At 51.1% G+C, this 57671-nt stretch carries 50 protein-coding genes (2 of these 50 only partly in view); 25 read left to right on the top strand and 25 right to left on the bottom strand.

Annotated elements, in window-relative coordinates; all coding sequences use genetic code 11:
- The 7 genes from GJJ30_RS24375 to rsmA all read right to left on the bottom strand — a co-directional run.
- A protein-coding gene (locus GJJ30_RS24375) for a SusC/RagA family TonB-linked outer membrane protein (RefSeq protein WP_229313389.1) crosses the window boundary here: on the bottom strand, window positions 1-3350 show its 5' portion. 271 nt of this gene lie to the left of the window's left edge; the window shows 3350 of its 3621 coding nt (coding positions 1-3350); it begins with the start codon at window positions 3348-3350; the stop codon falls past the left edge of the window.
- Between the two features lie 28 nt (window positions 3351-3378).
- Window positions 3379-4377 carry a FecR domain-containing protein gene (locus GJJ30_RS24380; RefSeq protein WP_154177796.1) on the bottom strand — a complete coding sequence of 333 codons (999 nt, stop codon included), beginning with the start codon at window positions 4375-4377 and terminating at the stop codon, window positions 3379-3381.
- A gap of 45 nt (window positions 4378-4422) precedes the next feature.
- Window positions 4423-5094, bottom strand: coding sequence for an RNA polymerase sigma-70 factor (locus GJJ30_RS24385; RefSeq protein ID WP_154177797.1), 672 nt, complete (start codon window positions 5092-5094; stop codon window positions 4423-4425).
- Between the two features lie 359 nt (window positions 5095-5453).
- Window positions 5454-5906, bottom strand: a complete 453-nt coding sequence (gene dtd, locus GJJ30_RS24390; RefSeq protein WP_310588379.1) for a D-aminoacyl-tRNA deacylase — start codon at window positions 5904-5906, stop codon at window positions 5454-5456.
- 65 nt (window positions 5907-5971) lie between these two features.
- Window positions 5972-6847: a hypothetical protein gene (locus tag GJJ30_RS24395; protein WP_154177798.1), complete on the bottom strand. Its 876-nt coding sequence runs from the start codon at window positions 6845-6847 to the stop codon at window positions 5972-5974.
- A 136-nt stretch (window positions 6848-6983) separates the two neighbouring features.
- Window positions 6984-8336, bottom strand: a complete 1353-nt coding sequence (mgtE, locus tag GJJ30_RS24400) for a magnesium transporter (RefSeq protein ID WP_154177799.1) — start codon at window positions 8334-8336, stop codon at window positions 6984-6986.
- Window positions 8337-8394: 58 nt separating this feature from the next.
- Window positions 8395-9255, bottom strand: coding sequence for a 16S rRNA (adenine(1518)-N(6)/adenine(1519)-N(6))-dimethyltransferase RsmA (gene rsmA, locus GJJ30_RS24405; RefSeq protein WP_154177800.1), 861 nt, complete (start codon window positions 9253-9255; stop codon window positions 8395-8397).
- Window positions 9256-9375: 120 nt separating this feature from the next.
- On the opposite strand from rsmA, the gene GJJ30_RS24410 reads away from it, so the two are divergent.
- The 8 genes from GJJ30_RS24410 to GJJ30_RS24445 all read left to right on the top strand — a co-directional run bounded on the left by GJJ30_RS24410 (window position 9376) and on the right by GJJ30_RS24445 (window position 21039).
- A complete protein-coding gene (locus GJJ30_RS24410; RefSeq protein WP_154177801.1) occupies window positions 9376-9996 on the top strand; it encodes a hypothetical protein in 621 nt (206 codons plus the stop codon).
- A gap of 83 nt (window positions 9997-10079) precedes the next feature.
- On the top strand, window positions 10080-11351 hold the full coding sequence (locus GJJ30_RS24415; protein WP_205880605.1) for a hypothetical protein: 1272 nt from the start codon (window positions 10080-10082) through the stop codon (window positions 11349-11351).
- Between the two features lie 57 nt (window positions 11352-11408).
- Entirely contained in the window at window positions 11409-11783 is a 375-nt protein-coding gene (locus GJJ30_RS24420; protein ID WP_154177802.1) for a hypothetical protein, read from the top strand.
- A gap of 131 nt (window positions 11784-11914) precedes the next feature.
- Entirely contained in the window at window positions 11915-13411 is a 1497-nt protein-coding gene (locus GJJ30_RS24425) for an FtsZ/tubulin family protein (RefSeq protein ID WP_154177803.1), read from the top strand.
- 120 nt (window positions 13412-13531) lie between these two features.
- On the top strand, window positions 13532-17113 hold the full coding sequence (locus GJJ30_RS24430; RefSeq protein WP_154177804.1) for a hypothetical protein: 3582 nt from the start codon (window positions 13532-13534) through the stop codon (window positions 17111-17113).
- 26 nt (window positions 17114-17139) lie between these two features.
- The gene (locus GJJ30_RS24435) at window positions 17140-18417 is read left to right on the top strand and encodes a hypothetical protein (protein ID WP_154177805.1); all 1278 of its coding nucleotides are present in this window, start codon (window positions 17140-17142) and stop codon (window positions 18415-18417) included.
- Between the two features lie 114 nt (window positions 18418-18531).
- Window positions 18532-19950, top strand: a complete 1419-nt coding sequence (locus GJJ30_RS24440) for a WG repeat-containing protein (RefSeq protein WP_154177806.1) — start codon at window positions 18532-18534, stop codon at window positions 19948-19950.
- Between the two features lie 222 nt (window positions 19951-20172).
- A complete protein-coding gene (locus tag GJJ30_RS24445) occupies window positions 20173-21039 on the top strand; it encodes a WG repeat-containing protein (RefSeq protein ID WP_154177807.1) in 867 nt (288 codons plus the stop codon).
- Here GJJ30_RS24445 and GJJ30_RS24450 read toward each other — a convergent pair.
- Genes GJJ30_RS24450 through GJJ30_RS24460 form a run of 3 tightly spaced genes read right to left on the bottom strand, consistent with a single transcriptional unit; the run spans window position 21036 to window position 22939 of the window.
- Entirely contained in the window at window positions 21036-21743 is a 708-nt protein-coding gene (locus tag GJJ30_RS24450; protein ID WP_154177808.1) for a hypothetical protein, read from the bottom strand. The two genes, GJJ30_RS24445 and GJJ30_RS24450, sit on opposite strands and share 4 nt — an antisense overlap.
- A 10-nt stretch (window positions 21744-21753) precedes the next feature.
- The gene (locus tag GJJ30_RS24455; RefSeq protein WP_154177809.1) at window positions 21754-22596 is read right to left on the bottom strand and encodes a hypothetical protein; all 843 of its coding nucleotides are present in this window, start codon (window positions 22594-22596) and stop codon (window positions 21754-21756) included.
- A 13-nt stretch (window positions 22597-22609) separates the two neighbouring features.
- On the bottom strand, window positions 22610-22939 hold the full coding sequence (locus tag GJJ30_RS24460) for a PKD domain-containing protein (RefSeq protein WP_154177810.1): 330 nt from the start codon (window positions 22937-22939) through the stop codon (window positions 22610-22612).
- 223 nt (window positions 22940-23162) lie between these two features.
- Between GJJ30_RS24460 and GJJ30_RS24465 the strand changes: the two genes are divergently transcribed.
- The 3 genes from GJJ30_RS24465 (at window position 23163) to GJJ30_RS24475 (ending at window position 27767) form a co-directional block, all read left to right on the top strand.
- Window positions 23163-26885 (top strand): PAS domain S-box protein, encoded by a 3723-nt coding sequence (locus GJJ30_RS24465; protein ID WP_154177811.1) that lies wholly within the window; start codon window positions 23163-23165, stop codon window positions 26883-26885.
- 12 nt (window positions 26886-26897) lie between these two features.
- Window positions 26898-27296 carry a RidA family protein gene (locus GJJ30_RS24470; protein WP_154177812.1) on the top strand — a complete coding sequence of 133 codons (399 nt, stop codon included), beginning with the start codon at window positions 26898-26900 and terminating at the stop codon, window positions 27294-27296.
- 135 nt (window positions 27297-27431) lie between these two features.
- Window positions 27432-27767, top strand: coding sequence for a winged helix-turn-helix transcriptional regulator (locus GJJ30_RS24475; RefSeq protein ID WP_154177813.1), 336 nt, complete (start codon window positions 27432-27434; stop codon window positions 27765-27767).
- Between the two features lie 64 nt (window positions 27768-27831).
- Here the strand turns inward: GJJ30_RS24475 and GJJ30_RS24480 are convergent, their stop codons facing one another.
- Window positions 27832-28626: an outer membrane beta-barrel protein gene (locus GJJ30_RS24480; RefSeq protein ID WP_154177814.1), complete on the bottom strand. Its 795-nt coding sequence runs from the start codon at window positions 28624-28626 to the stop codon at window positions 27832-27834.
- A gap of 243 nt (window positions 28627-28869) precedes the next feature.
- On the opposite strand from GJJ30_RS24480, the gene lysM reads away from it, so the two are divergent.
- Window positions 28870-29343 carry a peptidoglycan-binding protein LysM gene (lysM, locus tag GJJ30_RS24485; protein ID WP_154177815.1) on the top strand — a complete coding sequence of 158 codons (474 nt, stop codon included), beginning with the start codon at window positions 28870-28872 and terminating at the stop codon, window positions 29341-29343.
- A gap of 156 nt (window positions 29344-29499) precedes the next feature.
- Window positions 29500-30318 (top strand): hypothetical protein, encoded by an 819-nt coding sequence (locus GJJ30_RS24490; RefSeq protein WP_154177816.1) that lies wholly within the window; start codon window positions 29500-29502, stop codon window positions 30316-30318.
- A gap of 94 nt (window positions 30319-30412) precedes the next feature.
- Here GJJ30_RS24490 and GJJ30_RS24495 read toward each other — a convergent pair whose 3' ends face one another.
- Window positions 30413-30778 (bottom strand): VOC family protein, encoded by a 366-nt coding sequence (locus tag GJJ30_RS24495; RefSeq protein ID WP_154177817.1) that lies wholly within the window; start codon window positions 30776-30778, stop codon window positions 30413-30415.
- Window positions 30779-31138: 360 nt separating this feature from the next.
- Between GJJ30_RS24495 and GJJ30_RS24500 the strand changes: the two genes are divergently transcribed.
- Window positions 31139-33058, top strand: a complete 1920-nt coding sequence (locus GJJ30_RS24500) for a tetratricopeptide repeat protein (RefSeq protein ID WP_205880606.1) — start codon at window positions 31139-31141, stop codon at window positions 33056-33058.
- 92 nt (window positions 33059-33150) lie between these two features.
- On the opposite strand, the gene rny is transcribed toward GJJ30_RS24500, so the two are convergent.
- From rny to GJJ30_RS24525, 5 genes are all read right to left on the bottom strand, one after another.
- Complete coding sequence (rny, locus tag GJJ30_RS24505; RefSeq protein ID WP_154177818.1) at window positions 33151-34722, bottom strand: ribonuclease Y; 1572 nt, start codon at window positions 34720-34722, stop codon at window positions 33151-33153.
- Between the two features lie 143 nt (window positions 34723-34865).
- Window positions 34866-35159, bottom strand: coding sequence for a cell division protein ZapA (locus tag GJJ30_RS24510; protein ID WP_154177819.1), 294 nt, complete (start codon window positions 35157-35159; stop codon window positions 34866-34868).
- 65 nt (window positions 35160-35224) lie between these two features.
- A complete protein-coding gene (locus GJJ30_RS24515; protein ID WP_154177820.1) occupies window positions 35225-35584 on the bottom strand; it encodes a hypothetical protein in 360 nt (119 codons plus the stop codon).
- 75 nt (window positions 35585-35659) lie between these two features.
- On the bottom strand, window positions 35660-38092 hold the full coding sequence (gene pheT, locus GJJ30_RS24520; protein WP_154177821.1) for a phenylalanine--tRNA ligase subunit beta: 2433 nt from the start codon (window positions 38090-38092) through the stop codon (window positions 35660-35662).
- A gap of 183 nt (window positions 38093-38275) precedes the next feature.
- The gene (locus GJJ30_RS24525; protein WP_154177822.1) at window positions 38276-38899 is read right to left on the bottom strand and encodes a DUF1684 domain-containing protein; all 624 of its coding nucleotides are present in this window, start codon (window positions 38897-38899) and stop codon (window positions 38276-38278) included.
- A gap of 141 nt (window positions 38900-39040) precedes the next feature.
- On the opposite strand from GJJ30_RS24525, the gene GJJ30_RS24530 reads away from it, so the two are divergent.
- The 6 genes from GJJ30_RS24530 to GJJ30_RS24555 all read left to right on the top strand — a co-directional run bounded on the left by GJJ30_RS24530 (window position 39041) and on the right by GJJ30_RS24555 (window position 43479).
- Complete coding sequence (locus GJJ30_RS24530) at window positions 39041-39646, top strand: riboflavin synthase (RefSeq protein WP_154177823.1); 606 nt, start codon at window positions 39041-39043, stop codon at window positions 39644-39646.
- Between the two features lie 54 nt (window positions 39647-39700).
- Window positions 39701-40483 (top strand): PASTA domain-containing protein, encoded by a 783-nt coding sequence (locus tag GJJ30_RS24535; protein ID WP_154177824.1) that lies wholly within the window; start codon window positions 39701-39703, stop codon window positions 40481-40483.
- Between the two features lie 134 nt (window positions 40484-40617).
- Window positions 40618-42411: a T9SS type A sorting domain-containing protein gene (locus tag GJJ30_RS24540; RefSeq protein ID WP_229313391.1), complete on the top strand. Its 1794-nt coding sequence runs from the start codon at window positions 40618-40620 to the stop codon at window positions 42409-42411.
- A gap of 41 nt (window positions 42412-42452) precedes the next feature.
- Window positions 42453-42761: a rhodanese-like domain-containing protein gene (locus GJJ30_RS24545; protein ID WP_154177826.1), complete on the top strand. Its 309-nt coding sequence runs from the start codon at window positions 42453-42455 to the stop codon at window positions 42759-42761.
- A 158-nt stretch (window positions 42762-42919) separates the two neighbouring features.
- Window positions 42920-43120, top strand: a complete 201-nt coding sequence (locus GJJ30_RS24550) for a hypothetical protein (protein ID WP_154177827.1) — start codon at window positions 42920-42922, stop codon at window positions 43118-43120.
- A complete protein-coding gene (locus tag GJJ30_RS24555) occupies window positions 43102-43479 on the top strand; it encodes a type II toxin-antitoxin system VapC family toxin (protein WP_154177828.1) in 378 nt (125 codons plus the stop codon). The genes GJJ30_RS24550 and GJJ30_RS24555 overlap by 19 nt, the downstream gene beginning before the upstream one ends.
- Before the next feature lie 37 nt (window positions 43480-43516).
- Here GJJ30_RS24555 and miaA read toward each other — a convergent pair whose 3' ends face one another.
- On the bottom strand, window positions 43517-44410 hold the full coding sequence (gene miaA / locus GJJ30_RS24560; protein ID WP_154177829.1) for a tRNA (adenosine(37)-N6)-dimethylallyltransferase MiaA: 894 nt from the start codon (window positions 44408-44410) through the stop codon (window positions 43517-43519).
- A 105-nt stretch (window positions 44411-44515) separates the two neighbouring features.
- Here miaA and GJJ30_RS24565 point away from each other — a divergent pair, with 105 nt between their 5' ends.
- Together GJJ30_RS24565 and GJJ30_RS24570 are read left to right on the top strand one after the other, a co-directional pair.
- Window positions 44516-45199 carry a DUF4230 domain-containing protein gene (locus GJJ30_RS24565; protein ID WP_154177830.1) on the top strand — a complete coding sequence of 228 codons (684 nt, stop codon included), beginning with the start codon at window positions 44516-44518 and terminating at the stop codon, window positions 45197-45199.
- Between the two features lie 3 nt (window positions 45200-45202).
- On the top strand, window positions 45203-47218 hold the full coding sequence (locus tag GJJ30_RS24570; RefSeq protein ID WP_154177831.1) for a M1 family metallopeptidase: 2016 nt from the start codon (window positions 45203-45205) through the stop codon (window positions 47216-47218).
- Between the two features lie 66 nt (window positions 47219-47284).
- On the opposite strand, the gene GJJ30_RS24575 is transcribed toward GJJ30_RS24570, so the two are convergent.
- Together GJJ30_RS24575 and GJJ30_RS24580 are read right to left on the bottom strand one after the other, a co-directional pair.
- Entirely contained in the window at window positions 47285-48739 is a 1455-nt protein-coding gene (locus GJJ30_RS24575) for a BNR-4 repeat-containing protein (protein ID WP_154177832.1), read from the bottom strand.
- On the bottom strand, window positions 48736-50343 hold the full coding sequence (locus tag GJJ30_RS24580) for an NFACT RNA binding domain-containing protein (RefSeq protein WP_310588380.1): 1608 nt from the start codon (window positions 50341-50343) through the stop codon (window positions 48736-48738). The genes GJJ30_RS24575 and GJJ30_RS24580 overlap by 4 nt, the downstream gene beginning before the upstream one ends.
- Window positions 50344-50433: 90 nt before the next feature.
- Here GJJ30_RS24580 and GJJ30_RS24585 point away from each other — a divergent pair, with 90 nt between their 5' ends.
- Both GJJ30_RS24585 and GJJ30_RS24590 read left to right on the top strand, forming a co-directional pair.
- A complete protein-coding gene (locus GJJ30_RS24585; protein WP_154177833.1) occupies window positions 50434-50694 on the top strand; it encodes a hypothetical protein in 261 nt (86 codons plus the stop codon).
- A 137-nt stretch (window positions 50695-50831) separates the two neighbouring features.
- Window positions 50832-52016 carry an AGE family epimerase/isomerase gene (locus tag GJJ30_RS24590; RefSeq protein ID WP_154177834.1) on the top strand — a complete coding sequence of 395 codons (1185 nt, stop codon included), beginning with the start codon at window positions 50832-50834 and terminating at the stop codon, window positions 52014-52016.
- A 60-nt stretch (window positions 52017-52076) separates the two neighbouring features.
- Here GJJ30_RS24590 and GJJ30_RS24595 read toward each other — a convergent pair whose 3' ends face one another.
- Window positions 52077-52838: an MBL fold metallo-hydrolase gene (locus GJJ30_RS24595; protein WP_154177835.1), complete on the bottom strand. Its 762-nt coding sequence runs from the start codon at window positions 52836-52838 to the stop codon at window positions 52077-52079.
- A gap of 60 nt (window positions 52839-52898) precedes the next feature.
- Entirely contained in the window at window positions 52899-53276 is a 378-nt protein-coding gene (locus tag GJJ30_RS24600; RefSeq protein ID WP_154177836.1) for a response regulator, read from the bottom strand.
- A gap of 387 nt (window positions 53277-53663) precedes the next feature.
- Here GJJ30_RS24600 and GJJ30_RS24605 point away from each other — a divergent pair, with 387 nt between their 5' ends.
- On the top strand, window positions 53664-54104 hold the full coding sequence (locus GJJ30_RS24605; protein ID WP_154177837.1) for a WapI family immunity protein: 441 nt from the start codon (window positions 53664-53666) through the stop codon (window positions 54102-54104).
- Window positions 54105-54112: 8 nt separating this feature from the next.
- Here GJJ30_RS24605 and GJJ30_RS24610 read toward each other — a convergent pair whose 3' ends face one another.
- The 3 genes in view from GJJ30_RS24610 to GJJ30_RS24620 are tightly spaced (at most 45 nt apart) and all read right to left on the bottom strand, a layout consistent with a single transcriptional unit that may run on beyond the window.
- A complete protein-coding gene (locus GJJ30_RS24610) occupies window positions 54113-54778 on the bottom strand; it encodes a Uma2 family endonuclease (protein WP_154177838.1) in 666 nt (221 codons plus the stop codon).
- A 45-nt stretch (window positions 54779-54823) separates the two neighbouring features.
- The gene (gene scpA / locus GJJ30_RS24615; protein WP_154177839.1) at window positions 54824-56989 is read right to left on the bottom strand and encodes a methylmalonyl-CoA mutase; all 2166 of its coding nucleotides are present in this window, start codon (window positions 56987-56989) and stop codon (window positions 54824-54826) included.
- A 20-nt stretch (window positions 56990-57009) separates the two neighbouring features.
- Window positions 57010-57671 carry the 3' portion of a methylmalonyl-CoA mutase family protein gene (locus GJJ30_RS24620; RefSeq protein WP_154177840.1) on the bottom strand. 709 nt of this gene lie beyond the right edge of the window, so 662 of the gene's 1371 nt are visible here — the last part of the coding sequence; the start codon falls outside the window, past its right edge; it ends in the stop codon at window positions 57010-57012.

Here is a 57671-nt window from a genome sequence, read left to right on the forward strand (position 1 = left end):
AGGTATTTGGTTTGAGCCTGCGCCAGCTCACCCGCGCCGTTCTGGGCCACATAACCACGGTAACGGGGCAGATACGCGTTCGGATTGTCTTCCGACCAGATGTTGCCCAGTTGCCAGGTCGGGATTTTGTTGTACGGCCGGTTATACTGACCCCAGAACGTTCCGGCTTCGGCACCCGGCCACCAGTCCTGTTTGCCCACGCCCTGCAGGAAAGCCGAGAAGAAGAAATTGTTCCAGTCGGCGCTCAGCATAATCCCGTAGGTATACCGGGGTGTTGAGTTCCCGATAATCGTCCGGTCGCCGGGTTTATCCACGGTATTGTCCCCCGGATCGATCACGCCGTCGCCGTTCAGGTCGCGGAATTTGATGTCGCCCGGCAACAACTGGTTCGTATTGGAAGCTTTGTACAGCGTTTGCTTGGCGGAGTTCTTGATGTCGTCGGCGGAGGTGAAATAACCGTCCGTTGTATATCCCCAGATTTCACCGACCGTCTGACCGGCGTAGTAGTCCGTCAGCCGCCGGTTCGGGTTGTTGAACTTATCGATTCGGGCCGTGTAATCCGCCATCGTCAGACGAACTTCGTAACCGAACGGTTTCCCGCCCACATTGGCTTTGTCGCGCCAGGCCAAAACCGCTTCCCAGCCTTTGGTCGTCAAATCGGCGTAGTTCCCTTTCGGAACATCGGTTCCGAACACGGCGGGCAGCGTCATCCCGACCGTAAACATATCCGTTGTTTTCCGGATGTAGGCGTCGGCGTTCAGGGTCAGGCGGTTATTCAGCATGCCCAGGTCCAGCCCGAGGTCGGAAGTCGTGGAGGTTTCCCAGGTCAGTCCGTCCGGAATTACGCTCGGCTGACCGGTTCGCTGCGGTTTGATTCCGTTCAGGATTCGGCCGGATTGCGAGATCGAGAATTTCTCCTGGAAAGCGTAGGAAGCGATCGTCCCATTGCCCAGCGAACCGTACGAACCGCGAATTTTCAATTCACTGATAAACTTCGGTGAAACTTTCCAGAACGATTCGTTCGTCACGCGCCAGCCCGCCGAAACCGAGGGGAAAAAGGCGTACCGCTGACCCGCCGGAAACTTGGACGAACCATCATACCGGCCGTTGACTTCGAGCAGATACCGGTCTTTGAAACCGTAATTCAACCGGTAAAAACCGCCCACAATGGCCCAGGTTTCACGCCCGCCCGCGGTCGTAATGGCCTGACCTAAAGCGAGGTTGATGTCATCGGCATCTTCATAGATCAACCCGTTCCGAACGGCTTCCAACCGGCGGTAATTCGACTGTTCGTAGTTGTAACCACCCAGCACTTTTACGTAATGATTCTCGTTGATTTTGGGCTCGTATTCGGCGTAGAGGTTCGTCGCCGTGTACAGCGTTTCGCGGAAAATATTCTGGAGGTCGTTGGTGTTGGTTCCGACGTATTCGATCACGCCCGGTTTCCGGCTATACGGCACCGGCACCCGCGTGCGGTACTCGTTATCGTCGGTGTTCTGAAACGTAAAGTTACCTTTTACCCGAAACTGGTCATTGAAAAAACTGGTGGCAAAGTCAACCGTGTTCCGGAACACGCGTTTGTCCATATCGATGCCGTTTTTGCCGTACCAGAAATCGCCAACGGTGTAAGCCGCTGAATACGAAAGGGTTCCGTCCGGGTTAAACATCGGAGCCATCGTGTGGCCTTCGTCCGAGATATTCCGCCAGATGCTGCCGCCTTCGCCGACGTTCAACGGGTTATGGTATTTCATGGACGAATAATCGGCGTTGTTCGAGACCTTCAGCCACGGAAACACCTGCACCGATCCTTTGGCCCGCAAACTGATGATCCGGTAATCATCCGAATTGTAGCGGAATAAACCGCCCTGGTTGTAATACCGCCCGGTGACGTAAAAATCGGCCTTTCCGCTGCTGCCCGAAACCGACAGATTGTGCTCGGTGGCGCTGGTATTTTTCTTGTAAAGTTCTTTGTACCAGTCCGTATTTTCGTAATAAACGTACTCGCCCGAAGTCGGGTCGACAACGGTTTTGGGTAAACTCGGATCGCTGTTTCGTTTCTCGAGTTCGCTCAGATACGCCGGTGAAAACCGCACGGTTTTGTTGACGTTCTGCGGAGTCTGCGAATAATCGTTCCAGGCCGACCAGCCTTCGTTGAACATCTTGGCGAACGTGTAGCCGTTCGTTACAAAATCCGGCACACTCGTCGGGCTTTTGATCGAATGGTTTACTGAGTAGGTAACGCTCGTTCGGTCTTTCGTCGGGCTTTTGGTGGTGATCAACACCACGCCAAACGCTCCCCGGGCGCCGTAAATGGCCGCCGATGCCGCGTCTTTCAGGACCGAAACCGAGGCTACGTCGTTCGGGTTCAGACGACTCGGGTCGCCTTCCACACCGTCGATCAGCACCAGCGCGTTCCCGCCCTGACCAATCGAAGTCGTCCCCCGGATGTTATAGGCCGGTGACTGGATTGGTTTTCCGTCGCCCATTTTCAGGTTCAGGTTTGGGATCGTGCCCTGCAAACCCTGCGTCAGGTTCGGCAGCGAGCGGTTATCCAGCACTTCACTCGTTACCTGATCGACGGCACCGGTCAGGTTTACTTTTTTCTGCGTTCCGTACCCAACCACCACCACTTCATTCAGCGTTTTGGTATCCGGCTTCAGCGCAACGTTCAGGCTCGAACGGTTGCCGACCACAATTTCCTGCGACTCGTAACCCACAAAACTGAACACCAGCACGGCGTCGGTGGTCGGAACGGCGATCCGGTAAGAGCCGTCGGCGATGGTCGTGGTGCCTTTGGTTGTCCCTTTCAGCACCACACTGACGCCCGGAATCCCGTCGCCTTTCTCGCCGTCCGTCACGCGCCCTTCGACGGTGACATCCGCCACAGCTGCTTTTTCTGCGGGCGACGGAAGCAGGGGAGCCGCTACTGTTGTCCGGTCGAGTGGCAGGTTTGAGGATTGCATGGGCTGAATCAGCGTCGATTCTTCCCGGCCGCGTAGCGTCTCTTTGTCGTCGCGTTCGCTGGTGATGATGAACGTGTTCTCGCGAATTTTTTTGTACCGCAAACCGCTGCCTTTGAGTAAGTTGTTCAGGTTTTTCTGCGCCGAAAAAGCCGGGTTTAACGCATGGGCCGGAGCGGTTTTTCCAACCATGAGTTTGTCTTCAAACACAATTTCGACGTGGTACTGCTGTTGCAGATCAAGCAGGGCATTTTTGAGCTGAACCGTCATTTTCCGGTCAGCCGTCTGTTCCTTCTGCCGGGCGTAGGCAAGGGTCTGGCTGAAGCCGGAAACCAGACAACTGGTCAGCAACACCGCCAGCAGGCAAGCGTTTCGTACAGGGTTTTTCATAGAGATTTGGATAGAAAGCATCGGTGAATTAGTTTTTTAGTAAAATGACATCGCCATTTTGTTCGGCTTTTAGGTTGAATACTTCGGTTAAAATCTGGAGAAGTTCGTCGGCGTTTTGCGCTTTGAAGCTGCCGGAAACCGTCCGTTGCGCCAGCACGCCGTCGGTAACGACGATTTTAACGCCAAAATTTTCGCGAATCAGGTAGCAGACTTCCCAAAGGGACGTTTCGTCGAACACAAACCGGTGTTCTCTGGAGCGCGACCGGGCCGGGGGCGGAGTCAGTTGCCGAAGGTGAATTTTTCCCTGCGGGTTGACCGTCAGCAGTTCGCCCGGTTTCATCAGCACCTGCCGTTTTTGGGCGCCATCGGCGTAATCGATCCGGATTTTTCCCCGGTTCAGCACCACATTCGTTCCCTGCTTTCGGGCGTAAACCGTAAATTCGGTTCCGAGCACTTCCACCTGAAACTGATCCGAAGTCTTGACAATAAATCGCTGGTGATCAGGGCGGTGGGTGACGTCGAAGGCGGCCTCGCCGGTCAGCAGAACCTGCCGGGCGTTTCCCCGGAAACCAAAACGCGGGATTTGCAACCGCGAGTTGGCATTTAACGAAACCCGGCTGCCGTCGCTTAGAGTAAGGGCCAGATTCTGACCGGCCAGCGTCTGGTACGTGCGGTACAGAAAAACGGTTTTCAACGGACTCAGGCCGATTCCCAGAACGATCAAGACCACGGCTGCCGCCAGAATCCCAAACAACGGAAAGAGCGGTTTTGGGCTGGGCGCGGGTTCTTCTGCATCGGTGGGCAACGGAGTGTCGATCCGGGCAATACGCTGGTTCAATTTTTCAAACGCAGCTTCCGAATCCGGGCCGTATTGCAGCGATTGCGTTTCCCATTCCAGCAGCCATTCGTGAAAAGTCGCGAGATTCGCCGGATTCTTCAGCCAGTCTTCCACCGTTTGCCGTTCGAGGGGATTGGCCTGCCCGGCCAGGTACATGAAGAGCGTCTGCTTCGCCAAGGAATGCTTCATCTTCGATAAAGTTTGAGGATTAGACTCAGAGACAATCAGTTCCCCTTAGTTGGGCAGCAAAAAAGAGAGCAGTAAAACCGCCAGTTGCCACTCGCCCCGCAGCGAAAGCCGCAGGTGTTTGAGGGCTTTGGACATATGGACCTCGACGGTGCGAGCCGAAATTTGGAGCTCGTCGGCGATTTCTTCGTATTTCTTATTCTCAAACCGGCTTAACAGAAAAACCCGTCGGCATTGCGACGGCAACTGGCCGATGGCGTTGTTAACCGTTAGAAACAGGTTGTTGAAATGCACCTCCGCATCGGGCTGCAACTGCGGATTGGTTAGCAGATGTTCCGTTGTGCTTTCGATGGAATCGGTTTTGCCGAATTCTTTACGCAGATATGTATACGCTTCGTTCCGAACCGCCGTGAAGAGGTAGCTGATGAAGGAGGTGCGGATTTTGAGGTGCGCTTCGGTACGGTAAAACTGGTAAAAAACTTCGCTCACCAGGTCCTCGGCAATTTGCCGGGAATACACAAACCGCACCGCGTGGCTGCACAGGGGCGCGTAATAATGACGGAAAAGCAGTTCAAACCCTTTGCGCGGTTCGCTCTCGAAGGTTTTTCGGAGGAACGTCTCGCTGTCAAAAACCGATACTGCCGGTTGTTCTTCCGTTTCGGATCGGAAGGGCAGCGGGTCAATGGAAGAGAGTGGATAGTGCAAGGTAGAGTTGATCATTGCGTCGATGAAATTAAAACAAAACAAAGACTTTTTAAAACTATTTTACCCTTAGTCCTTTTGAAGGTTTTTTGTAAAAAAAGTCTAAACCGGTTTTATTGAGCCAATTACAGAGCTGATTTGGTAACTTTCGTTATACTAAAAATAACTATAACAATAGTTTTTCGCCAAAAAAGCCAGAAACGAAGACGAAGGGTTGCGGATTGTGAGCGTTTGCGCCTGTTCAAAGGTGCGGCTTCAAGTTGGCTGCGAAGAAAGGGGATTATTGGTTTTTCCTTATGCGAAGGCGCGTTATCAAATTGTGATTTTGACCGGCGAAATGGTTAAAAAAGGATAACGTAAAATCGTGCCCACGGACGTTAGATGCGGTTTTTGGAATCGATGACGATCGTGACCGGGCCGTCGTTGATCAGGGCTACTTTCATATCCGCGCCGAATTCGCCGGTTTCGATCGGTTTGCCGAGGTCGACGGAAAGCTGCTGAATCATCTGTTCGTACAGCGGGATGGCAACCTCCGGGCGGGCCGCGTCGATGAACGAGGGGCGGTTACCCTTTTTGGTGCTGGCGTGCAGCGTAAACTGGCTGATGAGCAAAATTGAACCATCAACGGTTTTCAGGTCCAGGTTCATTTTCCCTTCGGCATCCCCAAAAATGCGCATGCCGACAATTTTTTTGCTCAGCCAGTCGAGGTCTTCGCGGGTGTCGGTGTGCGTAATTCCGAGCAGAACAAGAAAACCGGTGTTAATCCGGCCTTTAACCCGCCCGTCGATGGTGACGGACGCTTCAGAAACGCGTTGAATGACTGCAATCACAGGGTAAATGGAAAATGATAAAACCGTTGACCAAATAAAGAAATTTTTCGGTCCATTTCCTCCCTTTAGTGACGCGGTTTTCGGTTTAATTCACGCTCCAGATCACTTTCCCCGGTGTCGGAATTTGCACTTTTCGCGGGAACAACGGGTTGGAAACTTAGTTGTGCTTTTTCGCCCGGCGTTTCCTTTTTCACCTTCTTCTCGTTACTTACCTGCCGGGGTTCAACGGCTGGAGAAACCGGCTGCGGTTTTGCTTTTTCCTCGCTTACCAGTAATGAATCCGGTTTTACGGGAGCCGGTGCGGGCAGGGGCAACGGTTCACTGGGCTTCGTTTGGGCGAGCGATGGTTTCCTGGGCAAAATACGTACGGGCGTTGTCGGGATCACTGGGTCGGGCTCAGCCGATTTTTTCTCCAGAGCCGCTACGAGATCGCTGGGTTTGCTGGAAAAAAGATAGGCCAATCCGACCAGCAGGAGCAAAACCGGGGCAACAATCCACCGCTTCGACGTCCATTTTCGGGTACTTTGCCCAAATAAAGTAATGGTGGTTTTCGAATCCGCCGTTTGGGCCGTCAGGTTGCCAATGTGGCATTCCGCCCAATCCGGCGAATAGCGCAGGTAGACCTGCGACTGCTCGGGCGAAAAGTTAAAAGTAAGATGGGCTTTGAACGTGGATCGCAGGTCGGCCGCCAGCTGAAAATAAACCGGTGCGTCGGAACGGAGCGTCAGCGGTATGTGATGGTCTTGTGAATCAATCTTCAGGATCAGGTAGCTGCACTCGCCGGGAATGGTTCTCGGTAAAACCAGCGTTTGCTCGGGAACGCCCCGCCAGGAATCCGGCGTGAGCCGAATCGTTTTTACCGGCCAGGGTGACTTGCCCGGCTCCGATGCCGGTACATGGTCGTTTGGTCCGCTTAACCCGCTATTCGTCTGCTCGTTCATGGTTCTTGCTGGTTGGGATTTTCAACATGAACACCCTGCTTCGCCTGCCTTTAGCAGCGATCAGTCTGCGACTAAGCCCCAGACTCAATCATTGACTGATAATTCAATCGTATAAACTCAATTTTTATGCCTATCGTTAGATACTGAGTAATAAAGTAGCAATTAAAAAGTAAACACCAATTCCGATTAAATCGTTGACGGTGGTAATAAATGGGCCGGAAGCAATGGCGGGATTGATGCCAAACCGGTTGAGTGCAATGGGGGTGATGGTGCCCATGAATGAAGCCAGTAATACCACCGTCAGGAGGGCCAGCGAAACCACCGGAACCAGGCGCGGTTCGCCGATGAGCAGGCAGTAAGAACCCGCCAGCGAGCCAATAATTAATCCGTTGATCAGGGCCACCAGCACCATTTTAGCTAACCGCTGACCAACTGTGGCACTCAAACCGGATTTTTCGGCCAGACTCTGCACAATCAGCGAAGCGGTTTGAATACCGACGTTGCCGCCCGTCGATCCGATGATGGGGATGAAAGCCGCCAGAGTCGCAATTTTGCTCAACTGCGAATTGAAGGTGTTGATCACCGTGGCCGCCATCAGACTTCCGACGGCGCCCGCAATGAGCCACGGCAGCCGCGCTCCGACGAGTTTCCAGATGGTATCATCTTCCTCTTCCACGTCGCCGGTAATACCGGTAATTGCCTGAATGTCAAGTTCGGCCTGTTCAGTAATGACGTCGACCACGTCGTCGATCGTAATCTGACCCAATAGCCGCCCCTGCACGTTGACCACCGGAATGGCGTCAAGGTCATACCGCTGCATGACCTCGGAAACCTCCTGCGCCGGGCGGTAGGTTTCAACAAAAATGACATCTTCTTCATAGATGTCGGCAATTTTGGCGTTTTTGCGCGCCAGAACGATTTTCTTCAGCGAAACGCGGCCGAGCAGTTTGTCGGTATCGTCGACCACATACACCGAGTAGACATTCTCCACGTTTTCAGCCTGTTGCCGGATTTCCTCAATGCACTGGTTGACCGTCAGGTTGATGTTGATTTTGATCAGCTCTTTCTGCATCAAACCGCCGGCAACGTCCTCGTCGTAATGCAGCAGATCGAGAATAAACCGGGCCTGCTCGCGGTCGGTCAACAGGGCGATGACTTCCTCGCGGGTCTGAATCGGCTGTTCGTTGAGCAAATCGACGGCGTCATCGGAATCCATCTCATCGACGTACTGCGCGAGATCCTGCGAGGTAAAACTCTGTAAAAACTCCTGACGATCAATGACTTCCAGGTTAGCCAGAATTTCGGCACCTACTTTCCGGTCGAGCAGGGCCAGTAAATAGCGGGCGGTTTCGGTATCGAGCTCGTAGAGAATGCCGGAAATATCAGCCGGATACAATTCTTCCATTTCGGCCCGGAGCGTCGTGTCGTCCTGGGCTTCGACAGCCGTCTGAATGTGCTCTACGTATTCTTTGGTAAGCTCGAAAGTCATGTAGTGGGAGTTATGAATGATGAGTTATGAATGATGAGTGCGTCAGCCCAATCATCGTTCATAATCCATCATCATAATTAAAAATTAAATTGGTTAATTCAATGAAATCCGCGACACCCAACTGTTCGGCGCGTTTGTCCAGTAACGAGTGAGACAACATTGACTCCGGCAGGTTTAATGGCTTCAGGGCGTTGCGCAATGTTTTCCGGCGGTTGTTAAAACCCTGTTTGACCACCTGAACGAATTTTTTCTCGTTGCAGGGCAGCGCGACGACCTCGTTCCGGCGGAGGCTGATGACGCCCGACTGCACCTTGGGCGGGGGCGAAAAGACGCTGGCGTCGACCGTGAATTCGTATTTGATGTCGTAATAAGCCTGTAGCAGCACGCTCAGAATACCGTAGTCTTTGTTCCCCGGCGGTGAGGCAATGCGCTGAGCCACTTCCTGTTGCAGCATACAAACCACTTCCTGCACCTGCTGTCGGTGGTCCAGTACTTTAAAGAGGATCTGGGACGAAATGTTATACGGAAAATTGCCGATGATGGCAATGGGCTCCTCCGGAAACAGGGTCGACAGATCCATCCGCAGGAAATCACCGTCCAGAATCCGGCCGCGCAACATGGGAAAATGGGCGGTGAGGTAGGCGATGGATTCGGTATCGATTTCAATGACGTGCGTTGTAAACGGCAGATCGGTAGCCAGCAGATACTGCGTCAGAACCCCCATGCCGGGGCCGATTTCCAGAACGGTTTGGTACCCATTATGGCCAGACAGCAACCCGGCGATGCGCTCGGCAATGCTGAGGTCCTTCAAAAAATGCTGACCCAGGTGTTTTTTGGCGCGGACCGCGTCACCCCGAAATGAATGTTCCCGACCGGGTGCGGCTCGCTTTGAATTTTTTCCGTAGGAACGCTCAGGCATGATAAAACGGTTTTGTTACGCAAAGGTACAGCTACCAATTGATGAACGGTATAAAATTCGTGGCAATTGGTGGTAGTTTTGGTTAATTTTACCGTTTTGAAAGTAACAAGTTAATCATACATGCAAAGAGGGGTTATTCATTACGATGAGTTGACCGAGTGTGGCCTGTTTAAGGACGCGAGCGGTCAGGTCCATACTTTCCGAAAGGGTGATCCGGCTTATCGTCACATCTGGACGTATGAAGTAACCGAAAAACCGCCCGTAAGTGGTGTAATCCCATCGGATCGAATGCCGGTTCGACCCGTCCTACTGGCTGAAAAACCGGGAATGTCGACGATGAGGACCAGCTCGGGAAATTCAGGTAATTCCTCGGCCAGCCGTTTGAGTATGCTCAATTGGATCGGTTTGGCGTTGTCGGGGCTGGCGTTGCTGTTACTGATCAATATCGGTGGTGAACCCCGGAAAGATGGCGCCGGAACCAACCCGAAACTAATCGATTCGATGTGGGCGGTTGCTGCGGGCGCGTTGTTACTGATCGAGTTAATTTACTTCAGTGTGGGTGCGGCCCGGTGGCGTATACGTACGAATTACTGGGGGATCGTCGTTTGTACAGTATTTGCCAGCTTACTCATGAAAGGGTGTGATCATTACGAAGCCGATAAAGTAGCTGACGTTTACACCATTGTGTTGGCTTTTTTATTACTGGTGGTGTATTTACTGCCGAAACAAAAAAACGGCTAAACAGCTTACGGTAGGATAGATGTAGGGAAATGACCGGCCGGGAACCGGTTTCCAAACCAGATAAATACGACGTGCACAAACTAATGAATCAACCACCCATTCGGGCAACCTGCCTGGTTTTTCTTGTTCTCCTTATCGTATTTCAAAGCTGCGGCCGGAAAGAGAAAAAAGCCGAAAAGCAGCCCGAAACCAAACCCGCCGGAATCAGCAACATCCTGTTTTTCATGGAAACATCGGCCAGCATGGGCGGTTACCTGAAAGGCGAAACAAACTTTAAAGTGGCTGTTTCCGAGGTGGTTACCAAACTGAATCAAGTTGCGCCCGTTGAGGTCTGGACCATTGCCGGAAAACCGCAGCCGTTTGTGGAAGGTTACAACCAGTTTGTGGTTAACCTGGCCACCACGCCCCTGGCGATGGAGCGGAGTTCGGAGCTGCATAAAATATTCAAGGAAGTGGGCGAGAAGGCAAAGGGCAATACCGTGGCCCTGCTGGTGTCGGATTGTATTCTGTCGTTTCCGGATGCTGAAATCAAGAAGAACCCGGAAATCAACCGCCAGAATGCCGAAAGTGTGCTGAAAAGTCAGATCAACGACCAGTTTGCCAGTTTGAAACAGAAAGGCATCAGCGCGACGGTTTGGGCTTACAGCTCCGGTTTTAACGGTACGTATTACGATTATCAGAATAAAAAACACACCTTGTCCGGCGAATCGCGGCCGTTCTACATCTGGGTCATCGGCAAGCAGGAACTCGTCGGCGATCTGAACCGGAAGCTGAACGAACTGATGATTACCAAACCGGCCAAGCAACTGGATTTTGGGGCCAGCGGGGCGCTGAAACAATACGATCTGTTCTTTTCGCTGAACAAAAAAGGGGAGTGGCGCGTCGAAAAATCGGCCATTGCGGAGATTTCCGCGAAACCTTCGGCTCCGGCGGAGTTTGCGGTCGGCGTCAATCTGGGTGGTTTACCCGCCTACGCCCAGGCCGAAGAGTTTATTAAGAAAAACCTGGCCGTGACCGCGCCCAGCGCCACGGTTAAGCTGGTGAATGTGCAGAAAAAAGAAAAGGTTTCGACCAACCGATTAAAGGAACGGGAGCTGAAACTGCTCAATCAGAATACCCACGTGCTGACGTTCCGGGTTGAAAATCTGTATGATCAGAAAGCGGATGTTACCGTTAAATTGCCGGTTCGGTTCGACGACTGGTACGCGTCCGGCTGGTCGACGATGGACGACCGAACGCCCGAAAACCGGTTTAACAAAACCTTTGCCCTGGTTCACCTGATGAACGGCGTAAAAGAAGCCTACCAATCGTCAACCAATGATTTTCTGGTTTTGAATTTTAAATTGGAAAAATGATAGAGACGCGATTAATCGCGTCTCTACGGCAACACGCAAATATTAACCATTATCCCCATGTTTGTAACCCTGTATGAACTCTGGCTGGGCCAGAACAATGACCCAATTTACGCCGACGAGATTTTCACCCCCGTTGGCCTCATTACCCTCTTATTCTCAGCCGGTTTGGCGGCTTTGTTTTACCTGATTCTGGGTCGCTGGAAGTCGGTTTTTTACCGGACTTCCCACTGGATCATTACACTGGTCATTGCCGGTATTTTCGGCTTCGGTTACGCGCTCTGGTTCGCGCTGGATGCCACCGACGCCGAGAGTACCGATAGTTACATGCAGGGCTTCGGTGCCGTAAACTTATTGTACGCACTAATTTACTTCTTCATTTTTTCGTTACTCCTGAAGCGGTTTTCCATCTTTGCGAAACGAACTCCCTTCTGAGACTATGATTACGGTGATACTTTTTGATTAATATGATGCAGCGTTGAATAACAATATATCAAATCAACTCTAAAATCATTTTAATCAAAGCCCTCACCGTAATCATAGTCTTTATCACGGTAATCATAGTCATGAAACTATTTCTTTTTGGTATCGGTGGGACGGGCGCCCGCGTTCTTCGCTCGCTGACCATGTTACTGGCTGCCGGAGCTAAAACGCCCGCGGATCTGACCATTATCCCGATTCTGCTCGACATGGACATGCAGAACGGCGATACGGAGCGGGCGCTGCGGGAAGTTGAACTCTACCGCGCCATCCGCCGGACGGCCTATAAAGATACGGCGGCCAGTCAGGGTAGCCAGACCGAACGGCGGACGTTTTTTGCCACGCCCCTGCAACCGCTCGGAACGCTTCAGGCCGAAAACGCACAGGAGAAAATCGGCGATTCGGTGCTGCCCAAGCTGACCGATCACGAAGGAACCTTCGAAGAGTTTCTGGGCGTCAGTAACATGGACGACATCGACCGCGAACTCCTGAAATTGCTGTACGATAACTCGGCCAAACCAACCAGCGCGGAACTGAAACTCAATCTGTCGGTCGGTTTCAAGGGCAATCCGAACATCGGCAGTGTCGTTTTCAATGCGCTGGAAGACTCGGCGGTTTATAAATATTTTACCGGTGCGTTCAACGACCAGACCGACCGGATTTTTGTCATCAGCTCCATTTTTGGCGGCACGGGCTCGGCCGGTTTTCCACAACTGGTGAAGCTGTTGCAACACCCGAGTCAGAAAATCCAGATTCGGAATGCGAAGAAAGGAGCCGTGACGGTGATGCCGTATTTTGCGCTGGAAGAAAACAACCAGAGCGCCATCGACCAGAACCGGTTTTTGTCGAAAACCAAGGCGGCTCTTTCCTATTACCAGACGCAGGTAAACCTGGACGCGCTCTATTACATTGGTGACCGGCCCGGCAGCAAGCTGTATCCCAACGTAGAAGGCGGTTCGAAGCAGACCAACAACGCCCATGTGGTGGAGATGCTGGCGGCTGCGGCCATTCTGGATTTTGCCAATAAACCCGATGCCGAGTTCAGCGATGCCAAGCGGTATTTTGAATACGGGTTGAAGCGCAACGACCGGACGCTGGATTTGCCCCATTTTTACGACCAGACTTACAACGGTTTGCTCGAACCGCTCATCCGGTTTGCCTACGCGACGAAGTTTTTTACGGATTTCGTCCCGGCGAATCTGGGGGAAGCCTTTGCCAAAAACCTGGCACTTTCCCAGAACCTGCGGACCAATACCTTTTACACGTCGCTGGAAAATTTCATGACGCACCATTTCAAAAACTGGCTGAACGAAATGGCGCAGAACGACCGGGCTTTCTTTCCGTTCGACCTGCCGAACGAGTTCAACGCGATGGTGCGCTCGAAGCGAATCGAAACCAGCTTTTTCGATAAGGGGCTCAGTGATAAGTTTTTGCGCGATCAGGCTGGAAAAATCGAAAACACTCTGCAAACGCCCTTCCCGCAGCCGGAAATGCGGTTTATGCAATTGCTGATTGACATTGCGGAGAAAGCCCGCGAAAAACTCGGCCCGCTGAACCGGCAGCTTTCCGATGCTACAGTTTAAAAAGTTATTTCGCGGAGTTAAGCGGAGGAAAAGGGAGTTAAACAGAGAAAAAATAACTTCGCTTAACTTTTTTCCCTCCGCTCAACTCCGCGAAACAACCCTCTTTGACTCCTTGAATTCATGGCGCATATTCTCAGAATTGATAACGACCCCAACGTCAGCCAGCAGAACCACCAGGATTGGACCGGTTCGCATACCGGCCTGACGGGAAACCGCATTGAACACATCCCCGACACCCTTTCCGGCGCGGCTGGCGGTGCGGCCGGGGCTGCGGCCAAAGCCGGAACCTCGATTCCCTCCCCGTTTGCGCGGTTGTATCTGTTCGATACGGCGTTTCGCATGGTCAAGAACAACCAGCTTCCGCGCGAACTGTCGCTCTACCACGTGCTGGTTTCCCACGCCCTCGACATGCTCGAACTCCTGTTTCAGGCCGGGAACAGCGCCGATCTAACTTACCGCGTCTGGAACCGGCAGGAACGACTCGAAGCCCTGCGCAAAAAAGCCAATCCATCGACCACCGTCCGGCATGCGCACCAGATTCTGGCGAAAGCGCTGGAGCTGGATTTTCGCAACGAACTCGGTACGATTCAGCAGTTTACGCTCATTTATTACAAGGGCGCTTTGCTGGGCGGAACCTCGCCTTTATCGCTGGTTTTTACCTCGCCAAACTGGGAGCAGGAACGCCAGAATAAGTTCATCGATCCGCCGAAAAGCACGACGGGCCGGATGCTGTTCCAGAATGAATACGTGCCGTTGCACGAGCGCGACACGGCTTTTGTTACTTACCTGCGACGGCTGTACGATCAATACAAGGATTATCTGCCCCCCAAAGGCGGTTTTTCGGAATTCCTCTACAAAGCGTTTTTCGACAACGTCGTGCAACTGCCGGTGGAAGCCAACACGACGCTGGCGAATTTCGAGCCGATTCAGATTGGCGGAGAAGGAAATTCGACCTTGCAGGTGTTGCCGGGACTGGCGTTGTATAAAGTCCGCGAGAACGACGTGCTGGACGACATCGAAGAGAACAGCGACTTCGTCATGCAGCCCACAGTTTCGTATTACCAGCAGGAATCCCGCAACGGAGCACCGACCAACGTGCGGAAACCGCTGGCGCTGGCGTCGCGGATGGACGTGGCCGGGCGATATGTGAAAAATACAAACTGGAATCCGCAAACCGTGATCATGCGTTCGCTGCTGAACAACCTGAGCGAAGGCGGTTTGCTGGCCGAGCGGTATTTGCCGGGCGTCGATAACGTGCGGTATCCGTTTCTGACCACCGACGATTTTCTGGAAGATTTTCTGATTCAGGTTCCGTTCAAAATCAACAACAAGCGGTTTTTTACCGGAACGATTGGTGAATGCGAGTTTTTGTTGCCGATTCGGAAAGAGTATTTCAATTTCTTCCGGATGGAGGATGTCCAGAAGCAGTTCGCTTTTGCGTCCGAACACCGCGGTACGGACAAGATCATTACGGCCACCTTGCGGATTCCGATCCGGAATAACCGCACGATCGAATTCCGGAAAGAATACAATCTGGCGCGTTCGGAAACCGTGATCGATTTCCGGGCCGGGCTGGCGTTTTTTCCGTTCTACCGCGTGACGGTTCCGGATTTGCAGCAACTGAATCAATACCACGTCATGCTGGCCGACGTCAGCGATCCGAACATCGGTTTTCGGGCTACCAGCTCGGTGCAGTTTTACGAACTGCAAAACATCATTGCCGGAAAACCGCTCAATGTGCCGACGCCCGAAGCGCGCTCGCCCAAGGTCGATCCGCTGCCCGCATCCTATTTCTACAAAGTTACGCAGGCCTTCGACCTGATGGAGATCCGGCTGGAACGGGGTGGCATTCCGTACCGGGGGCTGGTGTTGCCGCAGTTCACGACAATTACCGAAAAAGGCTACAAGAATTTCACGTTTGCCATCGACTTCGGAACGTCCAATACGCACATCGCCTATACGGATGCTGCGCTGGGTGATGTGGAGCCGAAAGCCCTGACGGTGAGCGATCAGAATACGTCGCTGGACAAGGATGAGTTGCAAATGGTGCTGTTCAACAAGCCGTATGAAGGCTACGAAGCGCAGACGATTTACGATAAATACGAAAAACGGGTCAGTTTTGGTGGCATGGTTCAGCTCGACCAACTGGTTCGGCGGGAGTTCATTCCGGCCATTATCGGCAAGGAATTTGGCTCACCGTTTGCGTTCCCGCTGCGGACCACGGTTTACGAAAAAAGCGGTTTTACGGACAGCACGAACAACCTGTTTTCCAAAGTCAATCTCGGGTTCAACATCGATCTGGAAGAAGGCAGCACGGGCGTCAACCACTACGTTACGAACCTGAAATGGTTGTTTGAAAACCAGCCGACGGATACGCTCAACCGACCCCGCGTTCGGGCCTTTTTTGAAACCCTGTTGTTGCTGATTCGGAACAAAGTAATTCTGAATCAGGGGAATGTGCAGCAAACGGCGGTTGCCTGGCTGGCTCCGTCGAGCATGCGGGCCGTGACGGAAGACAACCTGGTGCACGAGTGGGAGCAGGCGTTTCGGAATGTGTTTGGCACGACGAATAACTTCCGCGCCAAACCAGTCCCGGAATCGCTGGCGCCGTATTTTTACCTCGTGAAAAATGGCGTTAAGTCGTTTGCCGACACCGTGAACGTCGATATCGGTGGTGGAACCGCCGACATCATGTTGTTCATGAAGCAGCAGGGCCGTTACCTGAACACCTCGTTCCGGTTTGCCGGTTACGACATCTGGGGGGGCGGTTTGGACGAACAAGGCCACCCGTCGCACCGGAAAGACAACGGGTTTGTTAAAAATTACCTGGCCTACCGCCGGACGCTCAACCAGTCGCCCGCGCGGGAAGATTCCATTCTGGATACATTCCTGAATAAACCGGAGCTGACGGCCGAGGACATTGTCAGTTTGCTGTTCAAATACGACCACCACTTCAAGTTTACGCAGTCGATTCAGGACGGAAAACCGGCTTTGCGGATTGTGTTGTATCTGCACTACAGCGCCATCGTTTACCACCTGGTTCAACTCCTGGAATCGCATAACCTGACATTGCCGCGCTACCTGACGTTTACGGGCCGGGGCAGTCAGTACCTGGGAATGCTGGGGTCGCGCTCGCGGCTGATTCAGTTTACCAAGATGCTGTTCAAGGCGTATTCCAACCAGTCGATCCCGCCGGATTTTGAAGTAATATTGTCCGACAATCCGAAGGAAACGACGGCCAACGGAGCGGTTTTGTACGAGAATGCCGGGAGCGAAAAAGCCCAGTACGAAAACCGGGAAACCACCTGTTACTGGGGTAACGAACCCGAAACCGTCGAAGAAGGTAAAGAGTCGGAACCCAAATTTGACTTTGAATACCGCCGGACAAAAATCGGCGAAGTCAGTCCGCAACGGGAGTTTCACCACTCGGTTTTGCACAACATGAAGCGGTTTCTGGAACAGACCCTGCTCGACCGCGACATTGCCTATTTCCTGAGCGAATACAACATTCAGACGCCTGAGCGGTATGTCGAATATCTGGTCGGGACGGACATTACGCGCGGGGGGCGGCTGTATGACAGTTACATGCTGGCCCGGATGGGTTTTGAACAGCGGCCAAACGATGCGCTGGGCGAGACTTACTTTTTCCTGCCGCTCAAGCACGCTTTGTATGAGTTATCGAAATACATTGCCGAATCGTAACTACCATCTAACCATAAACTCAACGAATGATTTGTCAGACTGCCCGCAGGCTTTTGCTGCTTAGCGTTTTGCTGCTAACCAAACCGGTTTTTGCCCAAATCGATGCCGACTATCGGAAGAAACTCGATCAGGCTGCTTTTCAGATGATTAAGACAACGGTTGAATTCCTGACGACGGATAAAGAAACGTTTAAGGAGGTTCAAATTGCCCAGTGTAACTGTGATTCGTACGAAGGTCTGAGGGAATTTATTGCGAAAAACAAGCTCATCGGAGCGGATAAACTGGTCGAAGATGCCCGCCGGAGGGCGGCTCAGAATTTTGCGCAAATCAATCAGCCACGGACGGCGCTCGATGAAATCAAGGATTTTCTGGTTCAGAAAGTTGCCAGTGGTGACCGGGCCGGTCGTCAGCAATTGCCGGGATATAAAGCCTACGATACCGCCTTGACCAACTTCATCAACGCAGCGGTAACAACGGGCGCACCCGCTCCGGCCACCGTTCAACCAACTGAAAATCCGGAACCGACAACCCAATCGGATACGCCGGAACCGGTCGAAAAAACACCCACCCCAACCACTACAACTTCGCAATCAAACGGGAATTCTATGAATAGTTTGGCACTTATTTTATCCATTCTGAGTCTGGCGGGCGTCGCTTTTCTGGCATATCTTGTACTTAAAAACCGCCAGCCGCAGCAGTCGGCCCGGGATGTGCAGTTTGACTCTCAATTGGCAAAACTTTCGGATCGGATCAGTAAACTGGAGGTTCGTAAGAACCAGACGAACGAAACGTTTCAACTGAATTCGCAGCTGGAAGCATTGGAAAGGGCTGTCCGGCAATTGGAGCAGACCCGGGCCGAAAAACCGGTAGCACCCGTGGCAAAAGTGCCACTTGAGGTGGTCACACCGGTGCAGGAAATGCCGGAGGAAACCGATGCTCCGGCACGTCCGGTTAACCGATTCCGGCCTACTCCCGCTTTGCCCACAAAACCAACGGCGCTGTACGCCCGAACGGCTGATCTGGGCGACGGTTTTAGCGCCGGTGGTCTGTTGACGACGCCGGAACGCGATACGGTTTTTGACATAACGCTGCAGGACGATGCGCAGGCTACGTATCAGGTTTCGGAAAACGCCGATGCGCAGCGACTGGCGCTGAGTGATCCGTATTCCTACCTCAACGACGCCTGCGAGTATTTGACCCAGCCTAATCCAAACAGCCGGATTCGTACCGAACAGGCGGGCCGATTGACGCTGCAGGGCGACAAATGGAAGATTACAGAAAAGGCAAAAATTAGATTTATTTAGTAAATTAATTGCCAGTTTGAAATACCTGGTATCAAGGCAATAGAAAATATAACTATTTTGATAATTCACCACCCAGCCGGTATTCGCTACACCAAATAGGTTTTTACTGGTACAATGACTCTGGAAGAATTACGGGATCGAATAAAAAATGAAGTCGTTCTGCATGAGGGCGAACTGGCAGACTGGCAATGGCGGCAAAAAGGGCTGGTAGCCGAAGCCAGTGAGCTGGGAATCACCGATTTTACCCGATTGGTCAACGACATCAGCCGTCAGGTAAACCGTGATTTTGGTAAAATTCTCGACCTGAAAAAAAAGATCGTTACCGTTGCTCTTCAACGCCGGAAGAAGTTATCGGACGCCGATCTCAATCAGTTTGTTACCGAAGCCGAACGGGTTCAGCTTTCCAAAGCTTTTGTTACCGAACAATGGATACCGGCAATTCTGGCCGAAATACCGGATTCGCTGCTCCCGGCGGAAGCTGAAGCTTCGTCCCCCGTCAGCCCGCCCAACCCGCTTCCAGCGGAGGTAAAACCGCCCGTTCCGCCCACACCTGTTCCTGAACCACCCGCTGAAAAAGTTGAATCGATCCGGAAGAAAATCAGAAGTATTCTGGACGATTATGACAAACACATTCAGGCGCTGAGCCTGAAATTTCTGTTTAAAGCCGTGGATTACGATGAGGATGAACTGGCGGAGGAGATTCGGCTCTACCTGTCGGAACATTACTACGCATCGGTCAATCCGCCCCGGGGGAATACGCTCAAGGAAAAGTTGATTTCGACCGACTGGCGACACCTCAGCTGGTGGGAAAAAGAACAACCCAAATCAAACTCGGAATCAGCCGGTTACGTAAAAACCCAGACGGGTTATACCTCAATACCGACGGCGGGCAGTCAGGCACCGGCAAACCGCCCTATTCCTTCGCCCTTGCCACCGCCGGAAAAACCGCCCCAGATGGTGCCGCCACGGATTATTCCGCAGGAAGCGCCCCGGCGAAGAAGTTTTTCGGATGCGGCTTTGATCGGTCTGGCAATTCTGTCAGCCCTGGTTTTGATCTGGGTGGTTCTAAAAATAACGCGGGGCGGTGAGATCGACCCGGAACCGGATCCCAAACCGAAAAAGAGCCAGACGAGTCCTAAACCGGGTGCGGATCGAAATTCGAAAGGGAAGGGTTTGTCACACGGACGATCCAAAAAGGGGAAATCAGAAAGCAAGGAATCGAATCCAAAAGCGGATGAGCGCCTTTCCGGTTCGACCAAGACCGGCAGAAGCCAGTTCGAAGATGGGGAGCGAAAAACCGAAAAACCGGTTTCAGCAGCCTTCGATAAGGTCGATGAAAACGTAGGAGAATACGGTTTACGACCCGCCCAAAAAGGTAAATTTTGGGGATACATCAATGAGAAGAACAAATGGATCATTGATCCGCAATTTGATCTGGCAACGCCCTTTAATAATGGAAAAGCCAGCGTTGAACTGGATGGAAACCAATTTTTTATTGATCGGTATGGTAGCCGCATCCGGGATGATAACTGATTCTGAACGAAGCCGATAGCGATTTGTTTGAACCAGTTAGCATTGGCAGATCAAAGATTATTTTTATCAATTCGACAGATTAATAAACAGACATTGCCGTTCAAGGTTATTGAATCGGAAGGGGGGACCGAATACTTAAAAAATTATGAAGAGAATATGACTTTTCGTAACTTTTGGAAGTCTAAAAGAATGGGTTGCCTCGTTTATTAAATTAAGCCTGAAATGATCGATACCATTCATCAGAAAATACAAGAGGTTTTTGGCCATTATGACCGATACGTTCCGGCAGATGTAATCAATCGGTTGTTCGTGGCTATTCCTTACGATGAGACAGCCTTGACGCAGGAAATCATGGGATACCTGCTCGAACATAATTACGAAGCGCTTGAAACTCCCAAAGGTCAATCGTTGCGGGAACGGCTAATTTCGACGGATTGGCGGCAAAAAGAAGAAAAAAAATGGCTTTTAGAGCCTGAACCCGTTGAACTTCCGGCAACTGCCGAAGTGTCCGTAACTCCCGTATCGATCCCGTTCAGTCAATCCAATAAAATCCTGATTGCATTGGTCATTCTGTTTATGACCGTTCTGCTCTGGCTCTGGAAAGACAAACTTACCCAAATTAACAACGATGTCAGTCGCGTCGAAACGTCGGAAGTTGAGCCGATATCGAATGGCACTTCCGTTCAGGTCAGACAAACTATTAGCCAGCCTTCGACGGCCAAACTGGTGCGAAAAGCCGGGGTTTTGCCGGTTTCGGAAGGAACAGGTGCGAAAAATAACACTAATTTAATAGTTCCCGTCTCTGAAACCGGTCAGCCACTGGTTACTGAACCTTCCAATCCCGTCGAGTCGGTAAATGGAGTCATGACCAAACCGTACGATACCGTAGATGCTGAAATTGGTGACTTCGGTTTACGGGCGGCTCGTAAGGGCGGAAAATGGGGCTACGTCGATCAGAAAGACCAGTGGCACATTGACCCGGTTTACGACGATGTTACGCCTTTCCAAAACGGCAAAGCGACCGTTGTGTTGGACGGCCAGCAAATTGTGATCGACCGCGACGGCGCGCGCATTCGCGAAGAAAGCTAGCGGGAGGTTGCTCCGGCGCTCACGGTCAGATTTCGGAAAGTCGTTCCGTCGGTCGTTGAAACGAAACCGATTCCGTTTCCCTGATACTGCCGGAATTGATACGGGCTGGTCGGTATTTCCCGACCGTTAAGGTAAAAGTGAATCTGGTCTCCTTTTTTGCGTACCGTCAGGGTATTTTTGGTCGCCGATAACGGAATACCGGCCGGAACATAATCTCCCCGCATGTAGATGGTGTAACTCAGGCCGTTAATCACGTATTTAACGGAGACCTGGTTCTTGTTATTGATCCGAAAATGGCAATAATTCAGGGAGTCTTTAACACCGAGCAGCAAACCGGCATCGGGAATAATCCCGCTTGGCCCGGCCAGATCAACCTGCACCATGAACGTATCCACTTTGTTCAGGTTAATGGCGGGCGGCATTGGAATGTAACTGAAGGCGGTCGACTGGCTTTCAGTAGCCTGCTTGCGAACGCGGTATGAATTCTGGTAAAGATCGAACAAATAAGCGCCCCGCTGACCAATGCGCCAGCGGTTATGATTATCACTGAAATCGTCGGTGAGGAGACGGGTTGAGGCTGCCGACAATTTCGGTTTAATTTTGACGTGTACCCACGATCCGGAAGCCGAATAGACGCCAACCTGCGCCTGACTTTTACTGATCAGGCTCAACAGGACTCCCAGGAGAATAACAATACGAGTCATGACTTAGCCATTAAAATTTATAATTGAATACGGCGACCGGATAGTCAGCCTGATAGCCCAGCCGCAGGCTTACCTTTGGTTCTGCGGTTTTCGCGCGCGCGTGCTGGTTACGAACTCCTTTGATGAACGTGGCCACAATATCCGTAACCCAGATGGCCCCGGACAATCGGGTTGCCAGATAATACCGGTGGTGGTGACTGTTGGCCCGGTCGTAAAACGGTTGGGCGGTCGTTCGGTTGCGCTGTTGTTCATAAAGCGCATATTCCTCTTTCGACTTTTTTCGCTCGACTAACCCGTAAAGCATCAGCCCGTAGCAAGCCGCCGTTACGCCCAGCCGGTGTCCGATAACCGGTTTGGGCGATTGCACAAAAATATTACCCACGCCGGGAGCGACCAGCGACAGCAAGGCGAATTCAGGGCCGCCCGGCCGGTATTTCCGCTTCGATGTGTCGGCAGGCAGCGGCAGGCTGGGCTGAGCGGTTTTTGGGGCATTGCTCAGGGCAATTTTGACCAGAATTGTGGCCCGAATATTTTCATCCAGTTCAAAACCGTTTTCCAGCGCTTTCCAAATAATCCGCCGGTTGGTTCCCGGTTGAACGTCCTGCCCCCAGTCGCCGGAAATGTACTGGGCTGCGGGGTTCAGCAAACCGTTCGACTGGCTTCGGATTCGGAGATACACCGAGTCAGCAGGCTGATTGCCCGCTAAATCGTACAGAATTTCAACGGCCGATTCATCGATCGTATTGATGCGAATATTGGTGACAGCTACCTGACCGGTGGCCGGAAGGGCAGCTGTGAAAAGCAGAAAAACAAAGAAACGTTTCAGCCAGTGTGGAATGGGAGGAAGAGGCATAACAGGAGGGAGGCTAGTTGGTGACGGTTATCAGGCGCGAAACGGAAAATTTGTCGTCGCACTGATTGGCCAGAACCATAATGACGTTGTAGGTGCCGGGTTTGTCGTAAAACACCGTAAACTGCGTACCGGAGCGGTTTCGGCCGTCGCCCAACTCCCAGCCAACGGCGCCGATATCACCTTTCTGATTTTCTAAATAAAAAGTAACTTCCAGTTTGGCTGCCGTGAAACCGATGCTTCCCTCGGGTTTTTCACAAATAGGAAAATTCTTCTGATCCAGATCAAATGGTTCACAGGCGGCACAGCTCAAACTGATCAGAATCAGGGCAATAAAAACTTTCATCGTAGTTGGTTGGTATGCATGCGAAACTAATCAAATAAAGACAAACCTTGTTCCAAAATAATGCCATTCCGGCAACCAACCAAACGTTTATCACATTGCCGGTAATTTTTTGTAAATTTAACCAGTATTGTTCCCGTAATGACCGCGTGCCAAAACCGGTTGGTTTCGATCTTTAAATTCGACAAACCGGCTTGTTGCAACGCTCAAACACCCACACTTGATCATGTCCTGGTCTGCAAAAACAAAAAATGAACTGCTTGCCGAGATTCGGCGGCTGAGCAAAGAAGTAGATATCCGAGATTCGCTGGATGGAATTTCACAGCCGAAACACGCGTCGGTATTTGACGTCAGCAAAACGGTTGATCAATTGAATCTCATTGGTTTAACGATTGAAAAAGACGGAACCGTAACCTTTTGTAACCAATATACCTTACGGATTACAGCCTGGCAACCGGCCGATGTAATCGGCAAAAATTTCTTCGAGGTGTTTATTCCCGCGTCCGAACGGGTGCAGATGCAACGGGATTTCGACGAAGCGATTGCGCGGGATGGGGTGGTCGACCAAAAGGAAATCAGCCTGCTGGCCAAGAGCGGTGCCGTGCGGAATGTTCAGTTGAATTCGTTCATTATCAATACGATAGCGGACCATTCGTCGGTTGCGTCGTTCACCATTATCGGGGAAGATGTCACCAACAAGAAGCGCGTTGCCTCAGCCTTGTCGTATTCCAATTCGCAGTTGCAGGATCTGGTCGACAATACCAGCGATTTGATCCAACTGGTTACGCTCGACGGCAAATTTTTGTTTGTCAACCGGGCCTGGCGCGAAGTGCTGGAATACAGTTCCGACGAAATTGCGTCGCTGAACCTGCAGGATGTGTTGCATCCCGATTATGCCGACAGCACGCTTTCGCGGCTGCAACGTGTTCGTGACGGCGAAAAATTTCCGTATTTCGAGACGGTTTTTCAAAGCAAAAAAGGCAAAACCGTCTTCGTTTCGGGAAGTGTCAACTGCCGCTACGATCAGGGAAAACCGACCGCCTACCGCTGTATCCTGCACAATATTACGAGCCGAATCCGCGCGGAAAAAGCCCAGAAGCTCTACTACAGCATTGCCAACTGGACGCTCAATGCGCCCAATCTGGACGAATTATACCAGAATATTCACGATGAACTGAGCAACATCATCGACGCCCGCAATTTCTTCATTGCGTTGTACGATCAGAGTAAAAGCTTCCTTTATTTTCCGTATTACGTCGATGAATATTTCACCGGCATGCGGTTTACGAAGCGGAAGCTGGGCAACGGTTTGACGGAATACGCCATTCGGGCCAACCGGCCGCTCTTCCTGTATGAGCAAGACATTCAGCAACTGGCGGCCACGCAAAACCTCTATCTGTACGGCCAGGTCCCGAAAGCGATGCTTTGTGTGCCGCTCCGAATTGGCGACCGGATTACCGGAATCATTGGGGTGAAAGCCTACGATAAAGCCGATACCTACAACATCCGCGACCTGGAATTGCTGGAATTTATCTCGGGCCAGGTGGCGCTGGCCATTGCCCGGAAGCAGGACGAAGCGGCCATTAACAAGCAAACCGCCCGCCTGAACGCCATTTTCGACAGCAGTTCCCACCTGATCTGGTCGGTCAACAAAAGCTTTCAGCTGACTTCCTTCAACCGGAATTATACGCGTCTGATTGAGAACCAGTTGGGTGAGGTTCCGCAGGTGAACATCACCACCGAAAAGCTGGGCTGGCGGATCATCGGCAATGAAAACCGGCGGTTGCTGGAAGAAAAATACCGGCAGGCGTTTCGGGGCTTGCCCCAGACGGTGGAGCTTCATTATCAGACCACGAAAGCCGAAGCCTGGCTGGAAGTACACCTGAATCCGATCCTGCTTTCCGGTGGCGTTATCGAAGAAGTTTCGGGAATTGCCCGCGACATTACGGCGCGGAAACGAACCGAACTGGAACTCCGCGGAAGTGAGGAAAAGTTTCGGGGCATTTTCGACAATCTCCAGGATATTTACTGCCGCGTCGACCGGGAGGGGTTGATTACGATGATCAGCCCGTCGGTTTTGAAACGGACGGGCTATACCCCGGAAGAGGTTCTGGGTCAGCCCATTACCAACTTTGTCGACAAGCATGACATTCGCCGGGCGCTGGTCCGGCTGATCCGCAACAAAAGTCTGCGGAACTTCGAGGCAACGCTCCACCGGAAAGACGGCACGGTTCGGCAGATTATGCTTAACATGTTGACGCTGAACGATAAAAATGGCCGGGTCGACGAGGTGGCCGCGCTGGCACGCGACATTACCGAACTGAAGCGCAATGCGCAGGAACTGATGAAGGCCAAAGACGAAGCCGAGCGGTCTTTGAAAGTGAAAGAGCGGTTTTTGGCCAACATGAGCCACGAAATCCGGACGCCGATGAACGGCGTGATCGGTATGATCGACCTGCTGAACGACACGCCCCTGGATCAGGACCAGAAGGATTATGTGTTGACCATCAAAAAATCGTCGGAAACGCTGTTGAATATCCTGAACGACATCCTCGATTTGTCGAAAATCGAAGCCGGGAAGATGGTTTTGCACGAAGCGCCCATCCGGTTTGAGGAAGTGTTCGAAAAACTGGTTTCACTTTTCGGACAGCAAGCCAGCGTAAAAGGCAACAAACTGAGTTACCACCTGGCCGACGATCTGCCCAAATTTGTGATTGCCGATCAGACCCGGCTGCTGCAGATTCTGTCTAACCTGACCTCAAACGCCATTAAGTTTACGGAAAACGGGGCGGTAACGGTTCGGGCGTCGCTGGTGGGCAAAAAGGGCAAGTTCAACCGAATCAAGGTAGAAGTGAAGGATTCGGGCATCGGGATTGCCAAAGACGATCTGGGGCTGCTGTTCAATTCGTTTAGTCAGGTCGAGATGTCGTCCCGAAAATCCTTTGGTGGAACGGGCCTTGGGCTGGCCATTTCGAAGGAATTAGCGGCTTTGATGAAAGGAAGCATCGGGGTTGAGTCGGTTTCGGGACAAGGCAGCACGTTCTGGTTTACCATTGAACTGAAGGAAACGCTGATCAGTCCGACCAGTCAGAAATCCGATCAGCCCGAAATTTCCCTGCAAAATGTTTTCAAAGATCACCGCCCGTATCTGCTGCTGGTGGATGACAACGCCGTCAACCGGAAAGTAGCCAGCGAAATTCTGAAAAAATCGGGTTGCGAGGTCGATACGGCTTCGAGTGGGCAGGAAGCCATCGACAAAGTAACGGCGGCCATCACCCAAAAGGGCAAACCGTATGAACTGATTTTCATGGATATTCAAATGCCCGATATGGACGGCGTTGAAACCACCGTGAAACTCCGGGGCCAGTTTAACAACCAGTTGCCACCGGTTATTGCCATGACGGCCTATTCGATGCGCGAGGATCGGGACCGGTTTTTGAGCCAGGGCATGGACGATTACATTGCCAAACCCATTCGGGCACAGAGCCTGATTGCCAAGGTGAAGGAAACGGTAGATGCCCGGAAAGAATTCCGGGAAGCGGCCCAGATGCGTTCCAAACAACTGGAAACCATCCGCGAGCCGGAAATGCCGATGATCGATGCCGAAATAGTCGGTCAGCTGGAGCAGGTCGGCGGCTGGGATCTGGTGGTCTCGATTTACGAAGATTTTGAACTGGAAGCCACCACGCTCGTGCAGGAATCGATACAGGCGTTTGCCGTTGGCGATATACCGACCGTGAAGAGCCACCTGCACACGCTCAAAGGCAGCGCCGGAACCATCGGCGTGGCCCGGATTGCGCAGATTGCCCGCGATGCCGAAGCGAAATTAAAGGTAAGCGACATCAGTTCGCTGGCCGATGACTTGCAACTGCTGGATCGGGACTTTAAGGTATTTTTAAATGACTATAAAACCGCCCTGGAAAAGTTAGTGGCCGAGAAAGCCGGATAAATTGCAGACCTGATGCCAACCTCCCGTCAACTTATTTCGTCCGGCTCTCCCTGGGAGCCGATTGTAGGATACAGCCGTGCCGTTCGGATCGGCAATTTGATCGAAATCGCGGGGACCACCGCCATGGACGGAGATAAAGTAGTGGGACGTGATAACCTTTACGAACAAACCCGGTTTATACTACAAAAAATAGCCGCGATTCTAAACGAAGCCGGAGCCTCGTTAACTGACGTGGTGCGTACACGGATGTACGTTACCGACATTTCGCAGTGGGAAGAGGCCGGAAGGGCGCACGGTGAGTTTTTCAAAGACATCCGACCAGCCGCTTCGATGGTGGAGGTAAGTGCACTTATTTCCCCCGATTTGCTCATCGAAATCGAAGTTACGGCGGTTGTCAGTCCATTTGGATAACTAATTTCCAAATTAGCTGGCCTGATTGTAAAACCCGTTCGGTGTTACGGTTTAAAACTGTATTTTTGCATACATCAAAATATAATAACCTACTAATCAGTGTGTTACCCACCAATAGGTAAGTAAGCATAACGAATGATACCGGAGACAAAACAAACTAACGAAGAAATTATTCCAACCGAACTGATTATTAAAAAAGCCGTAGAGGTGATTTGCGGAAAATGGCGGATGATTATTATTCACCTGCTGCGCGAGAAAGTCCTTAGATACGGAGAAATTAAGCGGGGAGTCCCCGGAATCAGCGAGAAAGTGCTGGTTCACGAATTGAAACAGCTTGTTGAACTGGGAATGGTTGAAAAGGAGTCTTTTGGTGAAGTACCGCCCCGGGTCGAATACCGATTGACGGACAAAGGACGTACCATTTTACCGGTAGTTGATCTGTTAAAAGAGATCGGTCAGGCCTTCATGTAAGTTCGGAATGCTCGGACGCGGGCTTTCCGAACGAAACCGCCAGCGTCCGAGCCCACATTTCCTCTCAAAAATCAGCTAATTTATATCCCACCGCCAGCGTTGCGTACCCGATAAAACCGGTAATGCCGCGGTCATTAAATACTCCTCCAACGGGCAAACCGTAGCGAACATCGACTTCCAGTCGTTTCAGGAGTGTCATTCCCGCGCCGAACTCGACGCCAAAGTTGATGTTTTTTACCTGTAAGATACCCGCCTGTTCCGGATCGGTCAGGTCGACGTGGTCCGTAATGTTGGTGATTGTGTAGCCGGGAAAATTAATGCTGCTATTGGCTCCTACTTTGCCGGATGCGGTGCGCTCGGCTTCGGCTTTTTGCGTAACTAGTAGCGTGGGGCCGCCATAGACGCGCCACTTTCCTTCCTGCCACTGCTTGCCGATATAAATGGGAATTGTAATCGAATTCAGCGTCGGTTCGGAAGTTGTGTTTAAGCTGGCAAATAAGGTTCCGGGCGGTAAGCTGATGGGCAGGTTGACGCCGAACTCGGTAGCAGCGGCCACGTCAATCCGGTCGATGGGCGCTTTTTGTTTCAGTACCAGCGAAGAATAATTCACCTCGGCCTGCAGGAAAAACCGGTCGAATTTTTTCCGGATCCAGACGCTTCCCAGGTAACCAACCCCAATGCCATTGTTCGTATTCCGAATCCTGGGCACTTCCAGACCCGGCGAAATAGTCTGGGCCGGAATGATCGTAAAACCGTGGGTGAAGGTGCCTCCTCCTCTGATTCCCAACTCGATACTACGCTGTGCCTGTGCGTTTAACGTGATCAATAATGCAAGGAAGGCAACCCAATAAAATTTCATTCCGGGTAAAACAGTTACAGTTTGAAGCCGTGGTTTCGGCACTATTGACCAAAGAACGCAAAACTCCGTCAGGTCGTAAATAGATTTTCAACTTTTTTATCAACTATTGATTACCAACCCATACATTTAGCGTCTAAAGATAGGATCGTGAAGCTCGCCGGGCGTTCTTCTTCAAACAGTTCCGGTACCTTCGCAGTTGTTCTATTCAAACCCAATTCAAAGTCAATCAAACACACAAAGCCCATGGGACTGCTCAGTTTTTTCAAAGGCGTAGGAGAAAAAGTATTCGGTAAAGAACACGAAGCTCCTGCTGCCGAACCGGCCAAAGCCGCCGAAGTAGAACCGCTGAAAGCCAGCGCATTGCTTAACCACGTTAAGCAGCTTGGTCTATCTTACAAGAAATTGACGGTCAAAACCGCCGGTGATACGGTTGTTTTGGAAGGTGAAGTGGCCACGCAGGAAGACGCTGAAAAACTGGCGCTGGCGGTTGGTAACGTCGAAGGCGTTCATCAGGTTGATAACCGGCTGGTGGTGGATACGCCGGAACCGGAAGGTCAGTTTCATACCGTTGAATCGGGCGACACCCTGTCGGCAATTTCCAAGAAAGTATACGGCGACGCGATGAAATACGGTATTATTTTCGAAGCCAACAAACCGATGCTGAAAAGCCCCGACCTGATTTATCCGGGCCAGGTGCTGCGGATTCCGCGTTTGTAAAAGCCTTATTTAGCAGATTGGAAGGCGTCTCTATCTAGAGACGCCTTTTTTGCAGTGAAAATCATTCTAGATAAATATTTTATAATTTTTATTGTGTGTACATAAAATAAAAATTAATTTCGAGCCCAGTCCACACCAACATTTAAAATAGCAATTATGAAATTTTTATTCCGACTGATTTTGCCAATTGTCAGTTTATTGAGCATAACTGAGTCTTGTACCGTTCAGGATCATTTGAAGCCAGCGATAGATCCGTATATCAATTGTTTATTATCTCAGAAGAAGGATATGGATTTAACTCCATTAGAGGCAGGTTCTAACCTTACGGTCGGAGATGATTTTCCTAACGGCAATGGTACGGCTAAGATAGTTGACATTATCAATATTGATGGCCAAAATTATGCGATTTCTTCTTCTGGAGAAAATATAGACACTTATCAATATGATTCGAATAAAAAAATTATAACGCATACGCACAGTAACCGATTCATAAGAGGAGCAGAAACTTATTCATATGAATATGCTCCTAATAAATTGACTGAGAAATTTGTACACGAAGGGTGGCCAAGTGAGACAAGAACATATTCGTATGATCTAAATGAATATGGATTAATTCCTAAAATGGGAGTGACTTATAATGACGAAGGATATACAATTAATGATCATGGATCAAAGATTACCATTCTTAATGGAAACGCTATTAAAAGTGAATACTTAAGTGCTACTAGTTTTGCTGAATTCGATTTGACAAAATCTAATATACCTAATCCACTTCCTTTCTTTGGTAAAACAGATCACAATCTTATTCAAAAAAACACAATAGATTATGGGGGTTATTATCCATATAAATTAATAGTGGAATACCGTTACCAATTTGATAATGAGGGTAAGGTTACTAGACTCATTACGATTAGCAGATATTATGATGGCCATAAAAATATAGCAGCAAGATCGTATAAATATGGATGCAATTAAAGTTTTAAAATCTCAGAACTAAGCAATCTCAGCTAGGCAAAAGCGCCATTTACTAACCCGTCAGTAAATGGCGCTTTTGTTTATCAAAATCGTTCTATTCCGCCCTGAAATGCGGGTTTTCGATTATGCCCAGCACATTTCCGAACGGATCTTTCACACTGGCAACCTTGATATCTTCCCCCACTTCCTCGATGCCGGAATGCACGCTCGCTCCGTGGCTCATCAGATGTTCCCAGGCTTTCTCGATGTTCGGAACCCCCCAATAGGTGATCGTACTGCCGTCGGAAGGCTTAGCCGCCGGATCAAGGCCCAATTCATACCCAGCCACCGAAAAGCCTACGTAAAAGGGTTCGTCAAAATACGGTTTAACCCCTAAAATGGTTGCATACCACGTTTTGGCGTAGGTTAAATCGGGTGCCGCGTAAATCACAGTTCGTAGGCCCAGAAAAGCGGATGCCATATAAAACAGATAAGTTGCCCATACCAACAACCGCCGGATGGAAATGAAATGGAAAAATAACAAAAAAGATTAAATAGCACGTATAGAATTTCTTTTCCGGTTTATAACCCGTCAAGGAAACAGACAATTACGCCGGAATATCTTTTCGGGAGCTCATTCGGCCCCGGAGCGGCAAGGTATTTGCGGGAATCATCAGAGGCTGGTTTTGGGGTAATTCCTGCTTCCATGTCGGGATTTGCGCCCTTCCGGCTATTGACTTTTGGCGGAATCTTACCAATTTTACAAATAAGTTTCCCGACAAAGAGTTGTTTCGCAAAACAAACATAAGATTGCTGTTCCAAACTGACCTGCCCTGTTCGTATGTCTAAAAAAAACCAGTCCTCATCGGGTCAAAAACCGCTCATTCGTCCCACTGCGGGTGGGGGTAACAAGCCGGCACCGCGTCCGGTAAATGCAACTACCCGCCCAACTGCTCCGGCGGCTAAACTACCCCAGGCTGCACCCGAACCGCTGTCGCCCCGGCCGGTTCAGTGGCTCTGGGCGCTGCTGGTTGCCGTTGCGGGTTTCGCTCTGTATATCAACACGTTTAATCATGGGCTGGCGCTTGACGACATTGCGGCCATCACCCAGAATCTGTTTGTTCAGAAGGGAACCGAAGGCATTCCCGACCTGCTCAAGACGGAATTCTGGCATTTTAGTAATATCTCGCTCGGTTATTACCGCCCACTGGCGCTCATTACGTTTGCGCTGGAAAAAGAATATTTCAACGGCGATCCCCACATCAGCCACATCATCAACGGAATTGTGTACGGAATGACCGGTTTTTTTCTGGTGATCCTGCTGCAGAAATGGATGCCGGGTCGCACAGTGCTGACGACGCTGATTGCGCTGTTGTTTATGGCCCATCCGCTTCATACCGAGGTAGTTGCTAACATCAAAAGCCGGGACGAAATGCTGAGCTTTCTGTTTATCACGCTGGTGATGCTGACCTACTGGAAATACCTGGAAACCCGGCAGATTGGCTGGATCGCGTTTTCGGCGTTCTGGATGTATCTCACCTATTTGTCAAAAGAATCGTCGCTGGTTGGTCTGGGCCTGATTGTCATCATGCAATACACCTTTGCCAAACGCAATTTCTTCCAGTCACTCATCAGCATCTGGCCGTACCTGGTCATAACCGGCCTGTTTTTCTGGCAGAAAAAAGCCATGATCGGCACGTTGAGCGGGAATCCGCCGGTCGACTGGGCCAATTATCCATACGCCCTGCAAAACACCAAATTCCTAACCACCTTCAAGTTCTTTGCCCAATACCTGCGACTGCTGATTTTCCCGCTGCATCTTTCCTACGACTACTCTTACGACGTCATTCCGTCCGGCAAACTGAGCGATTGGGAAACCTTGCTGGGGCTGTTTTCCTTCGGTGGGCTGGCCTGGCTGGCGTGGAAAGGCTTCTGGAAGCGGACGGTTTGGGGCTTTGGATTAACCTGGATGTTCATTACGATGACGCCAGGGCTGGGCTTCGTGTTTTTAAGGGGTGGTATTCTGGCTGAGCGGTTTTTGTATTCGCCGATTCTCGGCTTCGTCATGGCCGCCGTTGTGGGGCTGGATCTGTTGCTGGCCAATCGCCTGAACCTGTCCGAAACGATGCCGGTGCTGAAACGCTACGGGGTTTTAATTGGCCTGTGCGTAGTCGTTGGCGGGTTGTTCAGCTTCCGAACGGTGGTGCGCAATGAAGATTGGAAAGATAACTTTACCCTCTTCAACAGCGGCCTGGATTACGCGTCCAATAGTTGCCAGGTAAACCGCCACGTGGCCAACGAGTGGATTAACAAATGCGCGGAAGAGAAAGACCCGAAGCAAAAGCGGATTTACTTTAACAAGGCGATCTATCACCTGAAACGCTCGACGGAGATTTATCCCGGTTTTGGTGAAGCCTTTTTCTCAATTGCCTATTCATATCAGAAGCTGATTCCAAACCGGGATTCGGCGGTTTATTACTACAAACAGGCAATTCGGGCTTCCTCAAATTACGCCCCCGCCTACAACAATCTGGGCGTGATTTACCAGAATGAACGGCGGTATCATCTGGCTTCCTACTTCTACAACATGGCAATGATGGTCAATCCGGCGTATCAGGATGGCAAGAATAACGCGGCAATTATGAAAAACCAGTTGGGTCTGGATGTGAGAATTTTGCCGGATAGTTTGAAAAACGAAGCCGTTCTGCCAGCCGCTCCAATGCCCACGGCCGTTCCAGCTCTGCGGTTTCCGGTGAGATAGTTAGTTTCTAGTTTAAAGTTCAGGGTTTATAGTTGCTGATACGAATATTACATGATTCGGCAACTATAAACCCTGAACTTTAAACTAATTTACTATTTCGCGTACGCGACCGACCGCATTTCCCGGATAACCGTTATTTTGATCTGGCCGGGATACTGCATTTCTTTCTCAATTTTCTGCGAAATATCGAACGAAAGTGTGTTGGCTTTTTCGTCGGAAACATTCTCCGCATCGACCATAACGCGCAGTTCACGACCGGCCTGAATGGCGTAGCATTTGGTCACGCCCTGAAAATTCATGGCCAGTTCCTCGAGTTCTTTCAGGCGTCGGATGTACGATTCCATCATCTCACGACGGGCACCCGGGCGGGAACCCGAAACCGCATCACAGACCTGCACAATGGGCGAAATCAGGGTTGTCATCTCGATTTCATCGTGGTGAGCCCCAATGGCGTTGCAAACTTCCGGATGTTCCTTGTATTTCTTCGCCAGCTCCATCCCCAAAACCGCGTGCGGCAGTTCAGCTTCTTCCGGCCAGACTTTCCCAATATCGTGCAGCAGACCCGCGCGCTTGGCTAATTTGGCGTTCAAGCCCAGTTCGGCGGCCATGGTCGCGCAGAGTTTGGCGACCTCGCGGGAGTGTTGCAGCAGGTTCTGGCCGTAGCTGGAGCGGAACCGCATCCGGCCGATCATCTTGATCAGCTCAGGGTGCAAACCGTGAATGCCCAGATCGATCACCGTCCGCTCGCCAATTTCGACGATTTCGTCTTCGATGTTCTTGCGGGTTTTGGCCACAATTTCTTCAATCCGCGCGGGGTGAATCCGGCCATCCTGCACGAGCCGGTGGAGCGACAGACGGGCAATTTCGCGCCGAACCGGATCAAAACCGGAAATGATGATCGCTTCCGGCGTATCGTCCACAATGATTTCAACGCCTGTGGCGGCTTCGAGCGCCCGGATGTTCCGGCCTTCGCGGCCGATCACTTTCCCTTTGATATCGTCGCTTTCAATGTTGAAAACCGATACGCAGTTTTCGATGGCGTGTTCCGTTGCGGTGCGCTGAATGGTCTCAATCACCACTTTTTTGGCCTCTTTCGTGGCCGTCAGTTTGGCTTCTTCCACCACACTTTTGATGTAGGACGAAGCTCGCGAATCAGCTTCGGCTTTCAGGGCATCCACGAGTTGTTCGCGGGCCTGTTCGGCGGTGAGGTTGGCGATTTTCTCCAGGGCTTCCACCTGTTGCTGACGCATGCGCTCGGCTTCTTCCCGGCGTTTGCCAATCGACTCCTGTTGCTGATCCAGTTTGGCTTTCTGTTGGTCGAGTTCGGCCTCTTTGCGTTTGCTTTGATCGGCCTGTTGCTGGAGCTGTTGTTCGCGCTGTTTGAGTTTGTTCTCGTTGGTAATCAGAATGTTCTTTTTCCGGTTGGTGTCTTCTTCAAACTCAGCTTTTAATTTCAGGTACTTTTCGCGGGCTTCCAGAATGCGGTCTTTCTTGATATTTTCGGCCGTCAATTCGGCATTTTTGATGATCTCCGCCGACCGTACTTCGGCATCTTTCTCACGCTGGGCAAACAGGCGGCTCAGTAGCTTCCTGCCAATGTAGATGCCCACCGCAATCGAAAGCATATCCGACAGGAGCATCACCCAGAAATCAATTTTATTCATGGTCCGTAGACGTTTGTGTGAAAAATATATTTCACAGATCACTACAGTACCGAAAAACGAAGCAAGCCAACTGCGGGGCAGTCAGCGACAGAAGTGTACGGGGAGAAGGCGGTTATCGCGTTTGGTTTTCTACTTTGTGTCAGTTAAGTAGTTAACGTCGAGTCAATTAGCTCGTCTAAACGGTTTATCCTTTGTGTTATCGTTTCTTGCAGTACCACTTTTTCAGTGCGCGCTTCGAGCCATCTTACGGTATTCATGACGGCAATAACCGCCAGAATATCCACATCGTCGCGCTTTTTCTTCTTATTTTTTTCCTCCAAAAAACGTTCATTGACGAGACGTCCGGCTTCCCGGGCGGTTTCTTCGTCTTCAGGAAGAACGCTAAGCGGATAGTTCCGGCCTGCAATTCGGATATTTATTGACAATAACTCTTCCATCCGTACGGCTTGTCCAACCGGCACCGAAAACGCGACCTGCGCCTTCGATTTGCCAATAATCTGATTTATGACAAGTCACTCAAATAGGCAATACAGCGATCCAATTCTTCGATGTATGCCGTCAACTGTTGCTTCAATTCGGCAGTAGTCTCTGCGTCATTGTGTTTGTTATTTACAATCTTAGGAATATTTGTTGGTTTTGAAAACTCTTTTGGCGAATTATTCACCATTTTTTCCAATTGCCTCAGTTGATTTTGCTGTTTTGTTACTTCGTTGGTCAATTTTATACGTTCCCGCTCCAGTTCTGCCTTCTCCAGTTCCAGCGCCAGGATCCGTTGCCGACCTGCATGGACCATCTCGGCCAGGCGAAATGCCTTGGCCTCCAAAGAGTCCATTTGTAACAAAACCGGCGATGTCTCGCTCATGACTGGTTTGAAATTGACCGTTTGAAGTTGACTGTTTGAATTCGAAAAATCAAACAATCCACCGCAAATACTTGACTATTTTCTGATCTCCGCGCCCAGTTCCCGCTCGAATGCGGACATGAGTCGGTTCATCGTTTTGTCGATCACCGTATCATTCAGGGTCTGGCCGGGATCCTGCAAAATAAAGCTGACAGAATACGATTTTTTGCCCGCGCCCAGATTCTCACCTTCGTACACATCGAATACGTTCAGATCGCGGAGCAGTTTCCGTTCGGTATGGTACGCCAGCCGACTGATCTGCGCGTACGTAACGCCCGTATCCAGCACCAGCGACAGATCGCGCCGAACTTCCGGGAAACGCGAAACTTCTTCAAAAACCACTTTCCCGTTATACAATTTCAGCAGGTACTGCCAATCGAAATCGGCAAAGAAAACCGGGGTTTGCTTCAGCTCGACCAGCTTCGTCAAACCCGCTTTCACCAGACCCAGCGAAACGACCGGTTTTTTATTGACCAGCAAAGTCAATCCATACTGGAAGATAGCCGGGTTAGCGGGTTGGTTGTCAGTAACTTTTACCCGGAATGCCGTCAGTATCCGCTGCACAACACCCGCCAGATCGTGATACGTCAGGGCAGTATCGGCCGAGCGCTGGTTGCCGCCGATCCAGCTCTCCGACTGCATGCGCCCGGCCATCCAGATGCCCAGATGGGGGCGCTCGGAAAACCGTTCGCCGTCGCGGCTGTAGGTTTTGCCAAATTCGAATATTTTGAGGTCTTTCTGCCGACGATTGATGTTGTACACCAGCGTTTCCAAACCGGAAAACAACAGCGTCTGACGCATTACCGATAACTCCTCACTCAGCGGATTCAACAGCCTGACGTCCGCGTACGGCAACGTCGCCCGAATGGCGTCGTGGTAGGCCGGGCGGGTCAGTGAATTGCTCAGCGTTTCGTAAAAACCGTTGGCCGCCAGCAACTGACTGGTACGTTCCTGCAACTGATCGGGGTCGGTTTCGGGAAATTCAGAAAGAAAATCCGACGACAGGTGATCCGATAGCGGCACGTTGCCGAGACCGTAAATCCGCAGAATTTCTTCGATTACATCTACTTCCCGTTCCACATCGACGCGGTAGGGGGGAACCGATGCCGTGAAACCCAGCTCGGTCTGGTTGCTGATCCGAATGTCCAGACTTTCCAGGATCCGGCTGATTTCCGCCCGGTCGATCTGAATACCGATCAGCCGGTCAACATTTTTATAACGAATCTCGATGGTTCGATCGGAAACCGGCGCCGGATAAAGGTCGGTAATATCCGAACTGATGGTTCCGCCAGCCACTTCCTGAATCAGCAAAGCTGCCCGTTTGAGCGCGAAAACCGGCATATTAGGGTCCGTACCGCGTTCGAAGCGGAAAGACGCATCGGTTTTCAGGCCGTGGTGCTGCGATGTTTTCCGAATCCAGGCCGCGCTGAAATAGGCCGATTCGAGAAAAATGCGGGTCGTCTGCGCCTTGACACCGGATTGCTGTCCGCCAAAAACACCCGCAATACACATCGGTTCTTCGGCATTGCAGATCATCAAATCGTTGGCCGACAGTTTTCGCTCCACACCGTCGAGCGTGACAAACGACGTACCTTCCGCCACGGTTTTGACAATCACCTGATTGCCGGTAATCTGGTCGGCGTCGAACGCGTGAAGCGGCTGGCCCAGTTCGTGGCAAACGTAGTTCGTCACATCGACAATGTTGTTGATCGGATTCAGTCCAATGGCCCGTAGCCGTTGCTTTAACCAGTCGGGCGACTCGCCAACGGTCAGTCCATCAATGGTCAAACCGGTGTAGCGGGGCGCACCTTCCGGGCTTTCAACGATGACTTCAACCGGCAAGTTGGTGTTGTCAACCTTGAAGTTCTCCACCGAAGGCCATTCGATTGGTCGTTGCAAAACCGCTTTCAAATCGCGGGCCACGCCGAGGTGCGAAGCGGCATCGGCGCGATTGGGCGTGAGTCCGATTTCAATCTGATAATCGGCTTCCAGTCCGAAATAATTAACGGCGGGCGTTCCGTTGGGCAGGTCGGTATCCAACACCATCACCCCGGCGTGCGAAGTTCCCAAACCAATTTCGTCCTCCGCGCAGATCATGCCTTCGGAAGCCGCACCCCGGATTTTCGCCTTCTTGATTGTAAACGGCTCTCCGCTCACCGGATGCAGCGTGGCACCCACCAGCGCCACGACAACTTTCTGTCCGGCCCGCACGTTGGGCGCTCCGCAAACAATGTGGAGTGGCTCGGCCTGCCCCGCATCGACGGTCGTCAGGCTCAGCTTATCAGCTTCGGGGTGTTTCTCGCACGTCAGCACTTCGCCGATCACGACGCCTTCCAAACCGCCCGGAATGGACTCGATTTTTTCGATACTTTCAACTTCTAAGCCTGTGTCTGTCAGGATTTTGCCAACATTTTCAGGGCTTTCACTCAGGCTTATCAATTGATTGAGCCATTTATAGGAAATCTTCATAAATCAACTGGAAATGGATTGCAAAGATAGCTATGATTACGGTGATGGACTATGATTACGGTGATTTTGATGATGGAAAATGATGCGTTGTCTCGTACAATCATTGACAATCATTGACAATCATTTTTTAACCTCATTCCGAAACCTCATCCTGCATCATCAAAATCATCAAAATCACCGTAATCACTGGTCGTATTTCTCGCCCGCTCGAACCTCGACAGGAAGCGTGTTTTCGGCCGGGGGGAGCGGGCAGGCGTATTCATGATTGTAGGCGCAATAAGGGTTATAGGCTTCATTGAAATCAAGAACCAGGCGGTTTTCCTTCGCGTCGTCGGGCTTGAAATCGAGGTATCGGCCACCCCCGTAGGTTTCTTTTCCGCTCGTTTTGTCTTTGAACAAAATCGACAGTGTATTGTCGTGTTTCAGAACCAGCAAACGGCAAACCTCATCGTGAAGCTTAAAAACCGCATGGGCGTATTTTTCGTACACTTCCTCGCTGCCGTCGGTCAGGTGAACGACCAACTTTTTCCGGTCGGCGAAGGGTTCCAGACGGGCCGAAACGCGGTATTCCGGGTCAGGATTGAAATAAACCAGGCTCTTGAATTTGGCTTTATCGGTAAACGGCGACTCGCTGCTGGTGCGGAAATACTCATCTTTGTCTTTCCGTTTTTGCGCCACTTCCGCGCGATACGTTTCCGGATTGGTGACCGCCGGAGTATCTGTGTTACCGGAATCAAAAAAAGAATAGTAAATGATTGCCAGTACGATCAGAAACAGACCCACCAGCACAAAACGGTTCCGAGGCATACAACTGAGGTTTTGAAGCCGTTAAATTACGAATTCATTGCGTGTTTTTGGTAAACCGGAATCGGTTTGGCCGGATGAACCGGAATTCTTATCACGAACATCCTGTTAGTCCTTCAATAGCATAATCCCCGTTACGAAACTATGTTTACCGGAATAATCGAAGCCACCGGCGAAGTTACCAACATCACCGCCGAAGGCACCAACCTCACGTTTCATCTGAAATCATCCATCGCACCCGAGTTGAAAGTTGACCAGAGCCTGAGTCATAACGGAGTTTGCCTGACGGTGACCTCGGTGCAGGGCGAAACGTATACCGTCACGGCGGTCGACGAAACCCTGAAAAAAACCAATCTGGGCCGGGTAAAAACCGGTGACCGGGTCAATCTGGAGCGGTGCATGCCTGCCAACGGGCGGTTTGACGGTCACATCGTGCAGGGCCACGTCGATCAGACCGGGGTGGTTACCGGTATTTCTGACCAGAACGGAAGCTGGCTGTTCGATTTTCAGTACCGACTGGCTGCCGACGATCCCAAAGAAAACAATATTACCGTCGAAAAAGGCTCTATTTGTATCAATGGCGTTAGTTTGACCGTTTTTAACTCGGAACCGGATTCGTTCCGCGTCGCCATCATTCCGTACACCTACGAACACACCACTTTTCGCGACCTGCGGGTGGGCGATGTGGTCAATCTGGAGTTCGATGTGGTGGGAAAATACATAAAAAAAATGCTGGGGTTGTATCAATAACCGCCCGGCAAACCGCTATTATTGTAACCGAACAAAGCGCATCTCTTTGATTTCATGGCGAAAATCAGCACGCGTACCACGGCCGATCTGCTCACTCATATTGGTATTATTCTGAGTTTGTTGGCCGTCCTGTTTTTAGGATTTTTCTTCCTGTATTTACCCTTCACAACCCACCACGGGCAAACGATTACGGTTCCGGACCTGAGCCGGATGAATACCTCGGAATTGGAAGATTTTCTGAATGACCACGACCTGCGGTATGAGGTGAGCGATTGTACGTATGTAGCCGGTGCCGAACCGCTTACGGTGGTGACGCAATACCCAAAACCCGGTTTCAAAGTGAAGGAAGGCCGGAAGATTTACCTGACCATCACGACGGAAAATCCGCCATTGATTCCGATGCCTAAACTGGTCGATCAGACCTACGTCAGTGCGCAATATGCCCTGGCCAGCAATGGCTTACAGATGGGGAAATTGAAATACGTTCCGGATCTGGCCCAGGGGACGGTTTTGCAGCAACTGTACGACGGCAAGGAAATTTTGCCGGGTGCGCGGATTGCCAAAGGGTCAAAAATTGACATTGTGGTGGGCGACGGTCTGGGGAATACTATGTTTGCCGTTCCGGACGTTGTAGGTAAACCACGCGACGAAGCCGAAATGTTGATTCGCGGGTCCAATTTGCAGGTTGGCACGATTCTTCCTGTAGAAGATCCTGAAAAAGAAGTCGGCACCGTTGTCCGGCAGAACCCGGCCGCCAAACCCGGCGCTACCATTCGCGTGGGCGATGTGATTGACCTTTGGGTGGTTGGGCCGGTCGAAAATGATGATACACAGTAAGAATGAAGCACCATTTAGGGAACAACAGGCGGTTTTATTGGCTTCAAACGGTAATAGCCAGTGGGCAACGATTGGTTAGGCATGCATGTAGCCTGAAAACGATTCTTGGCCTGGCCTTCCTGACTTACTTTTGCTTGCCCACGGCTTCGGCTCAGATTCAGATTATACCAATTGAGTCGTTTCCCAAAGTAACTCCAACGTCAAAATCGGCCACCAGCGGGGCCCGGATTCAGGCCGTGAAGCTGCCTTTTTTCGACGATTTTTCGGGGAGCGCCAATCGGCTCGACCCGGTTTTGTGGCAATCCGGCAGTGTGTATATCAATAATACGCTGCCCATCAACCAGCCCTCGGTTAATGTTGCAACCTTCGATGGGCTGGATGCCAACGGCGCACCTTACAATTTTACGGACCCCAACGCGGTTGGTTTATCCGACACGCTGGTCAGCAATCCGATCGATCTGACGGGTTTAACGGCGGCCAACAACATCATTTTTAGTTTTTACTGGCAGCGCAAAGGGCTGGGCGAACTGCCCGATCCGCTGGATTCGCTGCGGCTTCAGTTTTTGACCAGCGCCAAAACCTGGGAGACGGTCTGGGTCGGGGATTCCACCAAAAAAGGGACGAATAATAACTTTACACAATCGTTCGTCGCGGTCAATCAAGCCCGGTTTTTGCACGCGGCTTTTCAATTCCGGTTTCAGGCATTCGGGCGGATGTCGGGCGCGTTCGATACCTGGCATCTGGATTACCTTTACATGAATCAGGGCCGGTCGGCAACCAACCTTTCTGTCAAAGACATTGCCAGCCGACAACCCGTATCCTCGTATTTGAAGCGGTATACGGCCATGCCCATGAAGCAATACCTGCTGAATCCGGTCGCCGAAACCGCCGATACCATTCGCACGGATATTGTCAACCTGTTCAACAACTTCAATACCACGAGTTATAATACGGTTATTACGGATCAGCTCACGAAGCAGGTGTTGCAACGGTATCAATCCGCTGAGGCTAAACTAATTGGCGCGTTTAGCTCGCAGGTTGTCGGGATGAAACCCCAGCCGTTACCGGCCGGTTTTGCGAATCAGAAAGCGGTTTTGCAGACGCAGTTTGCCGTTCAAACCACCGACCAGGCTACCATTCCCGGAGTCAATCTCAGTCGGAATGATTCAATTTCGGGCCTGACGGTTTTGGATAATTATTACGCCTACGACGACGGTACCGCCGAAGCGGCCATTCAGAATACCCAGCGGCAGGGCCGGGTGGCGATGCGGTTTTTGCTGAATAAATCGGATGCGGTTTCGGGCTTGCAGGTTTGTTTCGCGCCCGTCAAAACCAATCTGACCGGACAAACGGCAGTTTTTAGCATTTACGCCGATGACCGGGGACGACCGGGCCGCACCTTGTATCAGAAAGCCGCCGTGATCAGCTACGCCAATTCGCGCAACGGTTTTGTTGACATACCGTTTGACTATAGCGTGGCGGTTACAGACACCTTTTACGTGGGCTGGACGCAGGTCAGTGAGGAATACACCGTAGCCTTTGGCTTCGACAAAAACAGTCCGTTTGGTAATCAGGTTTTTGAAGGCCGGGGTACGGCCTGGGACCCGAACAATCCGGGCGGTGTACCGATGATTCGACCGGTTTTGGGAATGGGCAAGGATGCCCCCATTACGGGCGTTGAAGAAGAACCGGAAACCAATACGAAACTGATGGTGTTTCCGAATCCGAATAGCGGTATTTTAATTTGGCAAAATCCGGCCCTTCAACAGATTGATATTGTTGATATAAGTGGCCGAACGGTTGTCAGCACGCGCCCGGCAGCTGGGCAGAATCAGTTGAATGTGAGTCAATTGGCCGACGGATTCTACATCGTGCGACTGTCGGATGGTAAAAAGACCGTTGTTCAGAAGTTAATTATTCGAAAGTAAACCTACTTTTGGCACGCAATTCTGACAAAACAAAATTTGATATGGACATTACCGTACAGGAGCTCAAGGAACGGCTCGATAAAGGCGAGAAAATCAACCTGATCGACGTTCGGGAAGATTATGAATACGAAGAAGATAATTTAGGCGGTGAACTGATTCCGCTGGGCGAACTGCCGAGCCGGATCGATGAACTGGAAGATCGTCAGGATGAGGAGATTATCCTCCAGTGCCGGTCGGGAGCCCGCAGCGGACGGGCGCAGCAGTTTCTGGAACAGAACGGTTTTTCCAACGTCCGGAACCTGATCGGCGGCATTCTGGCCTACCGGGAATATGAGCGAAAAAGCAATTAAGTAAATAGCGAATAACGAATGTCGAAAGGATCTTACGCTTCGATATTCGTTATTCAATGTTTAGTGTTCTATATTGAAAAGATGAGTGATTGCTCATTGATTCCGTTTGATCGAAGATTGTAACTTTCGTCCTTTTATTGTTCACCAAAAACCGCTTTATGGAGACGATCGAAATAGAACTGACGAATCAAAAGGCTCTGAAATTATTGCAGGATCTGGAAGATCTTAATCTGATTAAAGTAATAAGGAGAACGGAAAAGAAGTCTTCTCTGCGCGGTAAAATACAAACGCAAATGACTGAAAAGGAGATAGATAGACAATTAGCGTCAATTCGTGACGAATGGCAGAGAGCTATTTGATCGATACTAGTGCCGTTATCAAATACCTGAATGGCACATTTCCGGAAAATGGTCTTTTGCTGATCGATGAAATTGTCGATAAGAAATGTTCCATTTCATTTATTTCAGAAATCGAATTGCAAGTTTGGAACCCAAGTAATCCAGAAGACGCCGTTGTTTATCAATCTTTTATCAAGGGCTCAGAGATAATTGGCCTTTCGCCCGCAATTATTAGCGAAACCGTACGAATTCGTAAAGAATGTAAGGTAAAGCTGCCTGATGCTCTTATAGCGGCCACAGCCCTTACAAATGGATGGGTACTTATCGCAGATAATGATAAAGACTTCAGTAGAATGAATACCCGGTCTGACCTATATTAATCCAAGACATATTACAGTCTGAGTCCCGAACCCCAGTTCAATGTTCCACTAACTTCAAAATTCCTTCATCATCTTCCGCACCAAACCAGTTGTAATTGCCCTGATTCCGAAACCAGGTTAATTGACGTTTGGCATACCGGCGGGAGTTGCGCTTGAGCAGCCGGACCATTTCTTCGTAGTCATAATCGCCGTCCAGATACCCGAAAACTTCCTTGTAACCAACGGTTTGCAGGGCCATCAACTGGCGGTAGGGCAGGAGCGAGCGTACTTCGTCAAGCAATCCGTGGGCCAGCATCTCGTCCATCCTGCGATCGATTCGGTCATACAGCTCGTCGCGCGGGCGATCCAAGGCGATAAAAACCGTCTGGAAAGGACGGGGTGCGGATTCTTTTTTCCGAAAAGACGAATACGGTTTTCCCGAACTTAACACCACCTCCAGCGCCCGAACCACGCGTTGCGAATTTTGCAGATCGGCGGTTTCGGCATACACCGGATCGAGTTCGCGAAGCTGTTGCTGTAAAGGTGCTAAACCCTCGTTTTCAAGTCGTTCCATCAATTCAGCACGAAGTTCAGGTTCGGCCTGCGGAACATCGTCCAGCCCGAAACAAACCGCATCGATGTATAAACCGGTGCCACCCGACAAAATCACCACCTCTTTTTTCTGAAACAATTCGTTGATTACCACCAGGGCTTCCCGTTCGTATTGCCCGGCGCTGACCGGTTCCAGAATGCTGTGGGAATCAATGAAATGATGGCGAACGCCCTGCATTTCCTCCGGTGTGGGCTTGGCGGTACCGATGTTCAGTTCCCGGTAAAGCTGCCGCGAATCGGCCGAGACGACCTCGGTTTGCAGAATCTGCGCCAGCCGGACGCAGAGACTGGTTTTTCCGACGGCGGTGGGTCCGGCAATGACCAGCAATAATTTATTCATTTCGTGTGAGAGACCAAACCCGGTTTTCCGCGTCTTAAATGTAATCAGATCATCTTTGGTAGAACTGCAAAAGTCTGTACCTTTCGTCAACTATCCAACTCAAACATGGAGTCCTCGAATACGTTATTTATTCTAATCACGCTGCTGTTGGGTGGGTTCGGCGGTGTTGCCGTGACAAACTGGTGGCGCAAGAAAAAATCGACGCCGGTGACTGACGTGCGGAAAGAGTCCACAATGTTACTGGATCGGATCGAAAAGGTCTTTAAAGTTGTCATGGCCGAAGGGTATTTTACCGAAATACTGAGTTATCAGGATGATAAAAAGTTTTTATATTTCATAAATGACCCCAAAAAAGCGTTAATCATTGCGAAGGCAAAAGTGCTGGTGGGGTTCGATTTTGCGAAAATCCGGTTTCGGCAGCCGGAGTCGGGCGAAAGAAAACTGATCATCGAGTCGTTTCCCGAACCGCAGGTACTCTCGATCGATACCGACTATAAATTTTACGACATCGATCCGGGGTATCTGAATCATTTTCGGAGCGAGGATTATACCCGATTGCTCGACGAGTCGAAACAAACCATGCTGGATAAGGCGATGGAGAGCGATTTGCCCCGCATTGCGAACAACCAGATTCAGTTTATGATGTATCAACTTGCGGATTCAATGGGCTGGCAACTTGAACTTCCCGAAGCTGAACAGCGTAAATTGAACGAAATAAACGAACAGTACAACCTCCTGAAAGCCGAACCCAAGGCGCTGCCCGGGGATATTCTGGATGAAGACAACTAACGGATGAAAGCACGTTTCCCCGAAATCGTATGGCGCAAACAGGTTCAGCTCGTGATCCTGTTTTTATTTTGCCTTTCCGCAGCGGCCCAGCAACCCGACGAGGGTGTCGCGGCCTGTCAGCATACCCGCTTAAACTATTTCGGTTCGCTGGCGAAAACCAGTCGCTCGGCCCGCATTCAATACCCCGGCGACGCGACTATCGACGTGACGTATTACAAACTCGACCTGAACATTACCTACACACCGAATTATCTGCGCGGGGCTGCGACTGTCGGGCTGAAAAGCGCGGCTGACAACCTAAGCCGGTTTTTCCTGGATCTGTCAAGTAGTCTGAAGGTTGATTCGGTGAAAACCGGGGCGCAAAAGCTCGTTTTTTCGCAGCAGGACAATCAGCTTTCCATCACGCCTACGCAGCCTCTCGGCAAAGGCCAGGCGCTGGCCGTTACGGTTTTTTATCAGGGTGTGCCGGGATCGACCGGTTTGGGAAGTTTTGTGTTCGGCACCCACGGTTCTCAAAACCAGCCGGTCATCTGGAGCTTGAGCGAGCCGTACGGTTCCCGCGACTGGTTCCCGTGTAAAGACACCCCCGCCGACAAAGCGGATTCGTCGGACGTCTGGATTACGGCACCCAAACAGTTCGTTTCGGTTTCGAACGGCAGGCTGGAAAAAATGATCGAAAATGCGAACGACACGCGCACCTATCGCTGGCGAAACCGCTACCCGATTGCCAATTACCTGATTTCGGTGGCCATGAGCAATTACGCGCTTTATGAGCAGACGTTCCGTCTAACTCCCACCGATTCGATGCCGGTGACGCATTACGTGTATCCCGAAGCGCTGACTGACAATTTCCGGAAAACGCTCGATCAAACCACGAATATGCTGGATGTATTCACGAAATACTTCGGACCGTATCCGTTTTTGAAGGAAAAATACGGCCACGCGCAATTTGGCTGGGGTGGTGGCATGGAACATCAGACCATCAGCTCGATGGGCGCTTTCAACTCCGATATTATGGCGCACGAACTGGCACACCAGTGGTTTGGCGATAAAATTACGTGTAAAACCTGGGAGCATATCTGGCTCAATGAGGGCTTTGCGTCCTACGCGGAGGCTTTATATCGGGAAGCCACCGGCGGAACCGCATCCTACCGCTCTTACATGAACGCGTATTTGATCCTGGCCCGCCGGGCACGCGGAACGATATTCGTGCAGGACCTGACCAATGTCGACAACGTTTTTGATGCCAATCGGACGTATTACAAAGGCGGTACCGTTCTGCACATGCTCCGGGGCGTGGTCGGCGATCAGAAGTTCAGGGAAATTCTCCAGAAATACGTGGCTTCGCCTTTGGCCTACGGTTCGGCCACGACCGAGGATTTTGCCGCCATTGCATCGCAGGTGTACGGACAGCCGCTCGACTATTTTTTTAAGCAGTGGATTTATGGCGAAAATTATCCGACGTATCAGGTCAAATGGAGCAGCAGTCCCGTCGGCAGCCAGCCCAATCGATACCGGGTGCAACTGCGGCTGCAGCAAAGCACCGGCACTACCAACCCGACTTTTTTCACCATGCCGGTTCCGGTGAAAGTGCTGACCTCGGTGGGTGACACGACCATCACGGTTTTTAACAACAGTGCTGATCAGACGTTTGAGCTGCCTGTTCGGGGGCAACCGACTGAAATTCAGATTGATCCGGATAGCTGGATTTTAAAGCAGGTTGAAGTAACCGAAGTGATTACCGCCCTGAACGACCCGGTTCCCGGCACGCAGCTGACGGTTTTGCCCAATCCGGCCCGCGATCAACTGACGGCCCAGATCGATGTCGCCAAACCCTTTACGGGACGCCTGACGTTGACAAATCTGGCGGGGCAGGAGGTGATTACCTTGTCCGACCGGCCGTTTGCAACCGGCCGCCATACCATCGCCTGGCCGGTGCAGCAACTGCCCGTCGGCCGCTATCAATTGACGCTCACAACCGGCAAAAACCGGGTGACGAAGGCGGTGCTGATTGAATGAACAATGAATAATGAACAATGGACAATGAATAAATACGTCAGCCGTTCATTGTTAATTATTCATTGTTCATTTAATACGAATCGGTTTTTCAAAATCCGCTTTCATTTCCGCCGGTAATTGAAACACCTGCCCCTGCTGGTTGCTGAAATAGAGGAAAGAAGCCGACGGTTTTCGGGCGTTGCCATCCGCCCAGAACGCGTAAAAACCGGAATGAGCCGCCACCGGCCGACGCGGGTACGTGTGGTTTCGGACGCTATGCTGCGTAACGGTTTTCACTTTCTTCCAGGTTTTTCCGGCATCGCGGCTTTCCAGCATCGCCAGTTCGCCACCCGTGCCAAACGGCTGCGGACCGGCTTCGACCGAACCAATGATTCGCCAAAGGTTTCCCTCTACATACAGCGAACCCATGTCGTAGTTGTGGTCCGATTGGGTAACGGAATGAATTTCCCATTGCTGGCCGGTCCAATGGGCGACGTGCCATTCGTAAGGCCCGTTTTCCGGACCCGGTTCCGGCCCCTTGCTGGTGATATACAGAACAACAGGGCGGTTTTTGGTGTCATAATTGACATCACCGATGTACACATTCCGGTGCATTTTCCGGTAATCTTTGACCAGCGCCGGATTGAGTGTGTCTTTTAGCGGCAGTTGAACCGGTTTTCCGTCGGCCGTGTGCCAGCTTTTGCCGAAATCATCGGTTTCCACGTAATACAGATTGGTGCGGTAATCGAGCCCGGCCCCGACTTTCGTGTTCGGGTGGTAATTAAACGCGCTGCCAATTTTGTTTCCCTTTTGGCCGCTGCTCTGATAATGACCTTCTTCGATCACCGCAATATCCTGCCAGTTGGTCCAGGTTTTACCGTCCGGACTGGTGATGTAAGCGATGGTCCGGCGGGGTTTATTGGCTCCGTAAAGCAGAACGTTTCGGTCGTAATGTGTCATCAGATTGAAAAAACCGCGTCCGTTCTGGTAATAACTTTGCACGTAGGAAAAATTCGAGAAGGGCACGGTTTCGCCTTTTTCGTCCCGGCGGGTGGCAGCGATTCGGTCGAAGGTTTCGATGTCGTACGGTCTTCGACTCCGGTGAATGAACGACGGCCGCTCGGTGCCGTGCGAGGTCGAGAAAATCCAGATATAGCCCTGATTATCAATCTGAATAATCGGATTGTCGTGGGCGTCGTCGGTCTGTTTGTTGAGTAAAAGCGTGGGTCGCGACACCATCCCGGTTTTGTGATCGAAGAATCCGATCAGGTGACACAACTCGCGGGAAGTGGAGTCGGTGATGCCCCCGTAGCAGAAGAACGTGCGTTCAACGGCGGGTGCATAGACCGAAAACGGGTAATGATTGGCCGGATACGTCCCCAGACCACCGCTGTATTTGTAGGCATATTCGTTTTTCGTTGCACCGATGAAATACCAGATTCCCCGGTAACCTGCGGCTTTTTGATTGAGCGTTTCAACCTGCGAATGCGCCGAGAGGGTGATAAGAAAACCGCTGATAATCAGTAAGCTGCGAATGGTCATGGGTTAGAAGTTTTGAGTAATCCTTCGTCTTTGGGTACCACCAGAATCACTTCCTCTTTCTCAACTTTCACCTGGCCGGCGGCTAACCCTTTGGGTTTGCGAACAAATTTCTTGGGGGTGTAAATGACCGGGCAAAGTGATTCCGTCCGGCGTTTCGAATACCAGGCCGCCAGTTCGGCCGCCCGCTCGATAACGGTTTTGGGGAAGGGTTTTCCGGCTTTGTATTTGATGATTACGTGCGAACCCGGCACATCGCGGGCGTGGAGCCAGAGGTCGTCTTTGTAGGCGTATTGCTGGGTAAGCAGGTCGTTGTTTTTCGCGTTGCGGCCAATCAAAATCACAAAACCCTCGTGAGTAACCTGCTTGAAGAGCGGGGCCGTGCCGTCGGCGGCTTTCTCTTCTTTGATTGGGTTGGCTTTCAGGTATTTCCGTAACTCCCGCAACGATTCGATGGGTTCGATGCCCGCGATCTGCTGCTGAATTTCCTGCATTTCCTGCTCCCGGTTTTCGAGTTGTTCCTGGAGCAGCGTGGTTTCTATTTTTTCGTTTTTGGCCTTTCGGTAATAATGTTCCGCATTTTTCTGCGGTGTCAAATCCGGTTTGAGCTTGATTTTGATGGGGGCATTCCGGTAAAAATCGTCCAACTCCACCACTTCGGGCGAGCGCGCTCCGGGGCTTTCGGGAATCTGGTGCAGATTGGCCATCAGAATATTCGCAACTTCCTCGTTCTTAACGGCTTCGTCCAGGCCGATGAGCCGTTGCAGATTGGTGTCGATATAAGCCTGCGCCTTTTTTAAGCGTTTTTCCAGTAACCGCAGCGCTTCCCCTTTCTCGCGGCTCAGCGTATTTTGCCCCATGAACGCCGAGTAAAACCGGTTGCTGGCGGCCATCGGATCGGTAAATTCCTGCCGGATTTCGCCGTAGGGCAGGAGCGAGAGCGCAGGTTTATGCTGAAAAGTGGTCAGGTAAAACCGGGGATGTTCCAACTGCTGAACGGTTTCCTGAATCAACTGCCATTTTTCGAGAGCGGTTTTCTCCCGAAGCCCATTTTCCTCCAGGTAAGAATTGACCAGCTTCCCGAAGGTTGGAAACAGCTTTCGGTGATCAAAACCGCTTTGCCCGTAGGCTTCCCACGATTGGTCGAGCGGCCGGTCAAGGGCCGATAGCAGCAGTTGGGTATCGCTAACGAGCTTATTATTGAACAATTCGACGACCTCGTCCTGCGAGAAAACGAGCAGATTGGGGCGGTTTCCGAAGAACTTGAACAGCAGCGTAAAACCGCCTTCGAGGGTAATTCCCAGGCAGCGTTCGTTCAGAAAATGGCGAACAGCCACAACTTCCCGGTCGTACCATTCCTCGAACAGATCAACGCTATTGATGCGCGCGCGCTGGATGCTTTCGGGAAACAAAAGCCCTGAAAAGTCGGGCCGCAGGGTGGCTTTGATGAAAAACGGGCGGTAAAAATTGATCTTTCCCCGGGCGTGGGCAAACACCAGCACCAGCTCGTCGCGATCCTGACTGAAACATTCCATGAATTTCAGGCCGGTGAGCTGCGGTTCCAAGGCAGGGGCAAGCTGGCGGAGAAAATAATAATTGGTGTGCACGGGCGAAATGGGTTTCGGTTCACAAACTTACTCATCCGAACAATTGCAACGGACGGTCGGTTAACCTTTCTCACTAAATTAACCAAGGCCATGGCAAATAATAAAACGACCGATCAGCCGGGTTCAAATGATAAACAGGCAAATTCCAAACGAACCCGCGACTATGAAGCACGCGATACGTCGGCAATGACGACTAATATGGAGAAAATGCGCTCGAATCAAAACAAGAGCAAACAGGGACCGGAGGAGGACCACACGCATAAACCCAAAGCCCAATTGCAGGAAGAGCGGGGAGGGCATGGCCACAGCGGACACAGCAGCTCGCGGAGTGGCAGCGATTCGGGAAACTAGTTTTCGGGAAAATCAGTAAAAGGAAAAAAATTGAATAACGAATATTGAATAGCGAAGTAGCGTTATTCGCTTCATTATTTCGATATTCGTTATTCAATATTCATTATTCGATATTTTCCTATACTTTCCTAACCCTTATGTTCGATTTGCGAACAACCCGGCAAGAACTCAACCAGGAGTTGAAAGATATTCTGGCCTATTGGCAAAAATACGGCCCTGACCCGATTGAGGGCTATTACGGGCAGGTGGATTACCAGAATGTGCCGAAAACCGATGCCGCCAAAGGCATTGTGCTCAACAGCCGCATTGTCTGGACGTTTGCGGCAGCTGCCCGGCACACGCAGCACGACGAATACCTTCCGTACGCCGAGCGGGCCTACAACTACATCGACAAGCATTTCCGGGATAAAGAGCACGGCGGGGTGTATTGGTCGGTCGATTCCAAAGGCGGGCCGCTGCAAACCTTCAAACAACAATACGGACAGGCGTTTGCCATCTACGGGTTGAGCGAATATTACCGCGCCAGCAAACACCAGCCCGCGCTCGATTTTGCCAAAGAAATTTACAGCTTGATGGTCAAACACGCCTACGATCCGAAAAGGGGCGGTTTTTACGAATGCCTGACTCGCGACTGGTCGGACATGGCGGACGATTACGTCATCAGCAAAAAGGACAATCAGGAGAGTAAAACGATGAATACGCATCTCCACATTCTGGAGGCATTTACCAATTTATACCGCGCCTGGCCGGATAAAGGTCTGCATCAGCAAATCCGGGGATTGATCGATGATTTTACGAAATACATCGTTGATCCGAAAACGTACCGGATGAATCTGTTCATGGACGACGACTGGAAAGTCCGGAAAACCGCCATTTCCTACGGGCACGACATTGAAGCGTCGTGGCTGCTGGTCGAATCCGCCGAAGCCCTGCACGACGAAGCGCTGGTGAAGAAAATCAAGGCGCTTTCGGTCAAAATGGCCCGCGCTGCCGCCACTGGTCTGGATGCCGATGGTGGAATGAACTACGAATACGACTCCAAAGAAAACCACCGGAACCGCGAACGCTCGTGGTGGGTAATGGCCGAAGCGATGGTCGGTTTCATGAACGCGTATCAGCTCACGAAGGAGCAACAGTTTCTGGATAAGTCTCTGAAAACCTGGGAGTTTATTAAGGCCTATTTGCTAGACAAGAAGAATGGCGAGTGGTATAGCGGAGTCGATGAAAACCGTAGAATTCTGGGCAATACCAAAATCAGCATGTGGAAATGCCCTTATCACAACGGGCGGGCGTGTATGGAGATGATTGACCGGTTAGGATAGAGCCTGGGGCAAAGGGCACGGGGCTAAGGGGGATTGGGCCTGGGGCAGAGCGTATGGGAGTTACATGGTGATTTTCAGGCCGTCGTAGCCCAGGCGGATGGAAGCGGGGAGCCGTTTTTCAACCTCCCGGTGCAAGCCAATCTTGTGGCTCATGTGCACGAAATACGTTTGCTCCGGCTGAATGCGTTCCACCAATGCGATGGCCTGATCGAGCGTGAAGTGGGAAATATGTGGTTCAATTTGCAGGGCATCCAGCACCAGAATCTGCGTGCCGTAGACCTTTTCCAACTCCTCGTCGGAAATGTAATTGAGGTCCGTCAGGTAGGTGAAATTGTGAATCCGGTAGCCGAAAACCGGTAGGCGGTGGTGCAATACGTCGATGGGAGTAAAGAGAACGCCCTCGATTTCAAAGGCTTCGTTACTGATTTCGTTGAGCTGGATGCGCGGAATTCCGGGGTATTTTTTCTCCGCAAAAATGTACGCATATTCGGTTTGTAGCTGACTCAGAACGCGTTTGTGGGCGTAGACGGGGACATCTTTCCCCTGCAGAAAATTGTAGGCCCGAACTTCGTCCAGACCGGCCGTGTGGTCTTTGTGTTCGTGCGTAAACAAAACCGCATCCAGCCGCTGAATGCCGGTGCGCAACATCTGCTGTCGAAAATCCGGGCCGGTATCGACAACAAAACTTCTTCCATCGATGTCGAGATGAACGGACGTCCGCAATCGCTTGTCCCGGAAGTCAATCGAGCGGCATACCTCACACGCGCAACCAATCAGCGGCACACCGGAGGATGTTCCAGTTCCGAGCAGCGTAGCAATCATAAGGAGGAAAGCAGAAAAGGGGGAGAAACGTTTGAAATGACATTTCTCCGTCCTTTTTCCTTATTTATCCGTCAGCTGATTCACAACCTCTACCAGTCGGTCGAAGTTCAGGGGTTTCACCAGAACGTCGTTGAAACCGGCGGTTTTGAACTCTTCTTCCGTATAATTTTTGGCGTTACCGGTGATGGCAACGACGGGCACATTGGCTTTTTCTTTATCGGCAAGCGCCCGGACCCGGCGTACGCATTCCATCCCATCCATAACCGGCATATTGATGTCCAGCAGAATGATGCTGAAATCTTCTTTTTCCAGAATTTGCAGGACCTGCTCCCCGTTTTTAACGGAAGTAATGTCGTAATTCTGAAATTCAAGAATTTTGCGGGCAAGGTTCTGGATAACGGAACTATCTTCGGCAATCAGTACTCGTTTGGTAGACATAAAGTCAATGGCTTGTGGTGAACTGTCTTTTCTCTGGAAGTTTGGACAGGTGAAATTAACGACTATTCCAATAAGACAAAAAAAATGTTCGTATACCGCCCCACTAAAATCCCTTTTACCGGACAATAAAGCGGTGACTTTGAATTATTTCTCCTTAAGGTAAATTTTTTAAGGGGAAATTAACATAAAATTTCCACCAGAGTCGTAAATTTACTATACCTTTAAAGTAGAATATAGGTTGTATTTGAATGGCTGATGGTGAAACGTGGAAAACCGGTTTATAAAAACTACTTTTCGATTTCCTTAGCTGCCCCGTGCTGAACTGCGCTGCGAGATTATCCTGCTTACTTCGGTCTGTTTTCGGCAGATCGGTTGATCCTCTAACCCATGAAACTGACTGGCCCCGAGTCTTCCTTTGAACTCGATATTCTGGATTACGAATACAGTGATTCAAAATATTTTATGGATCGTAACTGGCTGTTGATCAGCCTGAAAACGCGCTACCAAAATAAGGAGTACACCACTACGGCACCGCTGCTGTCGACCTGGGAGGTTGAACTGCTGATCAACTGGATGCGGTCGGTTGCGGCTCAGCGCGAATTATCGCCCCGGCTTTCCTTTGTGGAGCCCTGTCTCGGTTTCAGCAATTCGTCGGCCGGTCTGAGTGGGTATGCGTTTGGAATCAAACTTGATCAGGAAGCCGCTCCGGACTGGTACAATGATCAGTCAAAACCGTTCTGGTTGTCGGTTAGCCCGAACGATGAAGAGCTACATCGCGCCATTAAGGATTTGGAAGGACAGTTGGACCGGTTTCCGGTTCGGGATTAACCGCGTAATTAGCGGTTTAGTAAATCCTGTAGCGTACTCATATTCACGATTTTATCGAAAATAGCCTGAATAGGTATTCGGAAACCGGGTATTGTAACACTTTCAAGGGTGTCGTTGACGAATAAAACCGCTACGTCTTCAAACGCCATCACAGCTTCGTCCAATTTGTACTGCTCCAGCGACTGACGAACCGGATCAATCATCCAGTATTCCCGGACGCCGTGCGCGGCATAGTCCTCAAATTTAATGCCCCGATCGCGGCCGGTGGTAGTGGGCGAGAGAACCTCAACGATCAGATCCGGAGCAGGATGTTCCATCTGATTATCATGAAAAGATGAAGCGACGTCCTTATTCCAGAAGCAGATATCTGGTTCATAATCGTTTCTGGTCAGGGTAACCAAGGCTTTTTCGGTATTTACTTCACCTAAATTATTTTTATTTACGTATATCTTCAGAAGCAGCAGGAGGTTTTCACTGGCATTCAAATGTTGTCGTTTAACCGGCGAATGCATGACCACTACGCCATTAATGAATTCTGCTTTCACATCATCCCGCAGCCATTCCCGGAATTCTTTACGGCGCTGAGACTCATCGTTCAGAATCGCCTGCGCACGTTCAATAACCAGTTTGGCATCTGGCGCTTCCAGTAAATCGGCAACCCGGCTTGCAATCATATCCAGAATCTGTTTTTATAAAAATACGAAAAAACCGCTTACTATCTATTTCTGATTTAGTTCCGGCATCAATTCCTTCAGGATTTTTTGCGCGGCTACTGAAATAACCGTGCCCGGCCCGAAAACGCCTTTTACGCCCGCATCGTACAGGAATTGATAGTCCTGCGCGGGAATGACGCCCCCGGCAATAACCATAATATCGTCCCGGTCAATCTTTTTCAACTCCTCGATCAGTTGCGGAACCAGCGTTTTGTGCCCCGCTGCCAGGCTCGATACGCCCACGAGATGAACGTCATTTTCGGCGGCTTGTCGGGCTACCTCCTCCGGCGTCTGGAACAACGGTCCCAAATCGACATCGAAACCCAGATCGGCAAAGCTGGTCGCGATTACTTTAGCGCCCCGGTCGTGGCCGTCCTGGCCCATTTTGGCCACCAGAATCCGCGGGCGACGGCCTTCCCGTTCGGCAAAACGGTCGGTTAGCTGGCGGGCGAGCCGGAAATTTTCATCATCGGACACTTCGGCTGAGTAAACGCCTGACACGGCGCGGATGGTGGCTTTATGACGGCCAAATGCTTTTTCCATAGCGTACGAAATTTCGCCTAAGGTAGCCCGGTGGCGGGCGGCTTCGATGGCGAGGGCGAGGAGGTTAGTCGTGTGCGAAAAGGTTGGGGTCGGGGGCGACTGGGCGGTTTTGGTCAGGGCGTCCAGCGATGCTTCAACTTTTTCGTTATCCCGTTTTGCCTTGACTTCGTTGATCCGTCGGATTTGCCCTTCGCGAACCGCCTGATTATCAACTTCCAGCAGTTCAATCTCTTTTTCGGACTCCGGGCGGTATTTATTCACCCCAACAATGATATCTTTTCCGGAGTCGATCCGGGCTTGCTTGCGGGCGGCTGCTTCCTCGATGCGCAGTTTAGGCAAACCGGTTTCGATGGCCTTGGTCATGCCGCCCAGCGCTTCCACTTCCTGAATCAGTGTCCAGGCTTTCTGAATCAATTGATCAGTCAGAAATTCAACGTAATACGAACCGCCCCAGGGGTCAACAATCGACGTAACATCGGTTTCGTACTGCAGATAAAGCTGGGTGTTCCGGGCAATCCGGGCCGAAAAATCGGTAGGCAGCGCAATCGCTTCGTCGAGCGAATTGGTGTGCAGCGACTGCGTATGCCCCAAAACGGCGGCCAGAGCTTCCACGCAGGTTCGGGCCACATTATTGAACGGGTCCTGCTCGGTCAGGCTGTAACCGCTGGTCTGGCAATGGGTTCGCAGCGCCAGCGATTTCGGATTTTTGGGATCGAACGATTTGACCAGCGTGGCCCAGAGAACCCGGGCAGCCCGCATCTTGGCGATTTCCATGAAATGGTTCATGCCGATTCCCCAGAAAAACGATAACCGGGGCGCAAAATCGTCGATGTTCATCCCGGCCTGCAAACCGGTTCGAATGTATTCCAGCCCGTCAGCCAGCGTGTAGGCCAGTTCAATATGGGCGGGCGCACCCGCTTCGTGCATGTGGTAGCCGCTGATGCTGATGGAGTTGAACTTCGGCATGGTGCGGCTCGTGTAGGCAAAAATATCGCCAACCAGCCGCATCGACGGTTCGGGCGGGTAGATGTAGGTGTTCCGCACCATGAACTCCTTCAGAATGTCGTTCTGAATAGTGCCCGACAACTGTTCCGGCCGAATGCCCTGTTCTTCGGCGGCCACGATATAAAACGCCAGAATGGGTAAAACCGCCCCGTTCATGGTCATCGACACCGACATCTGATCGAGCGGAATCTGGTCGAACAGAATCTTCATATCCTCGACGGTATCGATGGCAACCCCGGCTTTTCCGACATCGCCCACCACCCGTGGGTGATCGGAGTCGTAGCCCCGGTGGGTGGCCAGATCGAACGCAACGGAAAGCCCTTTTTGCCCGGCGGCCAGGTTCCGGCGATAAAAAGCATTGGAATCTTCAGCCGTCGAAAAACCGGCATACTGGCGAATTGTCCACGGCTGCGTCACGTACATGCTGCTGTACGGCCCACGCAGAAACGGCGGAATCCCGGCCACGGAGCCGAGGTGCTGGGCCTGGACAAGGTCGGCGGCTTCGTACTGCGGTTTGATTTTAATGCCTTCGGACGTGACAAACGGGCGTGAATTAGCGGTAACTGGCGGCTGATTGTTGTCCGTTGCAGGTTGGTGAAGCGGGGTGTTGAAGGATGGGCGCATACCGGATTTGGTTCTGTATGTTATTCAAAACGTTCGGCTAATCGTCGGTCGGGGAGGAAAACCTGTAAGGTCTCAGAAGACCTTACAGATTTAGGATCCAATCCTTCATGATGTCTGAACTTCGTCACTCCGACCAAAACCCGGCCATTTTTTACGGCATCAACCCTGGCCTGATACGCGCGCTCAATCTCTTCCTGGATGAAACCGGTCTCAAACGCTTTTAGCAAACCGCCCATTTTTTCCACTTTCAGAAACAAATTCCAGGCCGATTCGGCCAACTGATGCGTCAATGTTTCGAGGTAATACGAACCCGCCGATGGGTCGAGCGTTTTGTCCAGGTGCGCTTCTTCCTTGAGCAAAATCGAAATGTTGCGGGCAATCCGGTTGGAAAACGCGTCGGATTCGCCAAATACCGCATCATAGGGATGAATGCTCAGAGCGTCACACCCACCGATGACGGCTGCCATGGCTTCCGTGGTGGCACGGAGCAGGTTGTTGTAGGGCGTAGCCGTGGAATCATAAAAAGTGGACGTTTGGGCGTGAATGAATACCGAATACCGAATATCGACTATCGAATATTGAAGTAATAGCCGCTGCCAGAGGATGCGGAGCGCGCGAATTTTGGCGATTTCGGTAAAATAACTCGTTCCGATGGAAACAGAAAAGGCAGTTTTGGGAACGA

The organism is Larkinella terrae (assembly GCF_009668025.1).
Taxonomy (GTDB): Bacteria; Bacteroidota; Bacteroidia; order Cytophagales; family Spirosomataceae; genus Larkinella; species Larkinella terrae.

What these genes read in the sequence shown, in the direction of transcription:
- GJJ30_RS24380 (WP_154177796.1), bottom strand. Translation starts at nt 4,377, where the DNA reads ATGAAGCATTCCTTGGCGAAGCAGACGCTCTTCATGTACCTGGCCGGG.
- GJJ30_RS24385 (WP_154177797.1), bottom strand. Translation starts at nt 5,094, where the DNA reads ATGATCAACTCTACCTTGCACTATCCACTCTCTTCCATTGACCCGCTG.
- GJJ30_RS24395 (WP_154177798.1), bottom strand. Translation starts at nt 6,847, where the DNA reads ATGAACGAGCAGACGAATAGCGGGTTAAGCGGACCAAACGACCATGTA.
- mgtE (WP_154177799.1), bottom strand. Translation starts at nt 8,336, where the DNA reads ATGACTTTCGAGCTTACCAAAGAATACGTAGAGCACATTCAGACGGCT.
- rsmA (WP_154177800.1), bottom strand. Translation starts at nt 9,255, where the DNA reads ATGCCTGAGCGTTCCTACGGAAAAAATTCAAAGCGAGCCGCACCCGGT.
- GJJ30_RS24410 (WP_154177801.1), top strand. Translation starts at nt 9,376, where the DNA reads ATGCAAAGAGGGGTTATTCATTACGATGAGTTGACCGAGTGTGGCCTG.
- GJJ30_RS24415 (WP_205880605.1), top strand. Translation starts at nt 10,080, where the DNA reads ATGAATCAACCACCCATTCGGGCAACCTGCCTGGTTTTTCTTGTTCTC.
- GJJ30_RS24420 (WP_154177802.1), top strand. Translation starts at nt 11,409, where the DNA reads ATGTTTGTAACCCTGTATGAACTCTGGCTGGGCCAGAACAATGACCCA.
- GJJ30_RS24425 (WP_154177803.1), top strand. Translation starts at nt 11,915, where the DNA reads ATGAAACTATTTCTTTTTGGTATCGGTGGGACGGGCGCCCGCGTTCTT.
- GJJ30_RS24430 (WP_154177804.1), top strand. Translation starts at nt 13,532, where the DNA reads ATGGCGCATATTCTCAGAATTGATAACGACCCCAACGTCAGCCAGCAG.
- GJJ30_RS24435 (WP_154177805.1), top strand. Translation starts at nt 17,140, where the DNA reads ATGATTTGTCAGACTGCCCGCAGGCTTTTGCTGCTTAGCGTTTTGCTG.
- GJJ30_RS24440 (WP_154177806.1), top strand. Translation starts at nt 18,532, where the DNA reads ATGACTCTGGAAGAATTACGGGATCGAATAAAAAATGAAGTCGTTCTG.
- GJJ30_RS24445 (WP_154177807.1), top strand. Translation starts at nt 20,173, where the DNA reads ATGATCGATACCATTCATCAGAAAATACAAGAGGTTTTTGGCCATTAT.
- GJJ30_RS24450 (WP_154177808.1), bottom strand. Translation starts at nt 21,743, where the DNA reads ATGACTCGTATTGTTATTCTCCTGGGAGTCCTGTTGAGCCTGATCAGT.
- GJJ30_RS24455 (WP_154177809.1), bottom strand. Translation starts at nt 22,596, where the DNA reads ATGCCTCTTCCTCCCATTCCACACTGGCTGAAACGTTTCTTTGTTTTT.
- GJJ30_RS24460 (WP_154177810.1), bottom strand. Translation starts at nt 22,939, where the DNA reads ATGAAAGTTTTTATTGCCCTGATTCTGATCAGTTTGAGCTGTGCCGCC.
- GJJ30_RS24465 (WP_154177811.1), top strand. Translation starts at nt 23,163, where the DNA reads ATGTCCTGGTCTGCAAAAACAAAAAATGAACTGCTTGCCGAGATTCGG.
- GJJ30_RS24470 (WP_154177812.1), top strand. Translation starts at nt 26,898, where the DNA reads ATGCCAACCTCCCGTCAACTTATTTCGTCCGGCTCTCCCTGGGAGCCG.
- GJJ30_RS24475 (WP_154177813.1), top strand. Translation starts at nt 27,432, where the DNA reads ATGATACCGGAGACAAAACAAACTAACGAAGAAATTATTCCAACCGAA.
- GJJ30_RS24480 (WP_154177814.1), bottom strand. Translation starts at nt 28,626, where the DNA reads ATGAAATTTTATTGGGTTGCCTTCCTTGCATTATTGATCACGTTAAAC.
- lysM (WP_154177815.1), top strand. Translation starts at nt 28,870, where the DNA reads ATGGGACTGCTCAGTTTTTTCAAAGGCGTAGGAGAAAAAGTATTCGGT.
- GJJ30_RS24490 (WP_154177816.1), top strand. Translation starts at nt 29,500, where the DNA reads ATGAAATTTTTATTCCGACTGATTTTGCCAATTGTCAGTTTATTGAGC.
- GJJ30_RS24495 (WP_154177817.1), bottom strand. Translation starts at nt 30,778, where the DNA reads ATGGCATCCGCTTTTCTGGGCCTACGAACTGTGATTTACGCGGCACCC.
- GJJ30_RS24500 (WP_205880606.1), top strand. Translation starts at nt 31,139, where the DNA reads ATGTCTAAAAAAAACCAGTCCTCATCGGGTCAAAAACCGCTCATTCGT.
- rny (WP_154177818.1), bottom strand. Translation starts at nt 34,722, where the DNA reads ATGAATAAAATTGATTTCTGGGTGATGCTCCTGTCGGATATGCTTTCG.
- GJJ30_RS24510 (WP_154177819.1), bottom strand. Translation starts at nt 35,159, where the DNA reads ATGGAAGAGTTATTGTCAATAAATATCCGAATTGCAGGCCGGAACTAT.
- GJJ30_RS24515 (WP_154177820.1), bottom strand. Translation starts at nt 35,584, where the DNA reads ATGAGCGAGACATCGCCGGTTTTGTTACAAATGGACTCTTTGGAGGCC.
- pheT (WP_154177821.1), bottom strand. Translation starts at nt 38,092, where the DNA reads ATGAAGATTTCCTATAAATGGCTCAATCAATTGATAAGCCTGAGTGAA.
- GJJ30_RS24525 (WP_154177822.1), bottom strand. Translation starts at nt 38,899, where the DNA reads ATGCCTCGGAACCGTTTTGTGCTGGTGGGTCTGTTTCTGATCGTACTG.
- GJJ30_RS24530 (WP_154177823.1), top strand. Translation starts at nt 39,041, where the DNA reads ATGTTTACCGGAATAATCGAAGCCACCGGCGAAGTTACCAACATCACC.
- GJJ30_RS24535 (WP_154177824.1), top strand. Translation starts at nt 39,701, where the DNA reads ATGGCGAAAATCAGCACGCGTACCACGGCCGATCTGCTCACTCATATT.
- GJJ30_RS24545 (WP_154177826.1), top strand. Translation starts at nt 42,453, where the DNA reads ATGGACATTACCGTACAGGAGCTCAAGGAACGGCTCGATAAAGGCGAG.
- GJJ30_RS24550 (WP_154177827.1), top strand. Translation starts at nt 42,920, where the DNA reads ATGGAGACGATCGAAATAGAACTGACGAATCAAAAGGCTCTGAAATTA.
- GJJ30_RS24555 (WP_154177828.1), top strand. Translation starts at nt 43,102, where the DNA reads ATGGCAGAGAGCTATTTGATCGATACTAGTGCCGTTATCAAATACCTG.
- miaA (WP_154177829.1), bottom strand. Translation starts at nt 44,410, where the DNA reads ATGAATAAATTATTGCTGGTCATTGCCGGACCCACCGCCGTCGGAAAA.
- GJJ30_RS24565 (WP_154177830.1), top strand. Translation starts at nt 44,516, where the DNA reads ATGGAGTCCTCGAATACGTTATTTATTCTAATCACGCTGCTGTTGGGT.
- GJJ30_RS24570 (WP_154177831.1), top strand. Translation starts at nt 45,203, where the DNA reads ATGAAAGCACGTTTCCCCGAAATCGTATGGCGCAAACAGGTTCAGCTC.
- GJJ30_RS24575 (WP_154177832.1), bottom strand. Translation starts at nt 48,739, where the DNA reads ATGACCATTCGCAGCTTACTGATTATCAGCGGTTTTCTTATCACCCTC.
- GJJ30_RS24585 (WP_154177833.1), top strand. Translation starts at nt 50,434, where the DNA reads ATGGCAAATAATAAAACGACCGATCAGCCGGGTTCAAATGATAAACAG.
- GJJ30_RS24590 (WP_154177834.1), top strand. Translation starts at nt 50,832, where the DNA reads ATGTTCGATTTGCGAACAACCCGGCAAGAACTCAACCAGGAGTTGAAA.
- GJJ30_RS24595 (WP_154177835.1), bottom strand. Translation starts at nt 52,838, where the DNA reads ATGATTGCTACGCTGCTCGGAACTGGAACATCCTCCGGTGTGCCGCTG.
- GJJ30_RS24600 (WP_154177836.1), bottom strand. Translation starts at nt 53,276, where the DNA reads ATGTCTACCAAACGAGTACTGATTGCCGAAGATAGTTCCGTTATCCAG.
- GJJ30_RS24605 (WP_154177837.1), top strand. Translation starts at nt 53,664, where the DNA reads ATGAAACTGACTGGCCCCGAGTCTTCCTTTGAACTCGATATTCTGGAT.
- GJJ30_RS24610 (WP_154177838.1), bottom strand. Translation starts at nt 54,778, where the DNA reads ATGATTGCAAGCCGGGTTGCCGATTTACTGGAAGCGCCAGATGCCAAA.
- scpA (WP_154177839.1), bottom strand. Translation starts at nt 56,989, where the DNA reads ATGCGCCCATCCTTCAACACCCCGCTTCACCAACCTGCAACGGACAAC.